Annotated in this window: 51 protein-coding genes (1 of these 51 only partly in view); 44 read left to right on the top strand and 7 right to left on the bottom strand. The window is 39.9% G+C overall.

Annotated features, from left to right (window positions below):
* The first annotated feature begins 114 nt into the window (after positions 1-114).
* The 5 genes from AC27EF_RS01990 to thiI all read left to right on the top strand — a co-directional run bounded on the left by AC27EF_RS01990 (position 115) and on the right by thiI (position 4,985).
* Positions 115-825 (top strand): ATP-binding protein, encoded by a 711-nt coding sequence (locus AC27EF_RS01990; RefSeq protein WP_487108495.1) that lies wholly within the window; start codon positions 115-117, stop codon positions 823-825.
* Positions 826-939: 114 nt separating this feature from the next.
* A complete protein-coding gene (gene prmA, locus AC27EF_RS01985) occupies positions 940-1,899 on the top strand; it encodes a 50S ribosomal protein L11 methyltransferase (RefSeq protein ID WP_487108494.1) in 960 nt (319 codons plus the stop codon).
* 3 nt (positions 1,900-1,902) lie between these two features.
* Positions 1,903-2,640: a 16S rRNA (uracil(1498)-N(3))-methyltransferase gene (locus AC27EF_RS01980; protein WP_487108493.1), complete on the top strand. Its 738-nt coding sequence runs from the start codon at positions 1,903-1,905 to the stop codon at positions 2,638-2,640.
* Positions 2,641-2,650: 10 nt separating this feature from the next.
* Complete coding sequence (locus tag AC27EF_RS01975; protein ID WP_487108492.1) at positions 2,651-3,793, top strand: cysteine desulfurase family protein; 1,143 nt, start codon at positions 2,651-2,653, stop codon at positions 3,791-3,793.
* 13 nt (positions 3,794-3,806) lie between these two features.
* Entirely contained in the window at positions 3,807-4,985 is a 1,179-nt protein-coding gene (gene thiI, locus AC27EF_RS01970; protein WP_487108491.1) for a tRNA uracil 4-sulfurtransferase ThiI, read from the top strand.
* On the opposite strand, the gene AC27EF_RS01965 is transcribed toward thiI, so the two are convergent.
* Complete coding sequence (locus tag AC27EF_RS01965) at positions 4,960-5,205, bottom strand: HPr family phosphocarrier protein (RefSeq protein ID WP_487108490.1); 246 nt, start codon at positions 5,203-5,205, stop codon at positions 4,960-4,962. The two genes, thiI and AC27EF_RS01965, sit on opposite strands and share 26 nt — an antisense overlap.
* Positions 5,206-5,316: 111 nt before the next feature.
* Between AC27EF_RS01965 and mtaB the strand changes: the two genes are divergently transcribed.
* The 13 genes from mtaB to AC27EF_RS01900 all read left to right on the top strand — a co-directional run bounded on the left by mtaB (position 5,317) and on the right by AC27EF_RS01900 (position 16,941).
* On the top strand, positions 5,317-6,639 hold the full coding sequence (gene mtaB, locus AC27EF_RS01960; RefSeq protein WP_487108489.1) for a tRNA (N(6)-L-threonylcarbamoyladenosine(37)-C(2))-methylthiotransferase MtaB: 1,323 nt from the start codon (positions 5,317-5,319) through the stop codon (positions 6,637-6,639).
* Positions 6,640-6,722: 83 nt separating this feature from the next.
* Positions 6,723-6,977, top strand: a complete 255-nt coding sequence (locus AC27EF_RS01955; protein WP_412233692.1) for an IreB family regulatory phosphoprotein — start codon at positions 6,723-6,725, stop codon at positions 6,975-6,977.
* A 12-nt stretch (positions 6,978-6,989) separates the two neighbouring features.
* Positions 6,990-7,406 carry a Holliday junction resolvase RuvX gene (gene ruvX, locus AC27EF_RS01950; RefSeq protein ID WP_487108488.1) on the top strand — a complete coding sequence of 139 codons (417 nt, stop codon included), beginning with the start codon at positions 6,990-6,992 and terminating at the stop codon, positions 7,404-7,406.
* 14 nt (positions 7,407-7,420) lie between these two features.
* Positions 7,421-7,687, top strand: coding sequence for a DUF1292 domain-containing protein (locus tag AC27EF_RS01945; RefSeq protein WP_487108487.1), 267 nt, complete (start codon positions 7,421-7,423; stop codon positions 7,685-7,687).
* Between the two features lie 249 nt (positions 7,688-7,936).
* Positions 7,937-9,577, top strand: a complete 1,641-nt coding sequence (locus AC27EF_RS01940; protein WP_487108507.1) for a ribonuclease J — start codon at positions 7,937-7,939, stop codon at positions 9,575-9,577.
* Position 9,578: 1 nt separating this feature from the next.
* A complete protein-coding gene (locus AC27EF_RS01935; RefSeq protein WP_487108486.1) occupies positions 9,579-9,980 on the top strand; it encodes a hypothetical protein in 402 nt (133 codons plus the stop codon).
* Entirely contained in the window at positions 9,977-10,639 is a 663-nt protein-coding gene (locus tag AC27EF_RS01930; protein ID WP_487108485.1) for an O-methyltransferase, read from the top strand. The genes AC27EF_RS01935 and AC27EF_RS01930 overlap by 4 nt, the downstream gene beginning before the upstream one ends.
* Positions 10,626-11,849, top strand: a complete 1,224-nt coding sequence (locus tag AC27EF_RS01925; protein WP_487108484.1) for a peptidase U32 family protein — start codon at positions 10,626-10,628, stop codon at positions 11,847-11,849. Before AC27EF_RS01930 ends, AC27EF_RS01925 begins: the two co-directional genes overlap by 14 nt.
* 73 nt (positions 11,850-11,922) lie before the next feature.
* Positions 11,923-12,558, top strand: a complete 636-nt coding sequence (gene sigK / locus AC27EF_RS01920; RefSeq protein ID WP_487108483.1) for an RNA polymerase sporulation sigma factor SigK — start codon at positions 11,923-11,925, stop codon at positions 12,556-12,558.
* Positions 12,559-12,701: 143 nt separating this feature from the next.
* Complete coding sequence (locus tag AC27EF_RS01915) at positions 12,702-13,463, top strand: YdcF family protein (RefSeq protein WP_487108482.1); 762 nt, start codon at positions 12,702-12,704, stop codon at positions 13,461-13,463.
* A gap of 252 nt (positions 13,464-13,715) precedes the next feature.
* Positions 13,716-14,642: a LysR family transcriptional regulator gene (locus AC27EF_RS01910; RefSeq protein WP_487108481.1), complete on the top strand. Its 927-nt coding sequence runs from the start codon at positions 13,716-13,718 to the stop codon at positions 14,640-14,642.
* 101 nt (positions 14,643-14,743) lie between these two features.
* A complete protein-coding gene (locus AC27EF_RS01905; RefSeq protein ID WP_487108480.1) occupies positions 14,744-16,039 on the top strand; it encodes an O-acetylhomoserine aminocarboxypropyltransferase/cysteine synthase family protein in 1,296 nt (431 codons plus the stop codon).
* Positions 16,040-16,143: 104 nt separating this feature from the next.
* Positions 16,144-16,941 carry an AIM24 family protein gene (locus AC27EF_RS01900; RefSeq protein WP_487108479.1) on the top strand — a complete coding sequence of 266 codons (798 nt, stop codon included), beginning with the start codon at positions 16,144-16,146 and terminating at the stop codon, positions 16,939-16,941.
* A 72-nt stretch (positions 16,942-17,013) separates the two neighbouring features.
* On the opposite strand, the gene AC27EF_RS01895 is transcribed toward AC27EF_RS01900, so the two are convergent.
* Entirely contained in the window at positions 17,014-19,011 is a 1,998-nt protein-coding gene (locus AC27EF_RS01895) for an oxidoreductase (RefSeq protein WP_487108478.1), read from the bottom strand.
* A gap of 134 nt (positions 19,012-19,145) precedes the next feature.
* Complete coding sequence (locus tag AC27EF_RS01890) at positions 19,146-20,036, bottom strand: LysR family transcriptional regulator (protein WP_487108477.1); 891 nt, start codon at positions 20,034-20,036, stop codon at positions 19,146-19,148.
* A 195-nt stretch (positions 20,037-20,231) separates the two neighbouring features.
* Here AC27EF_RS01890 and AC27EF_RS01885 point away from each other — a divergent pair, with 195 nt between their 5' ends.
* The 6 genes from AC27EF_RS01885 to AC27EF_RS01860 all read left to right on the top strand — a co-directional run bounded on the left by AC27EF_RS01885 (position 20,232) and on the right by AC27EF_RS01860 (position 26,151).
* Positions 20,232-21,107 (top strand): shikimate dehydrogenase, encoded by an 876-nt coding sequence (locus tag AC27EF_RS01885; RefSeq protein ID WP_487108476.1) that lies wholly within the window; start codon positions 20,232-20,234, stop codon positions 21,105-21,107.
* A gap of 33 nt (positions 21,108-21,140) precedes the next feature.
* Complete coding sequence (locus tag AC27EF_RS01880) at positions 21,141-22,331, top strand: MFS transporter (protein WP_487108475.1); 1,191 nt, start codon at positions 21,141-21,143, stop codon at positions 22,329-22,331.
* Positions 22,332-22,367: 36 nt separating this feature from the next.
* The gene (gene aroD, locus AC27EF_RS01875) at positions 22,368-23,135 is read left to right on the top strand and encodes a type I 3-dehydroquinate dehydratase (RefSeq protein WP_487108474.1); all 768 of its coding nucleotides are present in this window, start codon (positions 22,368-22,370) and stop codon (positions 23,133-23,135) included.
* Between the two features lie 201 nt (positions 23,136-23,336).
* Positions 23,337-23,828, top strand: coding sequence for a TRAP transporter small permease (locus AC27EF_RS01870; protein ID WP_487108473.1), 492 nt, complete (start codon positions 23,337-23,339; stop codon positions 23,826-23,828).
* Position 23,829: 1 nt separating this feature from the next.
* Entirely contained in the window at positions 23,830-25,119 is a 1,290-nt protein-coding gene (locus tag AC27EF_RS01865; protein ID WP_487108472.1) for a TRAP transporter large permease, read from the top strand.
* 12 nt (positions 25,120-25,131) lie between these two features.
* Positions 25,132-26,151, top strand: a complete 1,020-nt coding sequence (locus tag AC27EF_RS01860; protein WP_487108471.1) for a TRAP transporter substrate-binding protein — start codon at positions 25,132-25,134, stop codon at positions 26,149-26,151.
* 42 nt (positions 26,152-26,193) lie between these two features.
* Here AC27EF_RS01860 and AC27EF_RS01855 read toward each other — a convergent pair whose 3' ends face one another.
* A complete protein-coding gene (locus AC27EF_RS01855) occupies positions 26,194-27,051 on the bottom strand; it encodes an AraC family transcriptional regulator (RefSeq protein ID WP_487108470.1) in 858 nt (285 codons plus the stop codon).
* A 196-nt stretch (positions 27,052-27,247) separates the two neighbouring features.
* Here AC27EF_RS01855 and AC27EF_RS01850 point away from each other — a divergent pair, with 196 nt between their 5' ends.
* From AC27EF_RS01850 to aroQ, 5 genes are read left to right on the top strand one after another with little or no spacing between them, the layout of a single operon-like run.
* Positions 27,248-28,834, top strand: coding sequence for an acyl CoA:acetate/3-ketoacid CoA transferase (locus AC27EF_RS01850; protein ID WP_487108469.1), 1,587 nt, complete (start codon positions 27,248-27,250; stop codon positions 28,832-28,834).
* A gap of 27 nt (positions 28,835-28,861) precedes the next feature.
* Positions 28,862-29,314 (top strand): MaoC family dehydratase, encoded by a 453-nt coding sequence (locus tag AC27EF_RS01845; RefSeq protein ID WP_487108468.1) that lies wholly within the window; start codon positions 28,862-28,864, stop codon positions 29,312-29,314.
* Between the two features lie 15 nt (positions 29,315-29,329).
* Entirely contained in the window at positions 29,330-30,295 is a 966-nt protein-coding gene (locus AC27EF_RS01840; RefSeq protein ID WP_487108467.1) for a ketopantoate reductase family protein, read from the top strand.
* A gap of 1 nt (position 30,296) precedes the next feature.
* Positions 30,297-30,674: a VOC family protein gene (locus AC27EF_RS01835; protein ID WP_487108466.1), complete on the top strand. Its 378-nt coding sequence runs from the start codon at positions 30,297-30,299 to the stop codon at positions 30,672-30,674.
* A gap of 12 nt (positions 30,675-30,686) precedes the next feature.
* Complete coding sequence (aroQ, locus tag AC27EF_RS01830) at positions 30,687-31,133, top strand: type II 3-dehydroquinate dehydratase (protein ID WP_487108465.1); 447 nt, start codon at positions 30,687-30,689, stop codon at positions 31,131-31,133.
* 107 nt (positions 31,134-31,240) lie between these two features.
* On the opposite strand, the gene AC27EF_RS01825 is transcribed toward aroQ, so the two are convergent.
* On the bottom strand, positions 31,241-32,281 hold the full coding sequence (locus tag AC27EF_RS01825) for a hypothetical protein (protein ID WP_487108464.1): 1,041 nt from the start codon (positions 32,279-32,281) through the stop codon (positions 31,241-31,243).
* Positions 32,282-32,475: 194 nt separating this feature from the next.
* Here AC27EF_RS01825 and AC27EF_RS01820 point away from each other — a divergent pair, with 194 nt between their 5' ends.
* Positions 32,476-32,973 (top strand): YqeG family HAD IIIA-type phosphatase, encoded by a 498-nt coding sequence (locus AC27EF_RS01820; RefSeq protein ID WP_487108463.1) that lies wholly within the window; start codon positions 32,476-32,478, stop codon positions 32,971-32,973.
* Between the two features lie 142 nt (positions 32,974-33,115).
* Here AC27EF_RS01820 and AC27EF_RS01815 read toward each other — a convergent pair whose 3' ends face one another.
* On the bottom strand, positions 33,116-35,104 hold the full coding sequence (locus AC27EF_RS01815) for an oxidoreductase (protein ID WP_487108462.1): 1,989 nt from the start codon (positions 35,102-35,104) through the stop codon (positions 33,116-33,118).
* A gap of 127 nt (positions 35,105-35,231) precedes the next feature.
* On the opposite strand from AC27EF_RS01815, the gene AC27EF_RS01810 reads away from it, so the two are divergent.
* The 10 genes from AC27EF_RS01810 (at position 35,232) to AC27EF_RS01765 (ending at position 44,056) form a co-directional block, all read left to right on the top strand.
* Positions 35,232-36,143 (top strand): LysR family transcriptional regulator, encoded by a 912-nt coding sequence (locus AC27EF_RS01810; RefSeq protein WP_487108461.1) that lies wholly within the window; start codon positions 35,232-35,234, stop codon positions 36,141-36,143.
* 95 nt (positions 36,144-36,238) lie between these two features.
* The gene (locus AC27EF_RS01805; protein ID WP_487108460.1) at positions 36,239-37,015 is read left to right on the top strand and encodes a shikimate kinase; all 777 of its coding nucleotides are present in this window, start codon (positions 36,239-36,241) and stop codon (positions 37,013-37,015) included.
* A 15-nt stretch (positions 37,016-37,030) separates the two neighbouring features.
* The gene (locus AC27EF_RS01800; RefSeq protein ID WP_487108459.1) at positions 37,031-38,215 is read left to right on the top strand and encodes an iron-containing alcohol dehydrogenase; all 1,185 of its coding nucleotides are present in this window, start codon (positions 37,031-37,033) and stop codon (positions 38,213-38,215) included.
* A 63-nt stretch (positions 38,216-38,278) separates the two neighbouring features.
* The gene (gene efp / locus AC27EF_RS01795) at positions 38,279-38,836 is read left to right on the top strand and encodes an elongation factor P (protein ID WP_487108458.1); all 558 of its coding nucleotides are present in this window, start codon (positions 38,279-38,281) and stop codon (positions 38,834-38,836) included.
* Positions 38,837-38,838: 2 nt separating this feature from the next.
* On the top strand, positions 38,839-39,702 hold the full coding sequence (locus tag AC27EF_RS01790; protein ID WP_487108506.1) for a DMT family transporter: 864 nt from the start codon (positions 38,839-38,841) through the stop codon (positions 39,700-39,702).
* Positions 39,703-40,455: an exodeoxyribonuclease III gene (xth, locus tag AC27EF_RS01785; RefSeq protein ID WP_487108457.1), complete on the top strand. Its 753-nt coding sequence runs from the start codon at positions 39,703-39,705 to the stop codon at positions 40,453-40,455. It abuts the gene before it with no gap.
* An 11-nt stretch (positions 40,456-40,466) separates the two neighbouring features.
* Complete coding sequence (locus tag AC27EF_RS01780) at positions 40,467-41,540, top strand: endonuclease/exonuclease/phosphatase family protein (RefSeq protein ID WP_487108456.1); 1,074 nt, start codon at positions 40,467-40,469, stop codon at positions 41,538-41,540.
* 14 nt (positions 41,541-41,554) lie between these two features.
* Positions 41,555-42,457, top strand: coding sequence for a cysteine synthase A (gene cysK, locus AC27EF_RS01775; RefSeq protein ID WP_487108455.1), 903 nt, complete (start codon positions 41,555-41,557; stop codon positions 42,455-42,457).
* 11 nt (positions 42,458-42,468) lie between these two features.
* Positions 42,469-43,137, top strand: coding sequence for an LbetaH domain-containing protein (locus AC27EF_RS01770; protein ID WP_487108454.1), 669 nt, complete (start codon positions 42,469-42,471; stop codon positions 43,135-43,137).
* 31 nt (positions 43,138-43,168) lie between these two features.
* Positions 43,169-44,056, top strand: a complete 888-nt coding sequence (locus AC27EF_RS01765) for a hypothetical protein (RefSeq protein ID WP_487108453.1) — start codon at positions 43,169-43,171, stop codon at positions 44,054-44,056.
* A gap of 78 nt (positions 44,057-44,134) precedes the next feature.
* Here AC27EF_RS01765 and AC27EF_RS01760 read toward each other — a convergent pair whose 3' ends face one another.
* Positions 44,135-45,247 (bottom strand): LacI family DNA-binding transcriptional regulator, encoded by a 1,113-nt coding sequence (locus AC27EF_RS01760; protein WP_487108452.1) that lies wholly within the window; start codon positions 45,245-45,247, stop codon positions 44,135-44,137.
* Between the two features lie 253 nt (positions 45,248-45,500).
* Here AC27EF_RS01760 and AC27EF_RS01755 point away from each other — a divergent pair, with 253 nt between their 5' ends.
* The 4 genes from AC27EF_RS01755 to AC27EF_RS01740 form a co-directional block, all read left to right on the top strand.
* A complete protein-coding gene (locus tag AC27EF_RS01755; RefSeq protein WP_487108451.1) occupies positions 45,501-46,376 on the top strand; it encodes a phosphodiesterase in 876 nt (291 codons plus the stop codon).
* 9 nt (positions 46,377-46,385) lie between these two features.
* On the top strand, positions 46,386-47,693 hold the full coding sequence (locus AC27EF_RS01750) for an MFS transporter (RefSeq protein ID WP_487108450.1): 1,308 nt from the start codon (positions 46,386-46,388) through the stop codon (positions 47,691-47,693).
* 210 nt (positions 47,694-47,903) lie between these two features.
* Positions 47,904-48,596, top strand: a complete 693-nt coding sequence (locus AC27EF_RS01745) for an iron-sulfur cluster assembly scaffold protein (RefSeq protein ID WP_487108449.1) — start codon at positions 47,904-47,906, stop codon at positions 48,594-48,596.
* Between the two features lie 13 nt (positions 48,597-48,609).
* On the top strand, positions 48,610-49,150 hold the 5' portion of the coding sequence (locus AC27EF_RS01740) for a GGGtGRT protein (protein WP_487108448.1). Its footprint extends 470 nt past the window's final position; the window shows 541 of its 1,011 coding nt (coding positions 1-541); its start codon is at positions 48,610-48,612; the stop codon falls past the right edge of the window.

The raw sequence follows: 49,150 nt of genomic DNA, 5'->3' as shown, positions 1-49,150 counted from the left end.
AGTATAATATAAAAAAATTTTTTATGCAATCAATGAATTTGTTGTTTTTACAACAGAATATTCAAAAAAAAATAATTTATAATAGCAGTACAAAAGAAAAAGGAGAAAGAAAACATGATTCGTAGAATTATTCATATTGATGAAGAAAAATGTAATGGCTGTGGTCTTTGTGCTGAGGCTTGTCATGAAGGTGCAATTGGAATGAGAGACGGAAAGGCAAAACTTTTAAGAGATGACTATTGCGATGGTTTGGGTGACTGCCTGCCGGCATGCCCTGTGGAAGCAATTTCATTTGTGGAGCGCGAAGCGGCTGCCTATGACAAGGCGGCAGTAGAGGAAAATATGAAAAAACGAGGAGAGAAAGCTCCTGTGTATACAGGATGCCCCGGAAGCAGACCGCAGACCATGAACCATAATACAAAACAGCAAAAGGAAGCCGGGATAATTACTGCGGTACAGACTCAATTGATGCAGTGGCCGGTGCAGTTAAAGCTGGTACCAGTCAATGCACCGTATTTTGAAAATGCAAATCTTTTAATTGCGGCGGATTGTACGGCGTATGCTTACGGAAATTTTCATCAGGAGTTTATGAAGAAGAAAGTAACGTTGATTGGCTGTCCGAAATTGGATGAAGGAGATTATGCAGAAAAAATAACACAGATTCTTTTGCAAAATGAAATTAAAAGTATAACGGTTGTGCGCATGGAGGTTCCATGCTGCGGCGGAATTGAAAATGCGGTGAGAACAGCATTGCAGAATTCCGGAAAGGTGATTCCGTGGCAGGTTGTGACAATCTCAACGGACGGAAAGCTTTTAGATGACTGATTTATAGAAGAATCCCCTCTTTTGGGGATTCTTTCTTGTGTTCCATGTTTTTCTATGATACACTTGTAAATTGATATATATTGACAAAAAAGAAGGAAAGGAAACACAATTTTCATGGGATGGAATAAGATTACAATCAATACACTGACATCTGCAGAAGATATGATTAGTTATGAGCTGACAGAGCTTGGAGTTCTCGGAGTGGAAGTGGAAGACCATGTGTCTTTGACAGAAGAGGAGATGAAAGTGATGTATGTAGATCTTTTGCCGGATGATATTGCCCCGGACGACGGAACTGCAAAGATTCACTGCTATTTTGATGAAAAGGATGATTTGGAACAGATTACCATGAAGATTCAGGCAATGCTTGATCGCTTGAGTGAGTTTATGGAAATTGGAGAAGGAAGTATCTCTTTTGATAAGACAAAGGAAGAGGATTGGGTGAATAATTGGAAGAAATTTTTTAAACCAATTCGTCTGGATGAACAAATTGTAATAAAACCTACCTGGGAAACATTGGAGGAACAAAAAGAAGATGGCATAGTGGTTGAGATTGATCCCGGAACGGCTTTTGGTACCGGATCTCATGAGACGACGAAACTTTGTATTCAGGGAATGAAGCCCTATATCCGAAAGGATACAAACATATTAGATGTTGGCTGCGGAAGCGGAATTCTTTCGATCATTGCTTTAAAACTAGGGGCAGGGCGTGCAGTACTGACGGACATTGATCCTCATGCGATATCGGCATCGAAGGAAAATTTTCAAGTCAATCATATAAGACCGGAGTTGTTTGAACTGCATCAGGGAAATGTGCTGGATGATCCTGAATTTTCAAAATCCTTAGGTACAAAATGTTATTCTTTGGTGGCTGCTAATATTTTGGCAGACGTCATTTCTCCTTTGATTGAGATTGTGGATAACTTTTTGACAGAAGATGGAGTTTTTGTTATTTCAGGAATTATTGATACGAAAGAACAGGAAATTTCACAGAAGCTTGTAAAATTTGGATTTGAGATTTTGGAGACGCGAAGAATGAAAGACTGGGTCTCTTTCACGGCAAAAAAGAGGTAAAAAATGTACCGTTTTTTTATAAAAGAAGATCAGATTTTGGATGGATATGCAGTGATACAGGGTGCGGATGTCAATCATATCAAAAATGTTTTGCGGATGCGGATCGGTGAAGAAGTTTTTTTAAGTTGCGAAGGAGCTTTAGAATACGAATGTTGTCTGGAGGAATTTACAGATCAGGAAATCCGAGCAAAGATTGTAGACGTCCATGGAATGGAAGCGGAGCTTGCGTCAAAAATCATATTATATCAGGGCATTCCCAAAGGTGACAAAATGGAGCTGATTGTTCAGAAGGCAGTGGAACTGGGGGTTTCGGAGATTGTGCCGGTGGCAATGAAACGCTGCGTGGTTAAATTAGATGAAAAAAAGGCGCAAAAAAAGGTAAATCGCTGGAATAGCATTTCCTTGAGTGCCGCGAAACAAGCAAAGAGAGGGATCATTCCAAACGTATCCCAAGTTAAAACGTTTCAGGAAGTTCTTGAGGAAGCAAAACATCTGGAGCTGTTTTTGGTTCCTTATGAGGAAGCAAAAGGAATGGAAAAATCCAGAGAGCTGATGGAATCTGCGAGAGGGAAAGCGTCCATTGGAATTATCATCGGACCGGAGGGCGGATTTGAAAAAGAAGAAATTGATGCTTTGAGGGAAGCCGGAGCTGAGACGATGACTCTTGGAAAGCGTATTCTCAGAACAGAAACTGCCGGTATGACAGTGCTGTCTATATTGATGTTTATGTTGGAAGAATAGGAGAGAAGCTATGATTTATTTTGATAATGCGGCAACAACCCGCGTCTTTCCGGAGGTTCTCGCAGCGATGCAGGAAGCGATGGAAGTAACTTACGGAAATCCATCTGCAAAACATATCAAAGGGATGGAAGCAGAAAACAAGATCAGGGAAGCACAGGAAGTGATTGCAAAAACTTTGCGGGCAAAACCAAAAGAAATATTTTTTACTTCTGGCGGCACGGAATCCAACAACACTGCGATTTTGGGAACTGCAATGGCAAATCGAAGAAAGGGAAAGCATATTGTTACGACAAAGATTGAACATGCTTCTGTCTATGAACCCATGAACTATCTGGAAGGGCTTGGATTTGAGATAACCTATGTGGATGTGGATTCTTCCGGAACTGCGGATCTTGTTCAACTGGAGGAGGCAGTCAGAGAAGACACAATTCTTGTTTCCTGTATGATGGTAAACAATGAAATTGGCACGGTAGAGCCCATTTCAGAAATTGGAAAGATTCTAAAAGAAAAAAATTCCAGGACAATTTTCCATGTGGATGCAATTCAGGCTTACGGGAAAATTCCGGTGATTCCGAAAAATATGGGAATTGATTTGCTCTCCATGAGCGGTCATAAAATTCATGGACCAAAAGGGGTCGGATTTCTATATATAAAAGAAGGAACAAAGATTTCACCGATTATGTTTGGAGGCGGACAGCAGAAAGGAATGCGTTCCGGTACGGAAAATGTACCGGGCATTGCCGGGCTTTCCTGTGCCTGTGAAAAAATGATTGGGAATCAGTATGAAACTGCAGAAAAAATTCAGAAAATCAAAGAATATTTTCAAAGAAGAGTTCAGGAAATAGAAGGAATTCAGGATAACTCAGGACAGGCGCCGCATATAGCAAGTATTAGCTTTCAGAAGCTGCGAAGTGAGGTACTTCTTCATGCGCTGGAGGAGAGAGGAATTTATGTTTCTTCCGGATCTGCCTGTTCATCCAACAAAAAGCAAGCAGTCAGCGGAACATTAAATGCCATTGGATTGAAGGATGAATGGAAAGATGGGACACTGCGATTTAGTTTTTCAGTAGAAAATACGAAGGAAGAAGTAGACGAGACAATTGAAGTGTTGAAGGAACTAACGCCGATGCTTCGGAGATTTGTAAGGAAATAAAAAGGAGAGAGAAATGAAAGTAACAGCCTTTTTGATTAAGTATGGTGAGATTGCCATTAAAGGAAAGAACCGATATATGTTTGAGGATGCTCTGATGAAGCAGATTCGTTTTGCAATGAAGCCAGTTGGGGACTTTCAGGTGCGAAAAGAGTCCGGACGTATGTTTGTGGAGAGCAGAGGGGAATTTGATTACGACGAGGCCGTAGAGGCGCTTCAGAGGGTCTTTGGGATCGTTGGAATTTGTCCGATGGTGATTGAGGAACACAAAGACATAGAAAGTTTGCGTAGGACAGTGCTGGCTTTTATTGACGAACAATATCCGGTCAAAAATTTTACATTTAAAGTGCATGCAAGAAGAGGAGACAAGCAGTTTCCATTGGATTCCATGTCAATTAATATGGATCTTGGAGAAAAAATGCTGGAGGCCTTTGATGGGATAAAAGTTGATGTTCATCAACCGGACGTCATGGTAAATATTGAGGTTCGGAAATATATTTATATTTATTCTCAGGAAATAAAGGGTCCGGGCGGAATGCCGGTGGGAACCAACGGGAAAGCGATGCTGTTATTATCCGGAGGGATTGACAGCCCGGTAGCAGGTTATATGATTGCAAAGCGTGGAGTGCGGATTGACGCTACCTATTTTCACGCACCGCCTTATACCAGTGAAAGAGCAAAACAAAAAGTCGTCGATCTTGCAAAGATTGTGGCAAAATATGCAGGACCGATCAATCTCCATGTGGTTAATTTCACAGATATTCAGCTGGCTATTTATGAAAGGTGTCCGCATGATGAATTAACGATTATTATGCGCAGATATATGATGAAGATTGCGCAGCATTTTGCCGGAGAAAACGATGGGCTTGCGCTCATTACCGGAGAGAGTATCGGTCAGGTGGCAAGTCAGACCATTCATAATTTGGCAATTACCAATGAAGTTTGTGAGATGCCGGTATTTCGGCCTTGTATCGGGATGGATAAGCAGGAAATTGTGAACATTGCAGAAAAGATTGGGACGTTTGAAATCTCCATTCAGCCATTTGAAGACTGCTGTACAATTTTTGTTGCAAAACATCCGGTGACAAAAGGAAACTTAAAAAGAATTCAAAAATCAGAAAAGCATTTGGAAGATGTAATCGAAAAGCTTATGCAGGAAGCCATTGATTCTACAGAGGTTCTTCATGTAAAATAAATGGCTGGATGCGATGCAGAATGTCATCTGTCTGGTCGGAATCTATGGTAAGCTGCAGCGGTTTGGATAAATCCAGACTGAGCATATTCATCAGTGATTTTGCATCAATTGCGTACTGATCGGCAATAATCTCAATGTTGCCGGGAAAGTGATTGAGGGTATCGACAAATATGTATAAATCTTTGACTGAATTTATCTTGATGAACGTGTCACACAGCATAATGAAACTCCTTTATCAGATGAAAGCTTTTGGGCAGAAAATCAGCCCGCTTGTCAATGTCAAGGATAGTGTACTCGTATTTTGTCAAAAAGTCAATAAGAAAGGAACTTTATGAATTTACAAGGAAAACGGGCGGCGATCGTGACTTTGGGATGTAAGGTAAATCAATATGAGACGGACGCCATGTACGGAATGTTAAAGGAAGCAGGGGTAACTCTGGTGGATTCTAAGGAAGCGGCAGATATTTATATTGTAAATACGTGTTCTGTGACGAATATGGCAGAGCGAAAGTCGCGTCAGATGCTGCATCGGGCGAAAAAGAAAAATCCCAATGTAGTTGTGGTGGCGGTGGGATGTTACGCTCAGGTCGGAAAAGAAGAGCTGTCAAAGGATCAAAAGATCGATCTGATTATCGGAAATAATAAGAAGAAGCATTTAGTACAAATTTTGGAAACTTATAGGGAGACAGAAGTTCAAAAAACAGAGGTTCTGGATATTGCCAGAGATGAAATCTATGAAGATCTTCAGGTAAAGCAGCTAAAAGAGCATACAAGAGCCTATATTAAGGTCCAGGACGGATGCAATCAGTTTTGTTCTTACTGTGTCATTCCTTATGCCAGAGGAAGAGTGAGAAGTCGGGAGAAAAATCAGGTTTTAGAAGAAATCAGAAATCTTGCGGAGGGGGGATGCCGGGAATTTGTTATTACCGGGATTCATGTAACTTCCTATGGAAAGGATTTCGAGAATATAACACTCATTGATTTATTGGAAGAAATTTCAAAGATTCCTGGCGTTCAAAGACTTCGTTTGGGATCCTTGGAACCGGGATTTATTACAGAAGATACAGTAAAGCGCCTAAGTCAGATGAAAAGCTTTTGTCCGCATTTTCATTTGTCGCTGCAAAGCGGATGTGATTCTGTGCTAAAAAGAATGAATCGCAAGTATACAACGGCGCAGATCAGGGAAAAATGTGATTGTATCCGGCGCTATTTTAAGAATCCGGCTCTGACAACGGATATTATCGTTGGATTTCCCGGAGAAACAGATGAGGAATTTGAACAGACGCGAGCCTTTTTAGAGGAAATCAATCTCTATGAGATGCATATATTTAAATATTCTATCCGAAAAGGAACGAAAGCGGCAGATATGGTTCCTCAGATTGATGACCAGAAGAAATCCTACAGAAGCGGCGTATTGCTGGAGATGTCCAGAAGACATCAGCGTGCATTTGAAGAAGCACAGATTGGACAGGTTCGGGAAGTTTTAGTTGAAGAGAAGATTCACGGAAAGAAAAACATTTATACAGGACATACAAAAGAGTATATGAAGGTGGCAATATCCAGCAGTCAACCCCTGGAAAATCAGATCATACCGGTGACGATCTCAGAGATTTCAGAGGATGGTTTGGTGACTGCTGTAATGAAAAAGTGTTAAGTTCTCATGAAATTTTGGGTTTTCCATTGCTATTTCACACGTTTTATATTAAAATGGAACTACATGAAAGGGACGTGATAATTATGGATAACAATCGTACACAGCATTTTTCAGTTGTAAAAGAAGAATTCGACGTATATATGATTTTAGAGCGTGTATACGAAGCTTTACAGGAAAAAGGTTATAATCCTGTAAACCAGATCGTTGGATATCTGATGTCAGGAGATCCGACATATATTACCAGTCATAAGAATGCAAGAAGCATTATTAATAAGGTGGAGCGGGACGAGATTATGGAGGCTCTGCTTGAGAACTATATTGATACGAAATTAAAGTAGACAAGTGATATTATGAGAGTCTTAGGATTGGATTATGGGACAAGAACGGTAGGTGTGGCACTGAGTGACGAATTGGGACTGACAGCTCAGCCTTTGGAGACGATCACCCGCAAGGATGCGAAGAAGCTTCGCAGGACTTATGCACGGATTGAAGAGTTGGTGAAAGAATATCATGTCGATACCATTGTTCTTGGGTTTCCCAAAAATATGAATAATACGATTGGCGAACGGGGAAATGATACGATAGATTTCCGCGATGCTTTAGTGCGTCGTACAGGAGCAGAAGTGGTCTTATGGGATGAAAGACTTACAACGGTGGCATCAGAGAGAGTTTTGATGGAAAGCGGTGTGCGCCGTGAGAACCGGAAGAAAGTGATAGACCAGATTGCCGCGTCTTTGATTTTACAGGGATATTTAGATTCCCTATAAGAAAGGAAGTAACAATGAGAGAAAAAGAGAATCAAATTCTTTTTCTGGACGAAGATGGTAACGAAATTGAATTTATTGTTTTAGAGCAGACAACGCTTGCGGGAAGGAACTACCTTTTGGTAGCGGATTCTATGGAAGAAGACGGAGTTGTTTTGATTATGAGAGAAATTCAGCTGGAGGATGATTATGTATCCTATGAAGTTGTTGAGGACGAAGCGGAGTTGGATATGATCTCAAAAATATTTAATGAGTTAACGGATGATTTTGAAGTAAGTTTATAAGAATATTTGGAAGAAAAACGCGCCACATGGAAAATTTTTCTAGGGTGGCTTGTTTTTCGGATGCTCGAAATAAAACAATAGATTGTCAGACTGATAGAAAATGGAGGAAGAACGTTGAGAGACAATCAGCAAAGACAACAGGTAAAATCAAGAAAAGCAAATGATTCAAAAGAGAAAAGGGTATATAATAAAAACGGCTATCAATCAAGAGGGCGGCGCAGTCCGGCACAGAGAAGAAAGCCAAGTTCAGTGAAGGTGATTCCGCTGGGAGGACTTGGGCAGATCGGAATGAATATTACGGCATTTGAATGCAACAATCAGATTTTAATTGTAGACTGCGGGCTTGCATTTCCGGACGATGATATGCTGGGGATTGATTTAGTCATTCCGGATATCACCTATTTAAAGGAAAATGCATCAAAAATCCGAGGACTTGTGATTACCCATGGACATGAAGATCATATTGGTGCAATTCCATATTTTGAGAAGGAGCTGAATGTTCCCATTTATGCCACAAAGCTTACCATGGCTTTGATTGAGAACAAATTGAAAGAGCATGGGTCTCTGAATTTAGTGGAACGTCATGTGGTGTCTCATGGAGATCGGATAAGACTGGGTATTTTTGATGTAGAGTTTATTAAGACCAATCACAGTATTGCAGATGCGGCAGCTTTGGCAATTACAACACCTGCAGGCGTCATTATTCATACCGGGGATTTTAAAGTGGATCATACGCCGCTGTTTGGAGAGGCGATTGATCTTGCAAGGTTTGCGGAGCTTGGAAATAAAGGGGTTCTTGCACTGATGGCGGATAGTACCAATGTGGAGCGCCAAGGATATACACCGTCCGAAAAAAATGTAGGAAAACGTTTGGACAGTCTGTTTGCAGAACACTTGAAAGGCAGAATGATTATTGCGACCTTTGCATCCAATGTGGACCGTGTGCAGCATATTATTAATTCAGCTCACAAATATGGAAGAAAAGTTGCAGTGGAAGGTCGCAGTATGGTCAACATCATTGATACAGCTTCAGAGCTCGGATATATCAAAATACCTAAAAATACATTGATTGAGACTGATCAGATTAGAAATTACCCGGATGATCAGATTGTATTAATTACAACAGGAAGTCAGGGGGAAACAATGGCGGCATTATCCCGCATGGCAAACTCGACCCATAGAAAAGTGTCGATTATGCCGACAGATACGATTATTTTCAGCTCCAGTCCGATTCCTGGAAATGAAAAAAATATTTCCAAGATTATGAACGAATTGGCAGCAAAGGGAGCGCAGGTGGTGTTTGAGGATACCCATGTATCCGGGCATGCATGCAGAGAAGAGCTGCGTCTGATGTATGCGTTAACAAAACCGAAATATGCAATTCCGGTTCACGGAGAGTACCGTCATTTAATGCGGCATCAGGAGCTGGCAGTAGAGATGGGAATTGCCAAACAAAATGTATTTGTGCTTTCAGAGGGCGATGTTTTAGAGTTGAATAAACGACAGGGAAAGGTTGTGGAGAAAGTTCATGCAGGCGGAATCCTTGTAGACGGACTTGGTGTTGGTGATGTAGGAAATATTGTTTTGAATGATCGTAAAATGCTGTCGCAGAACGGTTTAATTATTGCCACAGTAACTCTTCAGAAGCACGGAAATCAGATTCTGGCAGGTCCGGATATTGTATCCAGAGGATTTGTCTATGTAAGAGAGTCAGAATCGCTGATGGAAGGCGCCAGAGAGGTTGCTTTGGATGCTGTGGAGGAATGTATGGAGCGCAATATTACAGATTGGGCAAGGATTAAGACGAAGATTAAAGATGAATTGAGCAACTATATCTGGAAACGAACAAAACGGAATCCGATGATTCTTCCGATTATTACAGAGGTTTAGCATGAGTTCTTCTGAAGATAAAAAAATTTTGAGATCAGAGTCTTTTCAATTATTTTTTCGGACGTTGTCTTGGGTATTTCTTGTTTGCATGGTGTTTTGCATCTTTTACGGAACTTACTTTATTGCAGAGCAGACGTTTTCAAATCCGGCATATAATACGGAAAGCCAAAAGAAAATCACAGTGATTGTGAGTGATTCGGAAACACAGGAGGAAGTTGCAAAGCAGTTGGTAAGAAAGAAATTGATTTATGGGAAAAACCGATTTCTAATCCGAAAATATTTTTCAAAATACCAGGAAAAGGAGTTTCAGCCGGGAATCTATGAGTTTTCACAGTCTCAGGGAATGGATGATATAATGGGGATTCTGTGTGGAGATCAAGTATCGGAGGAGATTATACAATGATTGTGGATGCAAATATTACAGAATATATCCGCTCATTGATCAGGGAAGAAGAAAATGATTTAGCACAAATTGAATACGAGGCCAGAGAGCAGCATGTTCCTATTGTCAAACCAGAGACAAAAGAATTGCTGCGAACTCTGGTACTGTTAAAAAAACCGATGAAAATCCTGGAAGTTGGTGCAGCTGTGGGATTTTCATCTCTTTATATGAATTATTATCAACCGGAGGGTGGAAAGGTCCTGACAATTGAGCGAAATGAAACTAGAATTTTAAAAGCCAGAGAAAATATTAGAAAGATGGGCAGTGAAGGTCAGGTGACTTTGCTGGAGGGAGATGCTGTTGAGATTTTAAAGGAGATCGAAGATACTTTTGATCTGATTTTCGTGGATGCCGCAAAGGGACAGTATATTCATTTTTTAGAGGATGCATTAAGGCTTTTGGCGCCAGAAGGCGTATTGATTTCTGACAATGTACTTCAAGACGGAGATATTGCGAAATCGAGGTATGCCATTGAGCGGAGGGACCGTACCATTCATAAGCGGATGAGAGCTTATTTGGATGCTGTAAAGCATCATGCATTACTGGAGACTGCCATCCTTCCGGTAGGTGATGGCGTAGCAATCAGCATAAAGACAGGAGAAACCAATGAGAAAAATTGAATTATTAATTCCGGCGAGCAATTTAGAAGTATTAAAGATTGCAGTTTTATACGGGGCGGATGCAGTCTATATTGGCGGAGAGATGTATGGTCTGCGGGCGAAGGCAAAGAATTTTTCTATGGAGGATGTAAAAAAAGGAATTGAGTTTGCTCACAGCCATGGAGTAAAAGTTTATATTACTGCCAATATTGTGGCTCACAATTGTGATTTAGAGGGAATTAAAGAGTATTTTAAGGAATTAAAGGAAATAAAGCCAGATGCATTGATTATATCGGACCCAGGAGTATTTATGCTGGCAAAGGAAATTTGTCCGGAGATTGAGCGTCATGTCAGCACGCAGGCAAATAGTACCAATTATGCAACTTATAATTTCTGGTATGAGCAGGGTGCATCCCGGGTTGTCTCTGCCCGCGAGTTATCTTTGGATGAGATCAGAGAGATCCGTGCTAACATTCCGGAGGATATGGAGATTGAATCTTTTGTTCACGGTGCTATGTGCATTTCTCATTCCGGACGGTGTCTTTTAAGCAATTATTTTACCGGAAGGAATGCCAACAGTGGAGAGTGTACCCATCCTTGCCGCTGGAAATATTCCGTGATGGAAGAAACAAGACCGGGAGAATATATGCCGGTATATGAGAATGAACGGGGAACCTATATATTTAACTCTAAGGATTTGAATATGATTGAGCATTTGGATCAGATTCTTGGTGCCGGAATTGACAGTCTGAAGATTGAGGGGCGGATGAAAACAGCGCTTTATGTGGCAACTGTGGCAAGAACCTATCGAAAAGCCATTGATGATTGTAAGGAATCTGTAGAAAAATATAAGGAAAATATGGATGATTACAGAGCTGAAATTGCAAAGTGTACGTACCGTCAGTTTACAACGGGATTTTACTTTGGAAAAACAGATGAAAGTGCTCAAATTTATGACAGCAATACTTATATTAAAAATTATACTTATATTGGTATTGTGCAGGGGCATAATGAAAAAGGGTATGCTCTTTTGGAACAGAAAAATAAATTTTCGGTGGGAGAGACCATTGAGGTTATGATTCCGGATGGAACAAATCAGAATGTGGTTGTAAAAGCGATTGAGGATGAAGATGGGAACCATATGGAATCAGCACCGCACCCAAAACAAATGGTATATGTGGAGTTTGATCAGGAGATTGAGGAAGGATATCTTCTGAGACGAAAAGAATAGAATTCATTTGGAAAAGCACTTTTTGAAGCCAGCGATCATAGTATGATAAAAAGGCTTAGAAGGGTGCTTTCTTTTGCAAGCGTTTTTAGAACCTTTATCACTGGAAGAGGAACGACACTATCTGGAGCTAAGCCATCAAGGAGATATGGAAGCAAGAAATCTGCTGGTGGAACATAATCTTCGATTAGTTGCGCACATCGCAAAGAAATATCACAATTTTGATCGAGAGAAGGATGATTTGATTTCTGTCGGAACCATTGGATTGATTAAAGCGATCAATACTTATAAAGCGGAAAAGGGACACAGACTGGTGACTTATGCATCCAGATGTATTGAGAATGAGCTGCTGATGATGTTCCGGCAGGAGCGAAAAACATCGAAAGATACCTCGCTGTATGAACCGATCGGTGTTGACAAAGAGGGAAATGAAATTCATCTTCTGGATGTTCTTGGTTCAGAAGAAATTGATATTGCCCAAAAAATTGATCAGGATGAAACTATTCGCCAGCTTTATGAGAGGTTGAATAAGATGGAGAGTTCAAGAGAGAAGGACACTTTAATTATGCGTTACGGATTGTATGGAAAAGAGCCGATGACCCAAAAGGAAGTGGCAAAAAAGCTTCAAATATCAAGATCCTATGTCAGTCGGATTGAGAAGAAAGCAATTACAATGTTGAAGAAACAGATGGGAGATGAAATTTTTCGATAAAGTGGTTGTGAGGCACCAGAAAATTTAACAAGTTATTTGTAAAATAAAAGCATTTTCAATGAAATCACTGTTTTTATAACGGATATTTTTGGTTGAAAATGTTTTTTTCTGAAATATTTTATGTACAAAGGAGGAAAAATTAGATGGAACGAGAAGTGAATCAAGTAATTCAATTTCTTGCACAAAGAGATATCGTTGATTTAACCCCTCGATGTTTGCAGGAGAGCTATGGAATTTCAAAAGCGGATGCTATGTTTGTGTTTGGGAATGATTTGATTTTAACAATGGAATGTGCAGCAGTTTACTTTCAGAGGAATATAGCGAAAAAGCTGGTGATTTGCGGAGGGGTCGGGCACTCTACAAAATATCTTAGAAATCGGGCGGCACAGCAGAATGAATTCACGCCAGAGGAAGTAAAAAATTTGTCAGAGGCAGAAATCTACGGTGAAATTGCAGTAAGAAGATATGGAATTTCCAGAGAAAAGATTTTGTTAGATACCCAATCGACCAATTCCGGAGCAAATGCTCAGAATGGATTACAGTTGATGAGAGAAAATCATCTGGTGGCAAATCATGTGATTGTAATTCAGGATCCGATTTTACAAAAACGTGCAAAAGCTTCTCTGGAACAGCAGATCGGGGCAGATGCAGTGATTAGTTTTGCACCGTTTTTGCCGAAAGTAACAAAGGGGATCACCTTTGCAAAGCAAGGCAAGAAGCTTTGGAAGAAAGAGAGATTTTTGGAATTGCTGTTAGGCGAAATTCCGAGACTTCGGGATGATCAATACGGATATGGGCCCAAAGGGAAAAATTTTATTCCCCATGTAGAAATTCCGAAAGAAATTGAAGAAGCTTTTGAGAAGATACGAAAGGTTTATCGAAATGAGAACCAAAGGAAACTCTGATTTCCCGGAAGTTCTTTTTTCTTTAATAAAATATAGAATATAGGGAGAGGCTGAAAAGTAAGATTGCAAGTGAACATTTTCAAAAAATTGCAGAAGCTGTCAATGAAAGAGGCATTGTCACCATGAAAGAGATGGTGACATTTAATCAATTGGTAAGGAAATTTTATTCTTCTGAAATAAAGAAAAAAGAATACAATTCATCTCTTCTGTGCTATAATAGCAGAAAAATGCAGAATACCGGGGGAATTGCTTATGACATTAACACAATTAAAATATATGATTGCAATTGCGGATACAGGATCTATGAATGAGGCGGCAAAAAGTCTGTTTATTTCTCAGCCGAGTCTTTCTCTGGCAGTGAAAGAACTGGAAAAAGAGATTGGTACAGAGTTATTTAGGAGAAGCAACCGGGGGGTTTCCGTAACTCAGGAAGGAGTCGAGTTTCTTGGATATGCAAGGCAGGTAGTCCAACAATATCAATTAATGGAATCAAAATACATTGAAAAGAAAAATATAAAGAAAAAATTCGGCGTGTCGATGCAGCATTATACATTTGCGGTTAACGCCTTCGTAGAAATGGTTAAACAATTTGGTATGGATGAGTATGAGTTTGCTGTCAGGGAGACTAAAACATGGGAAGTTATAGAGGATGTAAAAAATTTTCAAAGTGAAATCGGAATTCTCTATTTCAATGATTTCAATCGAAAGATTTTAACAAAGATGCTTCAGGAAGTTGAATTGGAATTTTATCCACTTCTGGAATGCGGGATTTACGTTTATATGTGGAAAGGGCATCCGCTGGCGCAGAAAGAAGAGCTTGCCATAGAAGAGCTGGAAGAATATCCATGCTTATCTTTCGAGCAGGGGGAATATAATTCCTTTTATTTTGCTGAGGAAGTGCTAAGCACCTATCAGTATAAACGATTAATCAAAGCCAATGATCGAGCGACTTTGTTGAATTTGATGGTCGGACTTAATGGATATACACTTTGTTCGGGAATTATTTGTGAAAGTCTGAATGGATCGGACTATTGTGCAGTAAAATTAAAATCGGATGAAGTGATGACGATCGGCTATATTAAAAGGAAAGGAGTTGCAATCAGTCCTCTGGGAGAGAAATATCTGGAAGAGATTAGAAGGTATCAGACGATGGAGGGGAGATATAAGGATTATTTATAACCAGATGCTTATTTTTCATATTAGACAGAAAAAAACGGCTGTGATAATATAACCTTGTAAACAGATAGGAAATACAGAAAAGAAAATAGGGAGATATGAAAATGAGCAAAAAAAGAAATTATAAATTTGAGACATTGCAGCTTCACACAGGACAGGAACAGCCGGACCCGGTTACAGACGCAAGGGCGGTGCCGATTTATCAGACATCATCCTATGTATTTCAAAACAGTGAGCATGCAGCAGCAAGATTTGGGTTAAGTGATGCGGGGAATATTTACGGGAGACTGACAAATCCGACAGAAGATGTTTTTGAACAGCGGATTGCAGCTCTGGAAGGAGGCGTGGCAGCTTTAGCTGTTGCTTCCGGAGCAGCAGCAATTTCATACACATTTCAGAATCTTGCCCATGCGGGAGATCACATTGTAGCAGCAAAAAATATTTACGGAGGAACTTACAACCTTCTGGCGCATACACTTGTGGAGTATGGAATTACAACGACTTTCGTAGATCCCTTTGACTACGTAGAGGTGGAATCCGCGATTCAGGAAAACACAAAGGCAATCCACATTGAAACTTTGGGCAATCCGAATTCAGAAGTTGTGGATATTGAAAGGCTTGCCGAGATAGCTCACGCTCATAAGATTCCGCTGGTAGTCGACAATACATTTGCGACACCTTATCTGGTGCGTCCGATTGAATATGGAGCGGATATTGTAGTTCATTCTGCAACAAAATTTATCGGAGGACACGGGACAACCATTGGCGGTGTGATCATTGACAGTGGAAAATTTGATTGGGAGGCATCCGGGAAATTTCCTTCTCTGACAGAGCCGAATCCAAGTTACCATGGAATTAGTTTTACAAAGGCAGTAGGAGCGGCAGCATTTGTTACTAAGATTCGAGCGATTTTACTTCGGGATACCGGGGCTACACTTTCCCCGATTCATGCATTTATCTTTTTGCAGGGACTGGAAACTTTGTCTTTGCGAGTGGAACGCCATGTGGAGAATGCGCTGAAAGTTGTAGAATATCTTAAGAATCATCCGCAGGTACAGAAAGTCCACCATCCTTCTGTATCAGAAAATGATGAACAAAAGGAACTGTATCGAAAATATTTTCCAAATGGGGGAGGATCCATCTTTACATTTGAGATTCAGGGGGATGATCAGAAAGCAAAAGATTTTATTGATCATTTAGAATTATTTTCACTGCTTGCAAATGTGGCAGATGTAAAATCTCTGGTGATTCATCCGGCATCTACAACACATTCACAGTTAAACGAAGATGAATTAAAAGATCAGGGAATCTATCCGAATACGATAAGGTTGTCCATCGGAACAGAAAATATCGCTGATATTATCGAAGATCTTGAGGAAGCTTTTCAGGCTGTAAAATAAGCAGTATCGCTGTCTGATCAGATATCAATAGACCTGGATCAAAGAATATGATAAACTGTAAGCGTATAGCTTATGAATCATATAGGATACAGGAGGTACGGGATATGTATACAATCAGGAATTTTTGTGATAATGATGATGTAAAAGTTTTGGATGAACTGGGACCATTTAAAGTAATTGAATATCAGAGGGATTTAAGTGTTACTCCATGGAATGCGGAGGTGGCATATTTTTGCAATGAGATGAATGTCAGAAAACGCCAGATTGTATGTGATCTTTCCAAAGGAAATGTTACAGTACAGGCAGGAGCGATGCAGTGGATGGCCGGAAATGTTGCAGCAACTACCGGAATTAAAGGGGCAGGAGATTTTTTTTCAAAAGCGGTGCGAGGGAAAGTGACAGGAGAATCTGCCATTAAACCGGAATATAAGGGAGATGGTACATTGGTACTGGAGCCAACATATAAATATATTTTGTTGCTGGACCTGAAGGATTGGGGAGAATCTATTGTTTTGGATGATGGACTTTTTATGGCATGTGAGGCCGGCCTGAAGCAAAAGGCGGTGGCACGAAGTAATTTCTCATCTGCAATCGCAGGCTGTGAGGGACTATTTAATTTAGGCATCAAAGGAAGTGGAGTTGTATGCCTGGAATCAATGTGTCCGAAAGAAGAATTGATAGAAATTAGTCTGAATGATGATGTTTTAAAAGTCGACGGAAATTTTGCTGTTGCATGGAGTGGGAGTTTAAAATTTACCGTAGAACGTTCCGGAAAATCACTGATTGGATCTGCAGCAAGCGGGGAAGGACTGGTAAATGTATATCAGGGAACCGGAAAAGTACTTCTGGCGCCGATTGGAGAGGAAGCCATGAGTTCTATTCCGATGGGGACTGTCGAGTAAACAAAAGAAAGGCGTCACTTTGCAGGAAAGAAATCCTGCAAAGTGACGCCTTTTTATAATTGAAGTATAATTCTATAAATAATCAAGATCAGATAAAATATTTAAAATATTGTGACCTTCCTGAACACCATCAATGATTCTTCTTGCGCGAACGCTGTCTCCGATATTTAAAATCTCAACATCAGAATCAGAGAATGCTTCACGAACTTCATCAAGGATTGGAGCATTGGCTCTCATACCTAAGCATACAAATCCGTAATCAAACGGAAGTTCTTTTTCTTCGCCATCTACCTTGACGATAAAGCGGTCTGCCTTTACTTCACAAAGAGCAGTGTTTGGCATCTGATTTACATGATGTTCTTTCATTAAAGCGTTTGTTCCGCATTTGGATACCGGGTCCAGGTCTTTACCGATCTGAGGCATCATCTCGACAATGCTTACATCAGCACCTTTTGGAGCAAAATATTCCACAACGTCAAGACCGACAGCTCCGCCTCCGATGACAACGACTTTCTTGCCGGTACAATCTTCCGGATAATCTGCCAGGTGATGGATCATTCCGGTAATAGAAGCAACTTTTGATCCCTCTTTGTCGATATGGTCATGAAGTCCTTTAATTGGCGGAAGTAAAGGATTAGATCCGGTAGCGTTGACAATGATGTTAGGATGCAGTGCCTTAATCAGAGAAATGGTTGCCTCCTGTCCTTTGAAAATAAACAAATTGGTGAGTTTTGAGGCACGATTGATAAGATAATCCGGGAAATCCCTTAAACGTTTTTTATCCGGTATCTTAGAAATTTCTACGGATAATCCGCCAAGGTGGTCGTTTTTCTCAAATAAAAATGTAGTACATCCGACTTCTGCTGCAGTACATGCTGCTTCAAGACCGGCAGTTCCGCCTCCGATGACAATCACATTGCAAGGCTTATTTACTTTTTTCTTTTTGTAATCGAATCCGGAGTTTACCGTAGGATTAATGGTACAACGGATTGGGCGGTTAACTCCGATGCGGTTTCCGGCACATCCGATGTTGCAGGAGATGCATTTTCGGATTTCGGCTTCACGTCCTGTTGCAACCTTCTTTACCCAGTGAGGATCGGCAATTAATCCACGTCCCATACCGATAATATCGGCATCACCGCGACCAAGAATATCATCTGCCACATGAGGATCACGAATATTTCCCATGGTGACACAAAGTTTTCCGTATTTTTCTTTCACAGCTTTTGCCATGTAAGAGCGCCATCCATCTTTTAAGTAATTGGCATCAATCTGGAACTGGATGGATCCGTTTAATCCGGCAGATACGTCGAAGACATCTACTTCTTCCTGAAAGTAAGACAAAAGTTCCAAAGTATCCTCTAAAGTATTTCCACCCTGCATAAATTCTTCGGCACTGATTCGTACAAAAATCGGAAACATAGGTCCTACTTGCTTTCTGACTTCTTCAATGACAAGCTTTGCAAAGCGTGCACGATTTTCCGGACATCCGCCGAATTCATCGGTTCTTACGTTTGTAGTAGGGGAGAGGAACTGACTAATTAAATAAGAATGTCCGGCATGGATCTCAACACAGTCGAATCCAGATGCTTGAGCACGGGCAGCCGCTTCTCCGTATTTTTTTACAATGGTATAAATTTCTTCTTTCTCCAGCGGGCGCGGGATTTCTCCACCTGCTTTGGATGGAATGTTGGATGCAGAAACAGGCTGCATGTTTGTTCTTTTAGATTGAGCAGAAGCGCCGGCATGGTTTAGCTGAATACCAACACATGCTCCATGGGAATGCAGTGTTTCACATAATTTAAAGAAACGTGGCATATAGTTATCGTGATCAATACGAATCTGAGTTGTACCGTTAGAACCAAGGGGAGAGTCAACACTGGCATTTTCTACCATAATTAATCCAACGCCGCCTTTTGCTCTTTCGGTGTAATAGTCAATGTGTAAGAAGCTCATCTCACCGGTTTGTTCTCCGTAGTTTGTTCCCATCGGAGTCATCATAATACGATTCCTCATGGTCATATTTTTAATGGTCAGTGGTGAAAAAATATTTTTATAATTGCACTTCATAAGAATTGAAACCTCCAAAAAAATAAATCCATAATCTCCAAGAGGCTGTTATCATAAAATCTGGGTGAATGACTTATGATGCTTCTATCATAACACAGAGTTAATTATTTAACAAATCAATGTTTTTTGAAAAATCAATAAATTTTATCTATGGTATTCCTGACAAAATCAATGAATTTGCGAACGGCAGGAATCATAGGTTTTTCTTTTAGATAAGCCATATAGACCGTATGATATGGCTTTACATTATCCAGATGAAGAATTTCAATTTCATATTCTCGAAGTGATTCCACATGTGCTACAAAGCCGATTCCAAAATTTTCTGCAACCAAAGAAGCGATGGCATTTTCATCCGAGGTTTCAAAAGCAATCGATGGATTCATATGGTTTTGCCGATAAATGGAATGTGTGTATTGTCCCAGTCCGGATGTTTTATCATATCCGATCACAGGATAGGATAATAAATCTTCGAGAACCAGAGGCTTCTTGTGTTTTAGAGGATGCTCTAACGGTGTAATGATAACCATTTCCTGATTTATGACCGGAACAAATTCAATGGAAGTCTCTTCCGGAACGTAAGAGCCGAAAATAATGTCGTATTTTTCAGATTTCAAGTCGATAATTAAACGCTTGGTAATTTCCTGACTTAAAGAGAAGGTAATATCATGATTTTGCTCATGATTTAAAAAGCTCCGGACAAGTCGGGGGATATAGCTTTTGGCAAGAGGAAATACATAGCCGATGTCAATGTGTCCGCTGGAACTTCCAGCAAGAGATTTCATTTTTTGTTCTGCAATATTGATTTCCTCAAGAATACGATCGACATGGTCTAAAAAAATACGCCCGTATTTTGTTAATGCAATATTACGCCCGTTTTTTTGGAAAAGAGAGACTCCTAATTCTTCTTCCAGATTGGCAATGGAACGGCTTAAACTGGGCTGAGAGATATTTAATTCATTGGCAGCCTGATGGTAATGCTGCAATTTTGCAACTTTTTGAAAATAATAAAGCTGATTTAAATTCATAAGAACCTTCCTTAATTTAATATCTTTTGGGTAGTGTTATTGTATCATAATTGATAGCGAAAAGCTATCAAAAAACAGGAAAATATATATTAGAAGTATCAATCAAAGTACGTTATAATAAAGTCATAAGGTTGTTAAAAAATTAACTTTTGGGTGAATGCAGCAGCGAACATATTTTTTTAAGGAGTGAAAACTATGGCAGAGAGAATTACAGGACACACAGAATTAATTGGTTTGATGGCTTATCCGATCAGACATTCAAGCTCACCGGCAATGCACAATGAAGCTTTTGCTACATTGGGACTTGATTATGCATACCTTGCATTTGAGGTTGATAACAGTACATTGGAAGATGCGGTAAAAGGGCTTCGTGCGCTGAAACTGGTTGGTTCCAACGTATCTATGCCGAATAAAACCGTAGTAGGGCAGTATTTGGACGAGCTTTCTCCGGCAGCAAAAATGGCGGGAGCCGTAAACACCATTGTCAATGACCACGGAAAATTAATCGGACATATTACAGATGGAATCGGCTATATGCAGTCACTAAAAGATAATGATATTGATGTTATCGGTAAGAAAATGACGATCGCGGGTGCCGGAGGAGCTGCAACAGCAATTGAAATTCAGGCAGCACTTGATGGTGTGAAAGAAATGTCTATTTTCAATATTAAAGACAAATTCTGGGCGAATGCAGAAGAAACAGTAAAGAAAATTCGTGAGAATACAGACTGTGTCGTAAATCTTTATGATTTGGATGATAAAGAAAAATTAAGAGAAGAGATCGCAGGCAGTTACTTATTTGCACAGGCGACAGGTGTTGGAATGAAACCGCTGGAAGGTCAGTCTGTAGTACCGGATGCATCTTTCTTCCGTCCGGATTTGATTGTAACAGATACGATTTATGCTCCAAGAGAGACTGCTTTGCTGAGAATGGCAAAAGAGGTTGGATGTAAGACAATGAATGGTCTTGGAATGATGTTGTTTCAGGGAGATGCAGCGTTCCATTTATGGACCGGAAAACATATGCCAATCGATCATATGAAAGAAGTTTTAGATATTAAATACGATTAAAAAACGAAAAAATCAGAGAGGAATATAAAAAAGATGAATAAGAAATATTTACCGAGCGCATTGATTCTGTATTTAAACTATTTTATTCATGGAATCGGATGTTCTATTTTAAGTCAGCAGGTAGTAAAAGAAATGCTTGCAGAAAACTGGGGATTGAGTGATGTAATGGCGGTTACATCCATTGCGGCAGCATTGGGATTGGGACGTTTAATTTCCCTTCCGTTTGCGGGACCGTTGTCTGACAAGCTGGGACGTCGTATTTCCGTATTAATCGGATGTGCATCCTATGTGATTTTCTTTGTAGGAATTGCTTTTTCGCCAAATACAACGGTTGCCTATATTGCGGCAGTATTAGGCGGTATTGCAAACTCTTTCTTAGATACTGCTACATATCCGGCAGTTGCTGAAATCATTTATACGTATACGGGAATTGCAACAATGGGAATTAAATTCTTTATCTCCGTTGCACAGCTGTTAATGCCGTTTTTCTTAGGATTGGTTGCGGGAACAAGCATGTCTTATCTGATGCTTCCGCTGGTTGCAGGAATTGCGATTGCGGTTCTTGGAATTCTGGCGATTTTTGCACCGCTTCCGGCAGCTTCTGAGAGCGGTAAATCAGAATCTTTTCTTAACAATTTAAAAAATGCACATTTTTCTATTGAGAGTGTAGCGTTAATTTTAATTGGATTTACAAGTACTGCAACCTTCCAGTTATGGTTAAACTGTGCGCAGACATTTGGAACGCAGATTGCCAATATTCCATCTGAAAATGTATCAGTGATGCAGACCTATTATTCTGCGGGAACTATGGTAGCATTATTTGTAACCAGTGCTCTGATTACAAAGTTTAAACAGGTGAGATTTTTGATTATTTACCCGGCAATTTCTCTTGTTATGCTGGCGCTGGTTTATATGATTCGTACCCCGATGATTTGTTATGTGGGAGCATTTGTGATCGGATATGCGGCAGCCGGCGGAGTTCTTCAGATGGCAACTGCAGTTGTAAACGATTTGTTTCCGAAAATCAAAGGAACCATCACAAGTTTAGTTATGATTGCATCCAGCCTTTGTAACTATACCATCTTAACAGCGGCAGCAAAAATGACGTCTACCGATGTAATTGTTATGAATATCGTAATCACCGTGATCGGCGTACTTCTTGCAGTTTTTGTAAATGCAAGATATGGCGTACTATTAAAGAATGCAGAAGAAGCATCAAAATAGAAATTTGTTTGAGGAGACAATAGGAGGAAATTGTCAATGAATATAGTAAAAGTTCGGAACATTGAGATTGGAAGCGGAATACCGAAGATCTGCGTGCCAATCGTAGGTGTGACAAAGGATGAAATTATTGCAGAAGCAAAGACTTTCGAGAACATTCCGGTCGATGTGGTAGAGTGGCGTGTCGATTGGTTTGAGGGAGTGTTTGATTTCAGCAGAGTCGAGGATGTATTAAAAGATTTAAGAGAAGCTCTGGGGGAACTCCCGATTCTGTTTACTTTCCGCACATCAAAGGAAGGTGGAGAAAAAGCCATTGAGGCAGATCCATATAAAGAGTTAAATATCAAGGCTGCAAAAACAGGGTACGTGGATCTGGTGGATGTAGAAGTTTTTACCGGAGATGATATTGTAAAAGATATTGTAAAAGCAGCTCATGAGTGCGGAGTCAAGGTTGTGGCTTCTAATCATGATTTCGATAAGACGCCGGAAAAAGAGGAAATCGTAAGAAGGCTGTGCAAAATGCAGGAACTTGGCGCTGACATTCCGAAGATTGCAGTTATGCCAACTTGTAGGCGTGATGTTTTAACATTACTTTCTGCTACAGAAGAAATGTATACAGATCATGCAGATCGTCCGATTATTACCATGTCTATGGCAGGGATGGGACTGATCAGTCGTTTGGCAGGAGAGGTTTTTGGCTCAGCTTTGACATTTGGCGCAGCCAAAAAAGCATCTGCACCGGGACAGGCAGCAGTAAAGGATTTGAACAATATGTTGCAATTTCTTCATGAAAATCAGGGATTATAAAAAGACAGAGTCTGAAGGAGAAGATAGAGATGTCTTCTCTTTCTTTTTGGGAAAATAATAGATAAAATCTATAAATGAAATAGAGAAAAAGCATTTGAGATTATAAATGTTTTTTTGTATAATTTAGTAAGGCAAATTGTGAAAAAATTACCATGGATTGTGAAAAGAATAACTTTCCAAACAAGTAGAGAGAGGTGAAATATGCTGAAGTGGTTAGATGAAAATTTAGAAGAATTTCTTATGGTAATGCTGCTGATTGCAATGACACTGATCATGGGGATTCAGGTATTTGCAAGGTATGCTCTCGGAGCGTCCTTATCCTGGTCGGAAGAGATTACAAGATATCTGTTTATCTGGTCTGGGTTTATCAGTGTTAGCTATTGCACTAAAAAATGCATTTCTATAAAGATTGAACAATTTGTGGGAATGTTTCCAAAAAGAGGACAGGCAATTTTTAAGGTGGTAAATCATACTTTTGAATTATTGTTATTTTTTTATTTAATTCCCTATGCATTTTTATATTTAAAAAGTGCATTTGAAAGTGGACAGGTAAGCCCTGCCTGTCAGATTCCGATGTATTATATCCAGGCTGCGCCGCTGGTAAGCTTTGTGTTGGTGGCGTTTCGAATTATACAGCGCTGGATCATTGAATTTCGTATTGTAATAAAGAAAGATAAGGAGGGGAAAAAATAAGATGTCAGTGGCAGTAGTATTCTTTATCTTTTTTGTATGCCTGATTATCGCAATCCCGATTTCGATTGCCCTTGGAATTGTTTCCGTTCTTCCCGGTGCATTTGATCCTTCCTTTACAGCCAGCGGGCAGTTTGTGATTCGATCTATGCTTGGAGGGATTGACAGTTTTCCGCTTTTGGCGGTTCCGATGTTTGTTCTGTCAGGAATGATTATGGCAAAAGGAGGAATTTCAAAAAAGATTTTTGATGTATTTGTATATTTTTTCGGAAAGTTAACGGCGGGTATGCCTTGCGCGGTAATTGTAACCTGTCTGTTTTACGGCGCGATTTCCGGTTCCGGACCGGCAACCGTGGCAGCGGTTGGAAGTATGACGATTCCGATTTTAATTAAATTAGGATATGACAAAACCTTTGCCACAGCGATTGTAGCGGTGGCCGGAGGACTGGGAGTTATTATTCCGCCATCAATTCCTTTTATTATGTTTGGTATGGCATCGGGAGAATCTGTAAGTGATTTGTTTATTGCGGGAATTGTTCCGGGATTGCTGATTGGATTACTTTTAATGGTCTATGCAATTCTTTATTGCAGGAAAAATGGTGAAGATAAAGAAAAAATCAATAAAGAAGCCGATCAACTACATGAAAAAGGATTTTTTGGTGTTTTTAAGGAAAGTTTTTTCGCAATTTTAAGTCCTGTTATTATTTTGGGATGTATTTATACCGGAATTGCCTCTCCAACAGAGGCAGCAGTTATTTCTGTATTTTATTCTCTGTTGGTTAGTATGTTGGTCTACAAGTCTATGAAAATCAAAGATATTTGGCCGATGATGGTTGAGGGTGTGAGAACCTATGCTCCGATTCTGTTTATTTTAGCGGCATCCATTGCTTTTTCCAGAGTTTTGACTTTAATGCAGGTGCCGCAGACAATCAGCGAATGGATTTTGGGAAATTTCCACAGTGGAGTTGTGATTCTCATTGTGATTAATCTGTTTTTGCTTGTTGTGGGTATGGTTATGGATACAACCCCTGCGATTTTGATTTTGACTCCGATTTTGCTTCCGATTGTTACGGCAGTGGGAATGAATCCAATTCATTTTGGTGTTATGATGGTTGTGAATCTGGCAATTGGTTTTGTGACACCGCCAATTGGAGTTAATCTGTTTGTAGCCTCTTCTTTGACGGAAATACCGATGGTTCAGATCGCCAAAAAAGCAATGCCTCTTATTTTATGTTTTCTATTTGCGTTGATTTTAATTACATTTATTCCACAAATCAGTTTGGCACTGGTATAGGAGGAGTCATTTATGAGAAAAAGAATCAAAAGATCTTTAGGAGTTTTGTTGGTAGTTGCTCTGGCTCTCGGAATGGGAGGATGTAAGAAGAAGCAGGAAAAAGATGAAATTCAGCGCTATGCCTGGCCTTTGGGAACATCCAGTCCGGAAGATACAGTAACGCAATTGTATGCAGAAAAATTTGCCAATGAAGTGAAGCGCCTGAGTCATGGAAAAATGAAAATTGAAGTATATCCAAACAGTACACTGGGAGGAGACAGAGAATTACTGGAAAGCTGTAAAGATGGAGATATTCCGTTTGTTGTACAAAATACAGCGCCTCAGGTAACTTTTCTTCCGGATACCGCGGTTTTTGACCTGCCGAGTGCATTTTCGACAATTGAAGAAGCCAGAAAGGCAGTGGATAATCCGGAATTCTATGAAAAGATGGAAAAGGTATATGAGAAAGGGGGATACAAGCTTCTTGGCTATGCGGATCAGGGATTCCGAGTGATGTCAACGAATAAAAATGTTCAAAGGTTCGGGGATTTTAAGGGACAAAAAATCAGAACGATGGAGAACAGCTATCATTTGAAATTCTGGAAAGCCTTAAATGCCAATCCGACACCGATGACATTTAGTGAAGTATATATCGGACTTCAACAGGGAACCATTGATGCACAGGAAAATCCTTATGAGGTCATTGTATCCAGTAAATTGTATGAACAGCAGGATTATGTAGTAGAAACCAATCATTTGCCGCATTATATTTCTTTGATTGTCAGCGATGAATTTTTTAAGGATCTTCCGAGAGAGCAGCAGGAGATTATCCAAAAAGCATCACAAACAGCAAAAAATTATGCGAGAAAAGCATCTGATCAAAGAATTGCGAATCGCATCAAAGTTATCAAAGAGAGCGGAACCAAAATTGTAAAGCTGGATGAGAAGACACAAAAGGATGTTAAAAAGGCGGCGCAGCCAATTTATGAAGAGATCAAAGAAAATATTTCAAAGGATATCTATAACTCTTATTTGAGTTGTACTGAAAAATAAAAAAATCCTCTGTAGAAACAGTATGTTTCACAGAGGATTTTTTTATGTGCTCTGGTAAATTTTACGAAATTCTAAAGGAGTATAATGAATTCGCTTTAAAAATAATTTTGAAAAATAGGAAGTGTTTTCATAACCGATTTTTTCCGAGATGGTAACTAAAGAATCCGAAGTATTAATTAACATCCATTTTGCCTCATTCAACCGGCGGTCGATGACATAATTGATCGGGGAAATCCCATAGATTTTTGTAAATTCATGACTGATATGATCCGTGCTGATATTAAATTCCTTTGCGAGGGTTTTCAATGTAATTTTAGAACTATAGTGTTCATTGATATAAATTAAAATATCTCTGGCGAAAGAGGAATCTTTGTGTCGTTCCATCTTGGGAGTTTCGCGAAAAATTTCATAATAGATACTTGTTAAAGCAACTGTGAGAGCATCGGATGCGGAAACACGGGTATTGGACGGGAATTTTCGCAAAAGATCCAGTTCTTGAAACAGATGATAGATCAGACGTTCATGAACTCCGGAATTGATACAAGGACAGATATTGGAAGGAAGCATAAAGCCGGCATCCGAATGATCCTGAAGTTTATAATTGGAAATGGCGCAGGTCCAGCAATCGAGAGGATTTTTTTTGTCCGAGGTCAGTGCATGAATCGCGCCTCGTTCTACAATGAGGATATTGCCCTTTTGAATCGGGTAATTGGTGGTGTTAATTGTTAAATTTCCGATGCCACCTGCAATATAAACGAGTTCCGTTTCCTTTTTGTGAAGATGATATTGATAACTCCAATTTGGATTATTGTAACTGTGTGAAAGACGACTGATTTTCGGGAATGAATTTTCTTCAAAAATAGCAGGTCTGACAGATACCGGATATTCTTCTAAAAACATGATAATTTCCCCCCCCTTAAGACAAGATAATTTGAATAAATTACAAAATAATTTGTAAAAAATACAGAAAATACAGGTTTATTATAAATAAAACAAAAAAATAAAACAAGATAATTTCTGATATATACAAGATAGCTTCTTTTTTTTAACAAGATATTTGGTACAATTTTGTTATAGAAAACAGGAGGTTTTAAATATGAACAGACCAAAGCGGAATGGAACCAAAGTTCCTGTAATGACGGCAAGGGAAGCAGTATCTTATATTCAGGATAATGATGCACTGGCAGTGAGTGGCGCAGGAGGAGGAATTGTAGATCCGGAAATTTTAATAACGGCGTTGCGAGATCGTTATGTGGAAACGGGAGAACCTAAAAATCTGACACTTTGGCATGCCACAGGACTTGGAGATCGAGGAGAACGGGGGATGTCGCCTCTTGCACAAAAGGGGTTAGTGAAACGTGTGATTGGAGGACATTGGGGACAATCACCCAGACTGGCGGAGATGGCGGAGAAAAATGAAATTGAAGCATATAATTTCCCACAGGGGATTATGGCACAGCTGCTTCGAACGGCCGCAGCCGGTCAGCCGGGGATTTTATCCCATGTGGGACTGCATACATTTGTGGATCCAAGACAGCAGGGCGGTCGATTGAATGAAATTACAACAGAAGAATTGATTCACCAGACAGAAATTAATGGAAAAGAATATTTGTTTTATCCCACAGTACCGTTAAATGTATGCTTTATTCGGGCGACAACCGTTGATACAGAAGGATATGCTTCTATGGAAGATGAAATTACTTATGTAGATGTGCTTGCAACAGCTCAGGCGGTACATAATAATGGAGGGTTGGTGATTCTTCAGGCAAAACGTATGGTGAAATCAGGAACTATCCATCCACGGAAAGTACATATTCCGGGATATTTAGTAGATATTGTGGTATTGAATCAGGAACAGGAACAGTTGTATAACGGATCCAACGGGTTCTTCACAGGAGATTACGTTGCAGAAGAAGGTGAGACAGTTCCGTTGCCGCTAAATCAGCGAAAAGTGGTTGCAAGGCGTGCTTTAATGGAAATTGCACCTGGAAATGTAGGAAATGTAGGAGTTGGAATTGCAGATGGAATCGGGGCTGTTGCACGAGAAGAAGGAATCGGAGAAGAATTTACTTTAACTGTGGAGACAGGTCCTGTTGGAGGAGCGACAGCTCAGGGAATTTTCTTCGGTGCAAGTATCAATTCCAAAGCGTTGATGGATATGCCGGCACAATTTGATTTTTATGACGGCGGTGGTCTGGAAGTTGCATTTTTAAGTTTTGCGGAGCTTGATGCGAAAGGAAACGTGAATGTACATAAATTCAATGGAAAAATTATGGGAACCGGAGGATTTGTTAACATTTGTGCAGGATCAAAAAAAGTAGTATTGTGTGGTACGCTGCGCGCAGGTGGATTGAAAACTGAAGTTGGAAATGGAAAAATTGCGATTGAACAAGAGGGGAAATTTGAAAAAATGATTTCGGAGTGTTCAGAAATCACTTTTAATGGAGAACAGGCATTGAGACAGGGACAGGAAGTGGTTTATATTACAGAGCGTGCAGTCTTTCATTTGACGGATCGTGGCGTGCTGTTAACAGAGGTTGCACCGGGAATAGATGTGCAGAAAGATGTAATTGATCAGATGGGATTTGTGCCAATGGTGTCACCGGATCTGAAGATTATGGATGAAAGAATTTTTAAAGAAGAAAAAATGGGAATTCGTGACGAGTTTCTTAGTGAAAAATAAAATCAATGTAAGAAAAGGAGAAAAAATATGAGTAATATTAAAAAGGTAGAAATTCCATTACATGTAGGAGATACAGCAGAATTTACTAAAACAGTGACAGAGACGGATGTTTATTTGTTTGGAGGAATTACTGCGGATTATAGTCAGATGCATTTTAACGAAGAATTTATGAAAAAAACAATGTACGGAACAAGAATTGTACATGGCATTCTAACATTTGCAATCGGATGCACCGCTTCAACAAAAATTCAGGAACAGGTAAAATCTCCTGTGCCAAGCGCATCCTATGGATATGACAGATTACGTTTTATTAAACCGGTATTTTTTGGAGATACATTGACTTGTCGTTATACTGTGGACAGAATTGAAGAAGAAACAAATAAGACATTTTCTAAGTTAGAAGTATTCAACCAGCATGGGGACATTGTCTTAGCGGCAACACATATTTTGAAGTTTTTCCCGTTAGAAGAGGATAAATAAAAGGAGCGATATTTTATGAAAATTTGTATGTTAGGAACCGGCTCTCTTGGAAGTACCATTGGCGGAACATTAGCGCAGGGCGGATCTGAAGTTTATTTTGTAGATCAGTGGAAAGAGCATATTGATGCGATTCATGCAAATGGTTTGAAGATGACAGATGAAAAGGAAACATGGTTTGTTCCTGTCGATGCAAGAACATCAGCAGATGAAATCGGAGTTGTTGATTTGGTGATTGTTCTTGTAAAATCTTTTGCAACAAAGGAAGCCGTACAACAATTAAAAGCCACCAATGTGATTGGACCGGAGACTCTGGTGATGTCCTTACAGAATGGACTTGGGAACGAAGAAACCATTGCAGAAGTTGTAGGGGAAGCCAATGTGATCAGCGGAAAGACTTATGTTGGGGGAAGACTGCTGGCACCTGGATTTGTCAGTGCAGGTGTCAGGGGAAAATATACCTATATTGGAGAATTGACCGGAGAAAAAACGGAGCGAATTCAGGCTGTATGTGATGAATTCAATCAAGCTGGTTTGTTATGTGAAGTCAGTGATAATATTAAGGGATTAATCTGGGATAAATTGCTGATTAATGTAGCAGCCGGAGCCTTGTGCGGTATTACAAGACTTCCTTACGGTCCGCTGTATGAAGAAGATTATATTAAGGAAACTGCGGTTGCGGCAATTCAGGAAGGAATTGATGTTGCAAAAGCCGCAGGAGTAAAATTAAAATCAGAAGATCCTGAGTATCCATGGTATGCTGCCAGTGAGGGCTTACCGGGGACATTTAAAACATCTATTTTACAGAGTCTGGAATTAAAACGTCCGACGGAAATTGATTTTATTAACGGATCTGTGGTAGAGTGGGGAAAGAAATTTGGAATTCCGACACCTGTAAATCAGACGCTTGTTACCTGCGTAAAAGGAATTGAGAAATTTTTATTGTCTTATGAGCCGGCTTTGAAAGCAGAAAAGGAGAAGTAATATGGCAGCTTACCTGGAACATATGGCGTTAAAGGTCACTGATTTGGAGTGGCACGTAAACTTTTTTAAAGAAGTATTCGGAATGCCGGTGCGAAAAGTAATGGGTGAGGTTCCCCATCGAAAAGTGTGGCTCCATGCAGGAATTCAATTAAATGAAGTTCCCGAGTTTGCCGGATTTGAAGGAAGAGCAGATCATTTGGGGTTGATGGTAGATAATGTTGAAAGAACTTTAGACAAAGCGTATCAGATCGGAGTAAAAGAACTTCCTCAGGGACACAATTGGTTTGAGCTGCCAAGTGGAATTTGCATTGAAGTCATAAAAGGAAGAAAAGAAGTTTTGAAACATATTTTACAACAGGAACCATGGATCGAAGACTAGAGGAGAAGAAAAATGAAAAAAGTAATGATGCTTCATAGTGTAAATCATAATATGTATGGGAAAAGAGATCCGAAGCAATATGGTACGATTACACTGGATGAAATTAATCAGCAGATTTTAGAAACAGCAGAAAAAGAAAACATACAAGTGGATACCTTTCAGACAAATCATGAAGGTGAGATGGTAGATAAAATTCACGAAGTCTTTTATGAAAAATATGATGGAGTCATTATAAATCCGGGAGCATGGACTCATTATAGTTATGCGATACATGATGCGTTGGAGATTCTGGAATGTCCGATTATTGAAGTTCATATGTCAAATATTTTCAATCGTGAGGATTTCAGATCACATTCTGTGATCGCTCCCGTAGCATATGGAATGATTGCGGGAATGGGAGTTTCAGCGTATACATTAGCAGTGAAAGCGTTGGGAGATTATTTTAAAACGATATGTTAGGTTTTGGAGCTGTCGTACCGAACAGAAAATCAGTACGACAGCTTTGTTATAATATGGGAAAGTTTTCATGGAAAAAGTTTTAAAGGTGACGGTTTCCATTGGTTTTTTTAATTATTGTGAAGAAGCGGCGGCATGCAGGATGCCAGATACCAGCTAAGATTCAACATATATGCAGAATCTAAGGTAGGCTTGTCCCACGAAGGATAAATCAGAGAACCATCGGTATCAAATTCCATGAGACAGTCTTGCTCGGTGATTAAACGGTTAATTCGGATCAGATCCGAATAAAAGTCCAGGAGAATGAACGGAAGATTTTGTCGAAGTCTGGTGGAATAAGTATGCTTTGCAAAGCGTGTTTTGATAGAATCAGGGCAGGAATCATCGGCAGTCATAATGACAAAGGGCGCATCGTAGTGAGGAAAATACTCGCAAAATTGATCGGAAAAAAGGTAAGATTCATCATCGGCAGAATAAGGATAGTAAATGCCATAAAGAGAATGATGTTGCTTTAAAAAGCGGACATTACGGTCTGTATGATGGGCGTTGCCCTGAAAAAACACCAGAATATTTTGGTTGGCTTCAATCATACGAAAATGGATCGGAGCAAGGGGCTGATCCGGAAGCATCCAGAAAAAGAGTGTGTCGGGATGATTGGAGAATAAATCAAACAGCTCTCCGGGGATCGGACCGCAGGAGAGCTGGCGAATTGTAAAAGTATAAATTCCAAGCTTATTGCCTTCTGCTACAAATTGACGGATATTTTCTAAATTTATCTGGTCAGTACAGGATGGATTCCAACGGAAAATAATGTTCCACGGAATACAATATCCTGATTTTTTAGATTCTGTTCGCAAGAGTTTTGCGCCGTAGGTCCAACTATTATATCCAAGAAGGATTCCGAGGTTTTTGATGGCGGAATGAGAGGTTTGGCGAAGAATGCGCTGAATCATAAAATAATATGCGCTGTCATGGTTTGCAAGAAGATGATCAACGATGGAAAAGGCAGGGATTTGGAAACGGCTGAAGGAAAAGCGGTGGATCATTGCTTCCAGTGATTCTAAAGCGGATTTAGGATCTTTGGACATCTCGTCGATTTTGTGTTCCACAATATGATCGATTTTGGATCTTGTAATAAAATTAGAGTTCATAGAAATTCTCCCTCCTTAATGGTAAAATGAAGCGGATTTGTTAACAAGAAATACAGGATTTTAATAAGTAATTTAATTATACAATAAAAATTTACAAAATTAAAGTGTGAAAGTACCAGAAAAAGGAAAGGTATTGCGAAAAAAATTCAACTGTTATAAAATAGAGAAAACGAAACAAGGAGAAGAAAACAAAGATGTTTCAAAAATTTTACCCTTCAGAGGATATAAAAAGTACGTATGATATTGATTTTGAGAAATACTATCGGGAAGGATACCGCGGCATTATTTTTGATGTAGATAATACGTTAGTTGCTCATAATGCACCGGCAGATGAGCGTGCAAAGAAATTATTTCAAAGGCTTCATGACATTGGCTATCAATTTTGTTTTACCAGCAATAATAAAGAACCGAGAGTCAAAGAATTTTGCCGGGCAGTTGGAGGAAGGCATTATATCTATAAGGCAGGGAAGCCAATGCGAAAAGGTTATTTCCATGCGATGAAACTTATGGGTACGAACAGAGGAAATACATTGTTTGTGGGAGATCAGTTGTTTACAGATATTTACGGGGCTAACCGGTCAGGAATTCACAGTATTCTTGTAACGCCGATTCATCCCAAAGAGGAGATACAGATTGTTTTAAAACGTTATATTGAAAAGATTGTTCTTAGAAGCTATTATAAAAAGAAATAGAAAGATCCGCTGAATTCAAATCAGCGGATCTTTTTGTGACAGCGATGAGCCAAAGTCCGGGCTTGCCCGAGACATTGGCGACCGCTTACAATTCCGAAACGTACCTTTTGGCACTTCCGATGATGATATGGGCTAAACTGCCTTAAATGAAATTTTGTCGTTCCAGAGCAACTAAAATATCACGGCCTTCCTTTACTCCTTCAATGATCCGACGAGTTTGTGCACTGTCACCGATGTTCAGAACTTCGATTCCTTCGTAAATAAAGTGGTTGTACAGTTCCTGAAGATCAGGGGTGGCGGACTCCATACCCAGACAAATAAATCCATAATCAAAATCCAGCGTTAAATCTTTGTAATCATGTCTGACGATAAAGCTATGGTCTTTGACCTCCAAAAGAGAAGCATTCGGATACTGCGTTACATGGTATTTATTCATAAACTCCAAAGATCCGGTTTTTGTGATGAAATCAAGATTTTCTCCAAAATGAGATTTTTGTTCAACAATGGTAACATCGGCTTTTCTTGGAACAAAGAATTCTACAACATCCAGTCCGACATTTCCGCCGCCGATGATCACCACTTTCTTATCGGTTAAGTCCTCAGGATAAGAATCCACGTTATCAACAAGATCAAAGATGGTTGATACGTTTCCGGCTTCCAGATTTTCTTTTAATCCCGGAATATTCGGAAGAAGAGGTTTGGAGCCGGTTGCATTTACAACGATATCCGGTTTGAAGCCCTCGATAAAATCAATGGATGCCTCTGTATTTTTACAGATAAATAAATTTTTCAGTCCCATAGCTCTGTGCTCTAAATACTGTGGGAAATATCCGAGACGGCGTTTGTTCGGCATCTGCCCTACACGTCTCGCAAGTCCGCCGAGCTGCTGGCTTTTTTCGATGAGAACAGTTGCGCATCCGACTTCAGCGGCAGTACATGCAGCTTCTAATCCGGCAGTTCCTCCGCCAACGACGACAACGTTGCAAGGTTTCTTTAATTTTCGATTTTTGTAATGAGAACCGGAAACAACTGCAGGGTTAATACTGCATCGCATCGGTTCATCTGTTAAAGTGGCAGTGCAGCCATTATTACAGGAAATACAGCGGTTAATATCATCCGTATTGCCGAACTGTACTTTGTTGACCCACTCAGGATCTGCGATTAATCCGCGTCCGATGGCAATCAGGTCTGCATCTCCGTCTTCTAAAATACGATTTGCAACCTCCGGTTCCCGAATGTTTCCGCTGGTAAGGCATGGTTTTCCGGTTTTTTCCCGAATTGCTTTGGACATATATGATTTCCATCCGTCCGGAAGGTAGTCGGCATCATATTGATATTGGATAGAACAAGTTAAACCGGCAGAAACACAAAATACATCAGCATAGTCCTTGAAATAATCAACGATCTCCAGCGTATCCTCCAGAGTATTTCCGCCCTCCGCAAGCTCATCTGCACTGATGCCAAGAAAAATTGGAATATTCTCACCTACAATATCCCGCACGGCTTTTAAAACCATTGTAACAATACGGGCGCGGTTTTCCTTAGAGCCGCCAAATTCATCGCTGCGGTCATTGGTTGTCGGAGATAGGAACTGATTTAACAGATAACCATGCCCCGCCTGAATTTCAACTGCATCAAACCCTGCAGTGACTGCGCGTTTGGCTGCCTGTGCAAATTTATCGACAATTGTTAAAATCTCATCTTTAGAGAGAGCTCTTGGAATATCCCCTCCCACTCTGGAAGGAATATCAGATGCAGAGACCGGTTGGATATTCGTGATGGTACCGTTTGCAGCGGATCCCGCATGGTTTAATAAGATGCTGATTTTAGAGCCGCAGTCATGGATGCTCTCGCATAACCGATAAAGGCCCGGGATATAGTTATCGTGGTCGATACGGAGCTGATAGGAACCGCTTGCACCCTGCGGGGAGTAGACACTGGCACCTTCAATAATGATCAGGCCCGCTCCGCCTTTTGCACGCTGCTTATAATATTCAATGAGTCTTTCATTTACTTCTCCAGTATGCTCAGCAAAATTTGTTCCAATGGGAGTCATGACAATGCGATTTCTCAGTGTCATGGATTTTACTGTATACGGTTCAAATAATTTACGGAAATTCTTTGCTGCCATAATTATGATTCCTCCAATTTATAAAATAATTTTCTAAAAATAATTATAGCAAAGTGAATATATAAATGCAATGAAGAATGTGTTATACTATTTATAAATAAAATTTATGGATTTTGGGGATATAGTTATGAATTTGAATCATTTATATTATTTTCGGACCTTGGCGAAAGAGGAACATTATACAAAAACGGCGGATATGCTTTCGATCACTCAGCCAAGCTTAAGTCATGCGATTTCCTGTCTGGAAAATGAATTGGGAGTGAAGCTTTTTGAAAAACAGGGCAGAAATGCGCGGCTGACAAAGTACGGAGCTTTATTTTTACGGTATGTAGAGCAGTCTTTGGATATGCTGGATGAAGGAAAACGAATCTTGATGGAATCTTCCGGAGTCGATGGCGGCTTTATTGATATGGGATATATCTTTACATTGGGGAGTCATTTTGTTCCGCAGTTGATCAAAGAGTATCTAAGTGTCAAGGGAGAGAATCACATTAAATTTTCTTTTGGGCAAGGGACAACCAAAAAAATCATAGAGGAATTAAAAGACGGAAAATATGATTTCGTGTTTTCTTCCTATGTAGATGGAGAAAAAGAACTGGAATTTCTTCCGATTGGACAGGAAGAACTGGTGCTAATTACTCCGAAAGGGCATCCGCTGTCAGAAAAGAAAGAGATTGATCTTTTGGATACAGTAGATTACGAATATGTGTATTTTACCCCAAATAGCGGACTTCGTCCGGTCATTGATCATTGCTTTACAAAAATAAAGCGTCAGCCGATCATTGCGTATGAAGGAGAAGAAGATTCTTCTGTGGCTGGTCTTGTGGCAGCAGGATTCGGCATTGCAATCTTACCTAAAATTCCACTGCTGGATACCATGGATGTCTGCGTTCGCCCGATTATTTCTCCATCCATTGAACGCTATATTTATCTCGTGATGAAGAAAAATAAATATTTAACGCCGGTGGTGAGAGACTTTATAGATTTTTTAAAAAGAAACAGAAGCGGCAATGGGGAAAGTACAAAGAGAAGTCATTGAAATTTACGGGGTTTTTATGCTATACTAAGAAAAGATTGCCATGGGAAATCTGATGGCAGCAGATACTAGAATGGAGAGAAGAGGAAAGACAAACGATGAGCCAATTAGAAGAAATTAGAAAGAGATTGGATCTCTGTGATAAAAAGATTGTATCGGTTCTTGAGGAACGGATGGACATTATCAAAGAGATTATGGTTTATAAAAAGGAGAATGGCCTTCCGATTTTACAGCCGGAACAGGAAAAGAGACAGCGGAAAATGCTGTTAACGCATGTGGACGATAATACATATAAGGATGAAATATTGGACATTTTCACTTATATTGTGGAGAATAGCCGAAGAATTCAGGCAAAAACATTGTTTACACACAATATTTTGTTAATTGGATTTATGGGAACAGGAAAAAGTACAGTTTCTACCTATTTAAGTACAATTCTTGCATCTCCTCAGGTTGAGATGGATGAGGTGATTGTGAAGAAAGAGGGAATGACAATTAATAAGATTTTTGAAGAATATGGAGAAACATATTTTAGGAATTGTGAGACCAATCTTTTAATTGAACTGCAAAAAAGAAACAATCAGATTGTTTCCTGCGGAGGCGGGGTAGCACTTCGTGATGAAAATGTAAAAGAGATGAAAAAGAATGGAAGGGTTGTTCTTTTGACTGCATCGCCGGAAGTGATTTTAGAGCGTGTGAAGGATAACGATGACAGGCCGCTGCTGCGAGGAAACAAGAATATAGAATTTATTTCAAAAATGATGGAGGAACGTCGGCCAAAATATGAGGCAGCAGCCGATATTGTGGTAAATACAGACCGAAAAACTATTGAAGAAATTGCAGAAGAAATTGTCGCGAAATTAACCAGAAATTAAGATGGAGGATTCATTATGCATTCATTTACTCAGTATACACCTACCAGAATTGTATTCGGAAAAGAAACGGAGAAACAAGTTGGAAATCTTGCGAAGCAGCAAGGCGCTTCAAAGGTATTTGTAGTTTATGGAGGTGGAAGTGTTATAAAAAGCGGGCTTTTGGACCGTGTAACCGCCTCTTTGCAGGAGGCAGGTCTTGTCTTCACGACAGTGGGCGGAGTAAAGCCAAATCCACGACTTTCTTTTGCCAGAGAGGCAGTGGAGAAGTCCAAGGAATTTGGAGCGGATTTTATCCTGGCAGTAGGGGGTGGAAGTGTGATTGACACTGCCAAGGCAGTGGCTCATGGAACTGCAAATCCGGAAACGGATCTGTGGGAATTCTGGTCCCGGAAGAAAACCGTGGAAAAGTCTCTTCCAGTAGGTGTTGTCTTAACGTTGGCAGCAGCCGGAAGTGAGACAAGTGATTCTGCGGTGCTTACCAATGAGGAGACAAAAGTGAAAAGGGGGCTTTCCACAGACTTGAATCGTCCGGCATTTGCGATTATGAATCCGGAGCTTACGTATACACTGCCCAAATATCAGGTTGGATGCGGCATTGTAGATATTATGATGCATACACTGGACCGTTACTTTACACAGTCGGAAAACAACGAGATTACCGATGAAATAGCAGAGGGACTTTTGCGCACTGTGATACGAAATGGAGCAATTGCAATCAAAGATTCCTATGATTATAATGCGATGAGTGAGATTATGTGGGCAGGAAGTCTGTCTCATAACGGTCTTACCGGACTGGGAGCAGAAAAAGACTTTGCAGTACATCAGCTGGGGCATGAGCTGAGTGCTAAATTTGATATTGCACATGGTGCAAGTCTGTCAGCTGTCTGGGGAGCCTGGGCAACCTATGTGTATGATGCAAAACCGAAGCGTTTTGCTCAGTATGCTTCCAAAGTATGGGGAATTAAAGAGACAGATCCGGTCAAAGCGGCACAGGAGGGGATCAGAAAAACTGTTGCATATTTTAAGTCTTTAGATATGCCGACTGGTTTTGGGGAAGCTGAGGAAATTGGCTTTAAAACAGAGGAAGAACTTCAAAAGATGGCAGACGGATGCTCTTATGGAGGAACCAGAACCATTGGTTCTTTTAAAGCGTGTGATAAAAAGGATATTTATGAAATTTATAAATTGGCAAATAAATAGTTGCTTCAACTTTAGATTTATAATAAAATGAAAACAAGATATATGAAGGAGGACAATTTTAAGATGGTTACAGCAGGAGATTTTAAAAACGGATTAACAATCCAGTTTGAAGGAAATATTTATCAGATTATCGAATTTCAGCATGTAAAACCTGGAAAAGGAGCGGCTTTTGTACGCTGCAAATTAAAAAATATTAAGAACGGCGGAGTTGTAGAGAAAACATTCCGTCCGACAGAAAAATTTGAAAACGCGCATATTGAGCGGAAAGAGATGCAGTATTTATACAACGATGGAGAATTATTCTATTTTATGGATAATGAAACATTTGATCAGATCGCACTGGGACCGGATGTGATTGGAGATTCCTTGAAATTTGTAAAAGAGAATGAAAATGTTACAATCGTATCTCATGCAGGCAATGCGTTCCAGGTAGAACCGCCGATTTCTGTAGAGTTATTGGTTACGGAATGCGAGCCGGGAGAAAAAGGAAATACAGCTCAGGGAGCGACCAAACCTTGTACAGTAGAAACAGGGGCACAGGTTATGGTTCCGTTATTTGTTAACGAAGGCGATACGTTAAAGATTGATACACGTACCGGAGAGTATTCTTCCAGAGTATAATGCTGACACAGAAGAATCGGGGAATCCTGTGTATTATTCTGTCAGCTTTTTCCTTTGCTTTAATGGGAATGTTTCTAAAGCTGGCAGGAGATCTGCCGTCAATTGAGAAGAGTTTTTTTCGTAATTTGGTTGCAGCAGTGATTGCTTTCGTGATGCTGCTGCGCAGTCGAGAGAGCGTTCAGATTCAGAAGAGAAATTTACATTGGTTTATTTTAAGGTCCCTTTTTGGGACCTTAGGTATTTTTTGTAACTTTTATGCGGTAGATCATCTGGTGCTTTCAGATGCTTCCAGCCTAAATAAGTTATCGCCTTTTTTTGTTATTGTTTTTTCTTATTTGGTGCTGAAAGAGAAGATTACACCGGCACAATGTGCCTGCGTTGCTGCGGCTTTTGCAGGAAGCCTTTTTATTGTAAAACCCAGCTTTACAGCTGGAATCACACCGGCATCAATCATTGGATTTTGCGGAGGAATGTGTGCGGGTTTTGCTTATACCTGCGTCCGAAAACTGGGACTTAGAGGGGAGCGAGGACCTGTGATTGTCTTGTTTTTCTCTGTGTTCTCAATGCTTGCCTGTATTCCGTTTATGATTGCAGATTTTCATCCGATAACAGGAACGCAGCTTATATTTTTAATGTTAACAGGTCTGGCGGCAGCCGGAGGACAATTTGGGATTACGGCTGCTTATACCTACGCGCCGGGAAGAGAAATTTCTGTTTATGATTATACACAGATTATGTTTTCTGCAATTCTCGGTTTCTTTTTCTTTGGTCAGGTTCCGGATGGATGGAGTTTTCTTGGATATTTGATTATCATTGCCGCGGGAATTGCAATTTTTTTGTATAACAAAAAATATGGAGGAGATTAAATGAAATTTATATCTTGGAATGTCAATGGGATTCGTGCATGCGTGAAGAAAGGGTTTCTTGACTTTTTTTGTGAGGCTGATGCGGATATTTTCTGTATCCAAGAAAGTAAGATGCAGGAGGGGCAGCTTGCGCTGGAATTGGACGGATACTACCAGTACTGGAATTATGCAGAGAAAAAGGGATATTCCGGAACAGGAATTTTTACAAAGAAAGAGCCTCTTTGGGTGAGTTATGGCATGGGAATTGAGGAGCATGACCGGGAAGGTCGTATCATTACGCTGGAGTTTGATGATTATTATTTTATTACAGTGTATACACCGAATTCACAGAGCGAACTTGCAAGATTATCTTATCGAATGAAGTGGGAAGATGATTTTTTGATGTATCTGAAAAAATTGGAAGAAAAGAAACCGGTGATTTTTTGCGGAGACTTAAATGTTGCCCATCAGGAAATTGATCTAAAAAACCCAAAGACAAATCGAAAAAATGCTGGATTTACTGATGAAGAGCGAGAAAAGATGACGAAACTTCAGGAAGCCGGATTTGTGGATACGTTTCGCTATTTCTATCCAGATCGGGAGGGGATTTATTCCTGGTGGTCTTATCGGTTTCATGCCAGAAAAAATAACGCAGGATGGCGAATTGATTATTTTATGGTATCTGAGCTTTTGAAAGACCGTCTAAAAGATGCCAAGATTTTGACAGATGTTATGGGATCTGATCATTGCCCAATTGAACTGGATTTTGAATAGGATGTGATCATTTGAGAAAACGTACAAAAAAGATAATTTTAGGATTTTCCAAAATATTGACGGGAATTGTGATTTTATTTCTCGCGGTTTTGGTCCTCTTTACAATTCGAGAGTATCGGCCAAAGCAGAAAGAGAAAATAAAAATTTCCGGGAAAAGTCCAAAAACAATTGGGAAAGATCAGGAAATTTCGGTTTTGACTTGGAATGTAGGCTACGGAGCGCTGAGCGAAACAGAAGATTTCTTCATGGATGGCGGAAAAAATGTTCGCCCGGAGGATGCATCTTTGGTAAAATCGAACGTTCAGGCGATGAAGAAGGTCTTGAAAAAGAGTCAGGCGCAAGTTGTTTTTTTGCAGGAGGTCGATCAAAATTCAAAAAGATCGTATTATTATAATGAAGTAAAGGCATTTTCGGATGGCTGGAATGGTACGTTCGCCTATGCGCGGAATTTTTATTGCGATTATATTCCGTATCCTTTTCCGACAATTGGAAAGGTAGACGGGGGTCTGGTACTGCTCAGTCAATTTGCAAATGTCGGTGATGCGCAAAGAATTGCTCTTCCAACTCCGTTCTCGTGGCCGATTCGGACCTGTCAGTTGAAGCGATGCCTGTTGGTGGAAAGAATGCCAATCAAAGGAACCGATCGGCAGGTGGTATTTGTGAATTTACATTTGGAAGCTTACGATGATGGGGAAGGAAAAGTTGAACAGACAAAGCGACTGGCAGAGGTTCTGAAAAAGGAATATGAAAATGGGAACTATGTCATTGCCGGAGGCGATTTTAATCAGACGTTTGAAGGACTCGATGCTGAAAAATACCCTGTTTGGAACGATGAGAATTTTCAGGCAGGAAAACTGGAAGAGTCGGTCTTTGACTCAGACTGGCAGTTTGTGGCAGATGACACTCTGCCGACCTGTCGTTTGTTAAATAAACCATATGATCGAGGGGATTCAAAGACACAGTTTTATGTCATTGACGGATTTATTTTATCTCCAAACATAGAACTAAAGGAGATAAAAGTTTTGGATGAAGATTTTAAGAACAGTGATCATAATCCGGTGCAAATCAAAGTAAAGTTAAAATAGGAGGTTTTTGAAGGATGTATATTGAAAATATGCTGGATTTAATCGGGCACACACCGTTGATTAGTTTTGAGAAATCTTTGGGGTGTAAGATTTATGCCAAAGCAGAATTCTTAAATCCGGGAGGAAGCATCAAAGACCGTGTAGCAAAAAATATGTTGGAAGATGCCCAGCGGCAGGGGAAGTTAAAACCGGGAATGACCATCGTGGAACCTACTTCCGGGAATACCGGGATTGGTCTGGCATTTTGCGGAGTTCGCATGGGATACCGTGTTATCATTGTCATGCCGGAGAATATGAGTGAGGAACGCAGAAAGCTAATTAAAGCTTTGGGAGCGGAACTTGTTCTGACACCTGCGGAGGAAAACGTAGATGGAGCAGTCCGAAAGGCGGAAGAGATTCTTGCGTCATCAGATCGGTACTTTATGCCACAGCAATTTGAGAATCCGGCAAATACACAGGCACATTATAAAACGACAGCTCGGGAATTATGTGAGCAGGTACAACAGAAAATTGATATTTTTGTTTCTGGAATCGGGAGCGGCGGAACAATGGCAGGAATTGCAAAATATTTGCTGGAGCAAAATGCAGATACAAAAATTATTGCTGCGGAGCCGAAAGGAGTTTCGGCAATTTTAGGGCAGGAGCCGGGGCTTCATCAGATTCAGGGAATCGGAGACGGATTTATTCCTGCAATTTTGGACCCTTCCATTATTACAGAAGTTGTAGAAGTTTCCGATGAAGATGCAATTAAAACGGCAAGGGAGCTTGCAAAAGTCCATGGAATTTTATGTGGAACATCGTCTGGCGCCAATCTTTATACGGCAAAGAAAATGGCAGAAAAATATGGAAAAGATAAGGTGATTGCAACAGTTCTTCCAGACCGTGCAGAACGATATTTCAGTGTTGGATTATTTTAAAGGGGGAAAACATGGAACAGTTAACGAATCAGCAGTTATTTTCAGATTTGGATCAGACCATGGCAAAAGAGCTTTTTGAAAAAACAACATACCCATGGGAGATTCTTCCTCTGATTAAAGACTTTATTTTAAAAATCGGGCCGACTCTTTTGGAAGACGAATACCATCATCCGGAAAAAGATATTTGGATTGCAAAAACAGCAGTCATTGCAAAAACGGCAACCATTCACGGTCCGGCCATCATCGGTCCGGAAACAGAGGTGCGTCCCGGCGCATTTATCCGTGGGAATGCGTTAATTGGAGCCGGATGTGTTGTGGGAAATTCTACAGAAATTAAGAATGATATTTTGTTCAATGGGGTACAGGTGCCGCATTATAATTATGTCGGGGATTCTATTTTAGGATACAAATCTCATATGGGAGCCGGATCTATCACATCCAATGTAAAATCAGATAAAACCAATATTGTGATAAAAGCTGAAGGTGCATCCATAAAGACAGGGATGAAGAAAATCGGAGCAATTCTTTCTTCACGTGTCGAAGTGGGATGCGGAACAATTTTGAATCCGGGAACGATCGTAGGACATGATACCAATATATATCCGCTGTCTATGGTTCGCGGGTATATTCAATCGAACAGTATCTATAAAAAGGCTGGAGAAATAATGGAAAAATATTAAAGGATTCAACAGACAGAGGAAAGGAATGCATATGAGGAAAAGTAAATATGTACTGGCAGTCACAGCGATCTTGGGTCTTTCTCTTGGGACTGTCGGCTGTTTTAAGCCATCCAAAGATTCGGTTATAGAATCTGAATATTATCAGGAATTGAAGGAAAAGAATGAAAAGCTTTCAAGCCAATTGAAAATGGAGAAAAGGAAAACCAGCTCTCTGAATAAAAAAATTAAGGCGATTCATGAAACCTCCGGAGATCAAAAGATTGCAGAGTATAAGAGCGCGGTGAAGGGCAGTCGTATTGTCAAAGTCAGCTTTGTTTCCAATACGGCGAAAGATCAGAGCTTCGCGGTGACCAACCGCCCTGTGTGTAGCTATGCAAAAAAGATTGTAGCAGGCTGTTATCGTATGATTGGAATCACATCGACCGATGTTGAAAAAAAATATGATAAAATTTACTCATATGCTTTGATTGATGAAGACAATACGACGTATGAATTTCGCGTTTATGGAAATAGCTATATTATTTTTGACGAAATTCCGGAAAATGTATATGCATTTAATGATGCCGCTTTAATTGGAGATGCATTGATTGATGCTGAGATTTCAAAGAATTATGATACACAAAGCCAGAGAATCGGCGATGCTCAAATTGTAGTCACAGACCAGAAGATGAAATTTAACGACACAGCAGTTCAGGTTTCCAAAATTCTGAGAAAATGTGAAAAAGATGAAGTAAAGCAAGACAAAATAAACACTGAGCAGTGGAAAGAATATCGCTTTTATACTTCGGGGACTTTGACGAAGGTTTTGGTCGGAGATCAAGATATGGTTTGCATTGAGAAGAAAGATGGAAAACAGTTTTTTTATCAAATTTCCGCAAAAAATCTTAAGAAGTTGAAAAATTTACTGGATGGAGAGTAAAGTGAATCCTTTAAAAACAAAAACCATCGTACAGGGTATCTGTACGATGGTTTTTGTTTTATCCATATAAATATAAAGCTAATTTTGAATGGTTCTGGAGAGATTCGTAGAATCACGAATAATGAGTTTCGATTTATATTCAATACGAATAATACATTTTTGATCTGAGATGTTTTGCATATCACTATTTTGAATTTTTTGATAAAGCATTTCAAATGCTTTTTTTCCCTTATCTTCCATATAATGCTCGACGGTTGTAAGTGAAATTGGGAGAAGACTGGAAGCAAAATCATTGTCAAAGCCGCAGACACTAAAATCTGCGGGAATTTTATATCCTTTTTTTAAAATAGCGTCCATAATTCCATAAGAAACCATGTCATTATTTCCGATAAATGCGGTGAGGCTTGATAAACGGCGGTCAGCAAGACACTGGCTGCATAAATCATATCCGACACCGTGTTCTAAAAAAATGTTTTTACGTTCCAGTTCAGGAGAAACTTGTTTTTCTTTGACAATGATTTCATATGGTTCTCCCATGGAAAGTTTTTGATACGTGTCCTGGATCGCACGGAGTCTCTGGAAACGCATGGCAAGGGACAAGGAAGGACCGATTGTGGTTGTAAGAAATGCAATATGGCGATGTCCTAACTCATATAAATGTTCAGCCATCAAAATTCCGGCGGTGTAGTTGCTTGTCTCGATTACATCAAGATCCAGCGGAGAGGTTTTATCTCCGATTGTTATAACCGGAAGTTTTTTTGCGATACGTTCCAGGAAAGAAGGCTTTTCAGGCATCATTGTAAAAATAATTCCGCTTAAATTCATATGGAGAACTTCTTTTATAAATTCCTGCTCTAGTTTATCGTCCCGAAATGTGGTAAAAATGATGGTCTTAAAGCCTTTTAAATGAGCTGCCTGTTCGATGGACTGAGCAATTGTAGAATAATAGGCGTTGGAAATATTAGGGCAAAAGATAGCGATGATATTTTTAGGAGACTGCACGGAAGTTTTTGTTTTTGCATTTTTCTTTGTGCAATAACCTAGTTTTTGAGCGGAAGAAAGAACATTTTGGATGGTTTCTTCTGAAAAGGAAACATCAGATCGTTTATTTAGAATCATAGAAACAGAACTGACGGATACCCCCGAATGTTCTGCAACATCTTTTAATGTTATTTTTTTACAGTTTGACATGATACCCTCTCCTTTGTTGGTTAAAAATTTAATAAATTTTTAATTAATTTGTGAATAATATATAAAATAAAACGCCGATTTTTAGGAAAAAATCCATATTTATTTTAAAATAATTAAAATAAATTGCCTTGTTTGATTAAAAATTATAAAATTAAATCAAACAAACATTGATGTTTTTAATTAAAATTTTAATTAATTGTAGCATATTTTAAGTTCTGGAACAACGATAAAAAAACCAGGAGGTAATATCTTTATGAGGGTTATACAAATATCAGATTTCCATTTAAGAGGTGACGGGAAGCTTTCCTTTCAAAAAGCGGATACCAAAAAGGCTCTGGATCAGACGGTAGAATACTTTTGCAAACAAAAAGATTATGAATTGCCGGAGTTATTTGTCGTGACCGGAGATTTGTCTGAGGGCGGTACAAAAGAGGGGTACGAACTGATTCGAGAAGGGCTGAGAAAGCTTCCAAGACCAGTCTATATTGTTCCCGGAAATCATGATAAGAGAGAGTTCTTTTTAGAAATGTTTTCGGAGGAAGTTCCGGTAGAAAGAGAAATCCAACCATATATTTGTTATACAATTGATGAATATCCGATGAGAGTGATTGTAGTGGATACCAGCAAACCGTCATGTCATTCGGGAGGATTAAGTGACGCGGTTGCCGAGTGGCTGGAGAAGAAAATCGGAGAATATCCAGAAAAACCTACGTTAGTCCTGACACATCATCCGCCGTTTGTTACAGGTTTGCCGGCAATGGATGAGGGGTTCGATCAAGCGGACCGGCTGGCAGAAATTTTGAAAAAGCATGAAAATGTTCGTCTCTGTTGCGGACATATGCACACGGCAATTTTTACATGCTGGAAAGGAATACCAAGCGTAGCCTGTCCGTCAATCTCTATGCAGATGGAAGTGGATTTCCGCGGAAAGTATGATTCATCTGTTACGGAGCAGGAAAAAAGAAATGGATTTAAAGGAGGCGGAGATCGCTTTTTTCTGGGGAATCCCGCATATTTGATTCATGAATTAGAGGATGACCAGATCAATACTCATTATGTGACGATTCCAACGGATGCGCCTTATTCCGGACCTTGGCCGTTTCAATATTATGATGGGGAAGAAGATTAGGAGGATGTCATGGGAAATAAAAAATTCAGAAAAATTGCGGCAATTACTTTGTTTGAAAGCGCAGTTCAATGGTATTGCTTTTTGCTGTACGGAACGGCGGCGGGAACGGTATTTAATAAAGTATTTTTCGCACAGACAGGCAATGAAACGACAGCCTTGATCTTATCCTACATGTCGTTTGCGATTGGATATATTGCCGGACCCTTTGGAGCAATTTTCTTTGGGCATATCGGAGATCGAAAAGGAAGAAAGGTTACCATGTATGCTTCCTTGCTGATGATGGGAATTTCTACATCGATCATAGGAATTCTTCCGTCTTCCGCGCAGGCAGGTATCTGGGTTGTTTTTGTTCTTCAGTTGATGCGTCTGGCACAATGTTTTGGAAGAGGCGGCACTTGGGGAGGCGGAATTTTAATGGCTTATGAAAATGTGCCGGAAAATAAACGTTCTTTTTATTCTGCAATTCCTCAGATTGGATTACCCATTGGATTTGGCCTGTCCTCAATTCTTATTGCTGTTCCAACGCTGGTGCTTCCGGAAGAAATTTTCTTTACATGGGGATGGAGAATTCCGTTTTTAGCTGCCATTGTTTTGACCGCGATTGTGATACGGCAAAAAGGGGAGATGATGGAAACAGAGGATTATAAAAAAGCGCAGGCAAAGCTGGAAGCAGAAGAGGCAGAAGGAAAAAAACATAAAGTCGGATTTGTGCCAATGGTAAAAGGATATTGGAAAACGCTGCTTCTGGGATGCGGAACCAGGTGGGTAGACGGCACATTTTATAATATTTTCATTGTATGGATTTTGTCCTACTGCATTAGCTGGCTCGGAATGCCGCTAATTCAGACTTATATTATTACAATTGTTGCCTGCATATTTAAGATACCGTTTACTTTGTTTGGCGGATGGTGTGCACAGAAATTGGGAAATACAAAAACGTTTGTGATTGGAGGATTGGCTTCGGCGGTCTTAAGTATTCCCACATTGAAAGTAATCGAATTAAGTCATGGAAATCTCTTAATTACAATTGTTGGAATTGTTCTCGGATGGAGCATTGCTTACAATTTAATATGGGCAGTTATCAGTTCTTTGTGGTCTTCTTATTTTGAGACGGAAGTTCGATATTCTGGAATATCATTTGTATATCATGTTCCGAGTTTTCTTGTGGCAGGAATGGTACCTACAATCTGTACGGTTTTGATCAATTACGGAAAAGGAGATACCATATATGTTGGATTGTATTCCACAGCAGTGGCGTTGATCAGCGTTGTTTGTGCATTGGTTTTGAAACGGCGGCATGAACAAGGGAAAAAATAGAAATTTATCTCGAAAGACTATCAGGAATTTGCTGCTACGTAGTTGCAAAGAAATTCATGGGATTGGGTATGAGACTTCCATTTCTCTGATTCGACAGGATTTGTAAAATGTTTGTCGAAGTTAATAAAGATATTAAGATAATTTGTTGTTTTATTTTTAACGATATGCTAAAATGAAACTGTTAATTTTAATACTGAAAGGAGTTTCAACATGATTTATTCACATGAAGTAGAACAAATGTGTACAGTAGCTCAGGGTGTAAACCATGGAGCTGCCCCGATTCCTGAAGAAGCAAAATGGGTAAAAGCGAAAGATGTCGCTGATATTTCAGGGTTAACACATGGTATAGGTTGGTGTGCGCCACAGCAGGGAGGGTGCAAATTAACTCTTAACGTAAAAGAAGGTATTATTCAGGAGGCATTGGTAGAAACCATCGGATGTTCAGGCATGACACATTCCGCAGCTATGGCGTCTGAAATTTTGCCGGGAAGAACGATTTTAGAAGCATTAAACACAGACTTGGTTTGTGATGCGATTAATACAGCAATGAGAGAATTATTTTTACAGATCGTATACGGAAGATCTCAGAGTGCTTTCTCTGAAGACGGACTGCCGATCGGTGCCGGGCTGGAAGATTTAGGAAAAGGTTTAAGATCTCAGGTTGGTACAATGTATGGAACTCTGAAGAAGGGACCTCGTTATCTTGAAATGGCTGAAGGTTATGTCACAGGTGTCGCTCTTGATGCAGATGATGAGATTATCGGATACCAGTTTATCAATTTTGGAAGAATGATGGATTTTATCAAAGCCGGAGACGATGCTCAGACAGCTATGGACAAGGCGAAAGGTCAATACGGACGCGTTGATGACGCTGTGAAAATTATTGACCCAAGAAAACAATAGGAGGTAACGAAGAATGGCTTTATTTGAATCATATGAGAGAAGAGAAAAACAAGTTCTTGCTGTTTTGAAAGAGTATGGCATTAATTCTATAGAAGAAGCTGCAGAAATTACAAAAGCTGCTGGATTAGATGTTTATGCTCAGGTGGAAGGAATTCAGCCGATTTGCTTTGAAAATGCAAAATGGGCGTATACTGTAGGTGCGGCGATTGCAATTAAAAAAGGATGTAAAAGAGCGGCAGATGCAGCTGCGGCAATCGGGGAAGGTCTTCAGGCATTTTGTATTCCGGGATCTGTTGCGGATCAGCGTAAAGTAGGTCTTGGACATGGTAACTTAGGAAAGATGCTGTTGGAAGAAGAAACAGAATGTTTTGCATTTTTGGCAGGACATGAATCTTTTGCTGCTGCTGAGGGAGCTATCGGTATTGCTGAAAAAGCAAATAAGGTTCGCCAGAAACCATTGAGAGTTATCTTAAACGGTCTTGGAAAAGATGCTGCTCAGATTATCTCAAGAATCAATGGATTTACATACGTTGAGACAGAGATGGACTATTATA

This window comes from Anaerostipes stercorihominis (genome assembly GCF_057535655.1).
The sequence above is the reverse complement of the archived record's forward strand: the minus strand, read 5'-3'. Positions and strand labels throughout refer to the sequence as shown.

Coding starts and splice junctions, on each gene's coding strand:
- AC27EF_RS01755 (WP_487108451.1), top strand. CDS start 45,501: ATGAGGGTTATACAAATATCAGATTTCCATTTAAGAGGTGACGGGAAG.
- AC27EF_RS01865 (WP_487108472.1), top strand. CDS start 23,830: ATGTCAGTGGCAGTAGTATTCTTTATCTTTTTTGTATGCCTGATTATC.
- AC27EF_RS01805 (WP_487108460.1), top strand. CDS start 36,239: ATGAGCCAATTAGAAGAAATTAGAAAGAGATTGGATCTCTGTGATAAA.
- prmA (WP_487108494.1), top strand. CDS start 940: ATGGGATGGAATAAGATTACAATCAATACACTGACATCTGCAGAAGAT.
- AC27EF_RS01990 (WP_487108495.1), top strand. CDS start 115: ATGATTCGTAGAATTATTCATATTGATGAAGAAAAATGTAATGGCTGT.
- thiI (WP_487108491.1), top strand. CDS start 3,807: ATGAAAGTAACAGCCTTTTTGATTAAGTATGGTGAGATTGCCATTAAA.
- AC27EF_RS01745 (WP_487108449.1), top strand. CDS start 47,904: ATGATTTATTCACATGAAGTAGAACAAATGTGTACAGTAGCTCAGGGT.
- xth (WP_487108457.1), top strand. CDS start 39,703: ATGAAATTTATATCTTGGAATGTCAATGGGATTCGTGCATGCGTGAAG.
- AC27EF_RS01765 (WP_487108453.1), top strand. CDS start 43,169: ATGAGGAAAAGTAAATATGTACTGGCAGTCACAGCGATCTTGGGTCTT.
- AC27EF_RS01810 (WP_487108461.1), top strand. CDS start 35,232: ATGAATTTGAATCATTTATATTATTTTCGGACCTTGGCGAAAGAGGAA.
- AC27EF_RS01885 (WP_487108476.1), top strand. CDS start 20,232: ATGGCAGAGAGAATTACAGGACACACAGAATTAATTGGTTTGATGGCT.
- AC27EF_RS01815 (WP_487108462.1), bottom strand. CDS start 35,104: ATGGCAGCAAAGAATTTCCGTAAATTATTTGAACCGTATACAGTAAAA.
- AC27EF_RS01905 (WP_487108480.1), top strand. CDS start 14,744: ATGAGCAAAAAAAGAAATTATAAATTTGAGACATTGCAGCTTCACACA.
- AC27EF_RS01890 (WP_487108477.1), bottom strand. CDS start 20,036: ATGAATTTAAATCAGCTTTATTATTTTCAAAAAGTTGCAAAATTGCAG.
- AC27EF_RS01955 (WP_412233692.1), top strand. CDS start 6,723: ATGGATAACAATCGTACACAGCATTTTTCAGTTGTAAAAGAAGAATTC.
- AC27EF_RS01770 (WP_487108454.1), top strand. CDS start 42,469: ATGGAACAGTTAACGAATCAGCAGTTATTTTCAGATTTGGATCAGACC.
- AC27EF_RS01895 (WP_487108478.1), bottom strand. CDS start 19,011: ATGAAGTGCAATTATAAAAATATTTTTTCACCACTGACCATTAAAAAT.
- AC27EF_RS01935 (WP_487108486.1), top strand. CDS start 9,579: ATGAGTTCTTCTGAAGATAAAAAAATTTTGAGATCAGAGTCTTTTCAA.
- AC27EF_RS01825 (WP_487108464.1), bottom strand. CDS start 32,281: ATGAACTCTAATTTTATTACAAGATCCAAAATCGATCATATTGTGGAA.
- AC27EF_RS01800 (WP_487108459.1), top strand. CDS start 37,031: ATGCATTCATTTACTCAGTATACACCTACCAGAATTGTATTCGGAAAA.
- AC27EF_RS01930 (WP_487108485.1), top strand. CDS start 9,977: ATGATTGTGGATGCAAATATTACAGAATATATCCGCTCATTGATCAGG.
- mtaB (WP_487108489.1), top strand. CDS start 5,317: ATGAATTTACAAGGAAAACGGGCGGCGATCGTGACTTTGGGATGTAAG.
- AC27EF_RS01965 (WP_487108490.1), bottom strand. CDS start 5,205: ATGCTGTGTGACACGTTCATCAAGATAAATTCAGTCAAAGATTTATAC.
- AC27EF_RS01880 (WP_487108475.1), top strand. CDS start 21,141: ATGAATAAGAAATATTTACCGAGCGCATTGATTCTGTATTTAAACTAT.
- AC27EF_RS01850 (WP_487108469.1), top strand. CDS start 27,248: ATGAACAGACCAAAGCGGAATGGAACCAAAGTTCCTGTAATGACGGCA.
- AC27EF_RS01820 (WP_487108463.1), top strand. CDS start 32,476: ATGTTTCAAAAATTTTACCCTTCAGAGGATATAAAAAGTACGTATGAT.
- AC27EF_RS01925 (WP_487108484.1), top strand. CDS start 10,626: ATGAGAAAAATTGAATTATTAATTCCGGCGAGCAATTTAGAAGTATTA.
- AC27EF_RS01910 (WP_487108481.1), top strand. CDS start 13,716: ATGACATTAACACAATTAAAATATATGATTGCAATTGCGGATACAGGA.
- AC27EF_RS01840 (WP_487108467.1), top strand. CDS start 29,330: ATGAAAATTTGTATGTTAGGAACCGGCTCTCTTGGAAGTACCATTGGC.
- AC27EF_RS01900 (WP_487108479.1), top strand. CDS start 16,144: ATGTATACAATCAGGAATTTTTGTGATAATGATGATGTAAAAGTTTTG.
- AC27EF_RS01870 (WP_487108473.1), top strand. CDS start 23,337: ATGCTGAAGTGGTTAGATGAAAATTTAGAAGAATTTCTTATGGTAATG.
- AC27EF_RS01975 (WP_487108492.1), top strand. CDS start 2,651: ATGATTTATTTTGATAATGCGGCAACAACCCGCGTCTTTCCGGAGGTT.
- AC27EF_RS01860 (WP_487108471.1), top strand. CDS start 25,132: ATGAGAAAAAGAATCAAAAGATCTTTAGGAGTTTTGTTGGTAGTTGCT.
- AC27EF_RS01845 (WP_487108468.1), top strand. CDS start 28,862: ATGAGTAATATTAAAAAGGTAGAAATTCCATTACATGTAGGAGATACA.
- aroQ (WP_487108465.1), top strand. CDS start 30,687: ATGAAAAAAGTAATGATGCTTCATAGTGTAAATCATAATATGTATGGG.
- aroD (WP_487108474.1), top strand. CDS start 22,368: ATGAATATAGTAAAAGTTCGGAACATTGAGATTGGAAGCGGAATACCG.
- cysK (WP_487108455.1), top strand. CDS start 41,555: ATGTATATTGAAAATATGCTGGATTTAATCGGGCACACACCGTTGATT.
- ruvX (WP_487108488.1), top strand. CDS start 6,990: ATGAGAGTCTTAGGATTGGATTATGGGACAAGAACGGTAGGTGTGGCA.
- AC27EF_RS01915 (WP_487108482.1), top strand. CDS start 12,702: ATGGAACGAGAAGTGAATCAAGTAATTCAATTTCTTGCACAAAGAGAT.
- AC27EF_RS01750 (WP_487108450.1), top strand. CDS start 46,386: ATGGGAAATAAAAAATTCAGAAAAATTGCGGCAATTACTTTGTTTGAA.
- AC27EF_RS01835 (WP_487108466.1), top strand. CDS start 30,297: ATGGCAGCTTACCTGGAACATATGGCGTTAAAGGTCACTGATTTGGAG.
- AC27EF_RS01945 (WP_487108487.1), top strand. CDS start 7,421: ATGAGAGAAAAAGAGAATCAAATTCTTTTTCTGGACGAAGATGGTAAC.
- AC27EF_RS01760 (WP_487108452.1), bottom strand. CDS start 45,247: ATGTCAAACTGTAAAAAAATAACATTAAAAGATGTTGCAGAACATTCG.
- AC27EF_RS01980 (WP_487108493.1), top strand. CDS start 1,903: ATGTACCGTTTTTTTATAAAAGAAGATCAGATTTTGGATGGATATGCA.
- efp (WP_487108458.1), top strand. CDS start 38,279: ATGGTTACAGCAGGAGATTTTAAAAACGGATTAACAATCCAGTTTGAA.
- AC27EF_RS01855 (WP_487108470.1), bottom strand. CDS start 27,051: ATGTTTTTAGAAGAATATCCGGTATCTGTCAGACCTGCTATTTTTGAA.